The sequence below is a fragment of the Streptomyces flavotricini genome (genome assembly GCF_020639365.1).
Lineage (GTDB): Bacteria > Actinomycetota > Actinomycetes > Streptomycetales > Streptomycetaceae > Streptomyces > Streptomyces flavotricini.
Window position 1 is genome coordinate 193437 of the sequence record NZ_JAINUL010000001.1, and the last position, 55003, is coordinate 248439.

The window sequence follows — 55003 nt, forward strand, 5'->3', positions numbered from 1 at the left end:
CCACCGCTTCAGCGACCCCCGGCCGAGGCCTCCCGGCCTGCCGGACGACACCGGTCGTCGAGCCCACCACACGGAAGCCGACCGGCGAGGAACAGCCCCTCCTCCGACCGGGGGCAGCGGGCGGGACGCCACGGCGCCCCGCCCCGCCGGCCACGCCCGCTCATGACTGGCCACCAGCCGGACCCCTGTCGGCGCAGGCGCCTACTCCGACGAGATCTGAGAGGGCCCAACGGGCCCCGGAGCCCACTCCCGCACACGAAAGGACAGCGGTCATGGCCACACTGCGCGAACGCAAGAACTACCGCGGTCAGGTGCTCCGGGTCCTGTACGAAGCCGTCGAGGGCAACCGCCTCCTCGGCCTCACCGGAGCACAGCTGCGGCGCGACCTCCACGTACCGGAACAGGACCTGGCCGCCGCCTGCACCTACCTGGCCGGCGAAGGACTGATCACCGTCGACTGGGAACCCGGCAACACTCCCGCGATGGTCACACTCACTCATGAGGGAATCCGGCACATGGAGGCCGAGGAGGAAGGGACTGCCTAGATGCGGGCGAACTCCGCGGTCTGGTGGGCGAATTCCTCAGCCATGGCAGCGCTGACCGTGGGCTTGGTCTCGCCGATGGTGCGCAGGTAGTCCTCGGTGGTGGGGCGGGCCCGGGCCCCGGTGTCGAAGGTGCGCTCGAACTGGACCTGGGAGACGGTGCGCGCCACATGGGCGATGTCGGCGGGGGTGAACCCCTCGCTGGCGGATGCCAGTTCCATGATGTCGGCCTCCGCTCCCGCTCGGGCCAGGTAGCTCTCCCACAGCGCGGCTCTCGCGCGGTCGTCGGGCGGGCCGATCGGCAGCACGTAGTCGAAACGGCCGTGCCGCAGGAACGCGGGGTCGAGGGTGGTCACGTCGTTGGTCGCGCAGACGAGCAGCCGCCCGTCCTGGCTCCGGAACCGGACGATCGCCTTGAGCAGTTCGTTGACGACACCGACCGCGGTCGCGCCCGCGCCGCTCCGGGTCCCCGCGATCTCCTCGACCTCGTCGATGAAGACCAGGACGTGATCGAGCCGGGCGATCTCGTCGAAACGCCGGTTCAGCCCGCTGGCCAGCCCGTACTCGGCTGCCAGCCGGGCGGGGAACAGTTCGAGGAACGGCCACCTCAGACGGCTGGCGATCGCGTGCGCGAACGTGCTCTTCCCCGTCCCGGGCGGGCCGAACAGCATCACCGCCCGCGGCAGCTCCACTCCGTGCTGGGCGGCCATTTCGGGATGGGCCAGCGGCAGGACGAGGCGCCGCTCGATGAGCTCCTTCTCCCGCTGCATGCCCGCCACCTTCTGCCACAGTCCCCCGGGCGGCAGCTCCGCTCCCAGCGACGCGAGCATGCTGACCGCCTGCGGGGTCACCCGCCCGCGCTTTTCGAAGAAGACCAGGCCCGGACGGGCGTCGAAGCCGCAGTTGTGCAGGGCGGTGGCGCCGGTCTCGCCGTCGGGCAGGACCGCGTGCACCGTTCGGACGCCGCCCGCGAACAGCCGGTGCTCCAGTGCCGTGATCAGGTCGCTGCCCAGCCCCCGGTGCCGCCAGGCGGGCGCCATGCAGATGCGCAGGATCCATGACCGGTCGCCGTCCACCCTGCTCACCACGGCGCCGATCACCACCTCGTCAGCCGTGGCCACGACCGCCGGGTGGAGGGCCTGGAGGGCCGCCACGGCGTCCGAGAGCGGAAAGAGAGGTGATTCTCCCGTCGTGCCGCTCTCCGCGTCGACGCGGATCACCGCTTCGAGATCATCCGGGGTGTAGTCCCTGACACGCCAACCCGTCATGGTCAGCTCCGTGTGCTCGGCCGTACTCCCATCATCGGCCGATGTGAGCCGGGGCGCCCACGGAAGCCGTCTGGCGTGTCCGGTCGCCGGGGAGCAGCATGAAGGCCACGCCGCCCGTACAGCCCGGAGGCCGGCCCGCCTCCGGGCCGAGGGCGGTATGGGGCGGGTGTGGCGCGGCCACGACACCACGCTGGACCGGCGGGTCGCGGTCGAAGAGGTCCTGCTGCCCGGGGGCATCGCGCCCGACGAGCGAGAACATATGCTCCGGCGTACCCTGCGCGAGGCCCAGGTGGCTGCCCAGCTCAACCACCCGGGCATCAGCACCGTCCGCGACGTGGTCGAGCACACGGGCGCCCCGTGGATCGTCATGGAGTTCGTCGCCGGCCGGTCCTTCGGCGCGCTGGTCGAACAGGACGGCAGGCTGCCGTGGGAACAGGTCGCGGCCATCGGCGCGGAGATGGCCGACGCGCTCGCGCAGGCCCATGCCGCCGGGGTCGTGCACCGGGACCTGAAACCCGACAACGTCCTCGTCCAGGGCCGCCCTACGATCATCACCGACTTCGGTATCGCCCGGGTCCTGGACGGCTCCGGCACGACGAGACTGACGCGCACGGGGATCATCGTGGCACCCCCCAGCACATGCCGCCCGAGCAGCTCGAAGGCGGGGACCCGCCGCGGGAAGGTCTTGGAGCGGGTGTAGCGGTGGTGCTGCCAGAACGGAAAATATTACTGCCGCGACAGGCCCTCGCTGGTCAGGCGTGCTCGTCCGATGGCTGCCGGACAGGCTGGACCGACCAGCTCGGCGGCTCGTCGTTGCCTGAGTCCTCGTCGCGCTCCGCGTCGGCGGCTGTCCCTTGGATCTTGCCCGGCGCATGGTGGACCGGCGCGTACACGGCGTAGAGCTGCAGGGTCTCCTCACCGATGTTGGTGACGTTGTGCCAGGTGCCGGCGGGCACGAAGATCGCCCAGCCATCCTCGACCTCCTGGTCGAAGTCGAGTCGATCCTTCGTGCGGCCCATTTGTACGCGTCCCCGGCCCGCGTCGAGCCGTAGGAACTGGTCGGTCTCCGGGTGCGCCTCCAAGCCGATGTCCTCACCCACCGGGATCGACATGAGGGTCAGCTGAAGGTACTTCCCGGACCAGGCGACCGCGCGATAGTGCGTGTTCTCGAGCGTCGCCTTCTCGAGGTCGAAGCTTTGAGGTTCCGGCCCGACGTCCTTGATGGTCACACTTCTCTCCCGGTCAACAAATGCGGTACGCGGTACACGACTGAGGTTTTGCACCAACCCACGTCAACACTCTCAGAGCCCCGGGCTCTTCAGGCCGCAAACACGCGAGCCGCTCCCGGGTGTCATCCGCCGACCAACGGCGTTGACGCTCGCAGCCGCTCTTCCGGCCACCGAACCGTTCAGGAACGCCGACCCCAGCCCGCGCCCCACCGGGCGCCGCACAGGGGCGCGACCAGGGGGCCGGGTCGCAGAACATGCAAATTGCAGAAGTCTGCAATTTCATACATGCTGTGATTGCTGTGTTCGTGAGTAGCCGCGGGCGCAGCACCATGCGTCGCCCCGTCGGGGGTGAGAAGGGTGCGAGACCGTGCCGGTTCCGCTGTACCAGGCCAAGGCCGAGTTCTTCCGCATGCTCGGGCACCCGGTGCGGATAAGGGTGCTGGAGCTGCTGCAAGACGAGCCGATGCCGGTACGGGAACTGCTGGCCGCGATCGAGGTCGAGCCCTCCGCCCTGTCCCAGCAGCTCGCGGTCCTGCGTCGCTCGGGGCAGAGTGAGCTGCTGGAGGAGCTGCGCGAGTCCGGGGTCGCGGCGTCGTGAGCGTGAACAGTGTGCCGACGTCCGTGCTCGGCCGGATCCGCTCCGTCCTACCAGCCCGGGCCGACTTCGCCGTCATGGTCCGCAGCCCGCGCCGGGATCTCCTGGCCGGGCTGACCGTGGCGATCGTCGCCCTTCCCCTCGCCCTGGGATTCGGGGTCTCCTCCGGCCTGGGAGCGGAGGCGGGGCTGGCCACCGCCGTGGTCGCGGGCGCGCTCGCCGCCGTCTTCGGCGGTTCGAACCTCCAAGTGTCCGGGCCGACCGGTGCGATGACCGTGGTGCTGGTGCCGATCGTCTCCCGGTACGGGCCCGGCGGCGTCCTCACCGTCGGGCTGATGGCGGGTGTCCTGCTGATCGCCCTCGCCCTGCTGCGGGCCGGGCAGTACATGCGGTACGTTCCCGCGCCGGTGGTGGAGGGCTTCACCCTGGGGATCGCCTGCGTGATCGGCCTCCAGCAGATACCGGGCGCCCTCGGCGTGGAAAAGCCCGAGGGGGAGAAGGTCCTGCTCGTGGCCTGGCGGGCGGTCGTGGAGTTCACTGCCTTCCCGAACTGGACGGCGATCGGCCTCTCCGTGGGTGTCGCCGCGGTGATGCTGGGCGGGGCGCGCTGGAAGCCGACCATCCCGTTCTCGATCGTCGCGGTGATCGCCGCGACGGTGGGCGCGCAGCTCTTCCACCTGGATGCGGCGGCCCCCATCGGCGCCCTGCCCTCCGGTCTCCCCGCACCGTCCCTGGCCTTCCTCGATGCCGCGGCGTTCGGGGCGCTGCTGGCGCCGGCGGTCGCGGTCGCGGCGCTCGCCGCCCTGGAGTCGCTGCTGTCGGCGACGGTGGCGGACGGGATGACGGTGGGGCAGCGGCACGACCCGGACAAGGAGCTGTTCGGGCAGGGCATCGCCAATCTCGCTGCCCCGCTGTTCGGCGGCGTGCCTGCCACCGCCGCCATCGCGCGGACGGCGGTCAACGTCCGTACGGGCGCCTCTTCCCGGTTGGCCGCGCTCACCCACGCCGCGGTACTCGCGGTGATCGTGTTCGCCGCCGCCCCCCTGGTCTCGAAGATCCCCCTCGCCGCGCTCGCGGGGGTGCTGCTGGCGACGGCGATCCGCATGGTGGAGGTCGGTTCGCTGCGCGCGATGGCGAAGGCGACCCGCTCGGACGCCGTCGTCCTCGTCCTGACCGCCGCCGCCACCCTGATCCTCGACCTGGTATACGCGGTGGTCATCGGCCTCGTCGTTGCCGGCGCCCTCGCTTTGAAGGCGGTGGCGGGGCAGGCCCGGATGGAGCAGGTCGACTTCCGGCCGGACCTGCCCGGCGAACACAGCGACGAGGAACACGCGCTGCTGGCCGAGCACATCGTCGCCTACCGCATCGACGGCCCCCTCTTCTTCGCCGGCGCCCACCGCTTCCTCCTCGAACTCTCCAAGGTCGCCGACGTCAAGGTGGTGATCCTGCGCATGGCACGGGTGACCACCCTGGACGCCACCGGCGCCCTCGTCCTGAAAGACGCCGTGGAGAAGCTGAACCGGCGCGGCATCGCCGTGATGACCTCCGGCATCCGGACCGGCCAGCGCCAGGCCCTGGACGCCGTCGGCGCCCTGGAGCTGCTGCGCTTGGAGGGCCGGGAGTACGCCACCACCCCGGAGGCGATCGCCGGGGCCCGCACGTACTTGGAGCATGCGGGCCTGCTGCCCCGTACGCCTCACCGACCGCACCGCATCCGGAAGGCCGCACGATGACCGTCCCCGCCGACCTCCGCATGATCGAGGTCTCCGGCACCGAGGCCCTGTGGCTCCTGGAGGGCTCCGCCCACGGCCGACTCGTCTACGTCCAGCGGGAGGTGGCCCTCGTCCGGCCCGCCGCACACGTGATGGAGTACGGACGTCTCATCGTCCGGGCGCCCGTACAAGCCGCCGCCATCCCCGGCCGCTCCCTGCTGACCTACCAGACCGATGAGATCCACAGCCCGGCCGGGACCGGCTGGACGGCCAGCGCCCACGGCCCGGCCGACGTCATCGCCGACCCGGACGAGGCCGCCCACTACCGGCGCACCCTGCCCGGCTGGGCCCACGGCCCGCACGACACCCTGCTGCGCCTGCACCCGCAGTCCGTGTCCGGGTTCCGCCTCGCCCGTACGGTCTCGGGGGCGGGCCGGTGAGCCTCCAGGCCGAGGAGATGCCCTACCGGCACGTGCTGGACCTGCCGGCCATGGGGGCCGCCGTCCGCATCGCCCGGGAGACCACCGAGCTGGTTCTCGTCGAGTGCGGGGTGGGCCTTCGGCATCCGAGTGTCGGGCCTGCGCTGCTGATGCTGGCCGAGCTGGTGACCAATGCCGTCCGCCACGCCGCAGTCCTGTCCCCGATCATCACGGTCACCTACGCACACGGGCCGGGGGCGTTCGCGTTCGCCGTCCACGACCGCCACCCCTACCAGCCGCCGCTGTTCGGTGCGCTGGCCGGCGCACCGGGCAGCGGTCTGGCCATGGTGGTCGCGATGACGATGGAGATCGGCGGCACCGCCGTCGTACGGGCGGATGCGGACGGGCGCGGCAAGGCCATCTGGATCACCCTTCCCCTGTGAAGCCGAGGAGCTGACGATGACGATCGAATGGCGCTACACGACCCGCCAGGACCTGGGCGTACTGTCCCTGGCCGGGTATCTCGGCGCGGACGGCACCGACCGGTTCACGGGCGCCATCGGCTGGGCGCTGGCCCGGGGCACCGGGCCGGTCATCCTGGATCTGACCGGCCTGCTGGGCTGGTCGGCCGGCGGGCAGATCGCCGTCGCCCAGGCCGCCCGGCGCCTCGCCGAGAACGGCCGCCGACTCGAGCTCGCCGCGATCCCCGCGGATGGTTCCCTCGTCCCGGACGCCGCCTGCCCGCCCGTACCCGTCCACTGCGACCTCGCCGCCGCTCTGGCCGCTCACGGCGCCCACGGCACGGTCAGGCAGTGGGCCACCGATGACTGGCCCACCCCGCAGTCCCCCGAGGCACCCGCCCTCACCTGATCAGCACCGCCCTCCACGGCACGGCGACGAAGGACACCTGATCAAGCACCTGAAGGTCAAGGGCCTGGACCTGAAGACCGGGTTGCCCAAGAAGGCCTGACCGGCGAAGGGCCCGCCCGTGGGGTCCGAACGTCACGAAGGCCGCCCACCCGGTGCCCACGAGTTGCACGGATCTGCAATTGTGGAGGTCACAAGGTGTGAAGAGGGGCGAACGGAAGCCCCGCGAAGGAACGGCTCGGTGGATGAGATGGGCAGTCACGACAGGGGTACCCAGGTGAGCACACCGCTGTACCAGCTGAAGGCGGAGTTCTTCAAAACGCTCGGGCACCCGGTCCGCATCCGCGTCCTGGAACTCCTCTCCGTACGCGAGCACGCGGTAGCCGAGATGCTTCCCGAGGTCGGAGTGGAAGCCGCGAGCCTCTCCCAGCAGCTCGCCGTCCTGCGCAAAGCGAACCTGGTGGCCACCCGCAGGGAGGGCTCCAACGTGCACTACAGCCTCACCCACCCCCAGATCGCCGAGCTCCTGCGGGTCGCCCGCGGGATCCTCTCCGGCGTCCTGGAGGACCAGGCCGAACTCCTGGCCGACCTCAAGGCCAGCCGCCACACCTGAACGGTGCCCCACGCTGCCGGGCCCGCCGGGCCCGCACCCGCACCCCGCATACGGCGGCCGTCTGGACCCGATGCGCCGGGCGCGGGTGTCGGCTGATGGTGGGGATCTGCGGCACGTTCTGTGCGGGGCGGCCTTCGCAGGGCGCCGGGGGCTGCAGGCGGGGATGTGCCGGCAGGTGTGGTGAACTGACGATCATTCGTTAACCGCAGGAGGGGGAAAAATGGCAGCGGACGAGGCAGCTCTGGAAGGCGTTTCCGCAGGCACCGCAGCAGGTGGTGCCGCGAAGACGGGCCGGGACGCGCGCCGGATCGAAGGATGGTCGATATCGTGGATGCTCCTGGCCATGGTGGTCTGGGGATGCTTCGCCTTCCTGATGCTGGCCGACTACGGCCCCGAGGTGCCGTCGTACCAGGGGTCCCGCAGTCTGTGCCGGGGCCCGTTCGTTGATCCGTCCCCCCAAGAACGGGTCTGCCGCAGCGACGAGTTGCGGCAGTGGCCTTCGCTCCTGGGCATCCTCGCGTTGGCGGCTGTGGCAACCGTCATCGCTGCGGCGACCACGGTGTACGCCAAGGCCCTCGCCCGCCTGGATCACAGCGAAGGAACCCGCGCGAAACCGCAGGGGTGAGGACCGTCGACTCACCCTCGCCGTTGGTCGTCCGTGGCCACGACGCGCTCACCGCACGGCTGGCGGGCGGGTCCCGTGCTCTCGCGGGCGGGACCACCGAGCAGCGACGCGATGCCGGTGCCGGATCGGGCGGCTGCTCGTAAGCCCATGGCTCTCGCTGCGACGGGGACTCACTTCTGGGCGTGCTGACCCAGGTAGAACAGCAGCCAGATGAACCCGGCGAACACATGCGTGCCGAAGATGTAGAAGAAGGCCCGCAGCGCGACGCCCTTCTGCTTCCACTTCTCCTGATCCGCCCCATTCTTCCTATCGGGCCGATTGTCGGTCATGACGCCTCCTTCTTCGTGGTGTCCGGCTCCCGGCCGGGGCGGGGCCGGACGAGGACCTGCATGCCGTGCGCGCCGGCTTGCTCGATGACGGCAGCGACCTCGCCGGCTTCGACCGTGCGGACATCCGGCTCGGGACCGGTGCCGAGGTAGGTGATCTCGTACAGCTGGACGATCCTTGGACTGCAGCTGGTCACGGTGTGCTCTCCGGGGGGATGAAGCGGACCACGACCGTCCTCCATGTGTGCTTGCGCACCGGAACGGACGGCTGCCCGGGGCCGCGGGCCATCACCACGGCCTCGGGCGAACCGGCGCGGTCACTGCTTCCACCGGTCGCCCTCGCCCGTGGCCACGCCATCCTCGCGGGCCACGCGCAGGCGTCCTCCAGCGCCTCGGCGGCCTGCGCCTCCCAGAAGGCGTCGCCAGTCCCCCGGGCAGCCTGGAAGCGAGCTCGCGCCGTGCGGACCCGTTCCAGCGCCGCTTCCTCGACCCCGCCCACGTCGCCCCCGCCCATCGATTCCGGAATTGGCAAATTGCATATCTCTGCAAGTGTAGCGGGTGCAGGTTTACGGATGGCCGCATCCGCGAGCCTCCGCAGCGCAGAACGTTCAGCGATACCTGCCACGCAGGGACGGACCAGGCGCCTCACGGCCGGTGCGCAGACTGCCGCCTCACGCTTGGCCGGACTTCGAGGGAGTCTCGGGTAGACGCTGCCGCCAGGGCCCCGCATGGGCTGCCGCGGCGCCGGCGAGGTGACCGCGTGCCGTGCTCCACCGACGGCATCATCGAAGAGCACCTCGCCGGCGGGGAGCCGCTCGGCGGGGAGACTGGCGCGGCGGCGCCGCAGACCATCCCTCCGCGCGTCCGGACGGGCCCGGCTCCGTCAGCGGCTCAGCAAATCGATCTCCACCAGCTCCTCCTCGGAAAGCAGCTCCCCGTGCAGCGCGTCGAGGTTCTGGTCCAGCTGGCCCACGCTGCTCGCGCCAACGATCACCGACACCACCCGGGGATCGCGCAGCACCCAGGAGATCGCCAGTTGCGCCAGACTCTGTCCGCGCCGTTCCGCCAGCCCGCCCAGTCTTCGCAGCCGGTCCAGCTCGGCGCCGGCCAGCGCCTCCTCCTTGAGGAAATGCCCGACCGACATCCGCGACCCGGCGGGTACCTGGCCTGCGAGGTACCGACTCGTCAGAAGGCCTTGCGCGAGCGGCGAGTAGGCGATCAGGCTGGTGCGGGTGTCGTCCACGGCGTCCAGCAGTCCGTCCTCCGGGGTGCGGTCGAGGATCGAGTAGCGGGCCTGGTTCAGCAGCATCGGCGTGCCCAGCTCCCGCAGGATCGCCACCGCCTCGCGGTGCCGCTCGGCCGGATAGTTGGAGATACCGGCGTACAGCGCCCTGCCAGAGCGCACCGCCGTGTTCAGCGCCCCCATGGTCTCCTCGAGCGGGGTCTCGGGATCATGGCGGTGCGAATAGAACACATCCACGTACTCCAGACCCATGCGCTGGAGTGACTGGTCCAGGCTTGCCAGCAGGTACTTGCGGCCGCCACCGTCCCCGTAAGGACCGGGCCACATGTCGTAGCCGGCCTTGGTGGCGATGAACAACTCGTCCCGGTGGCGACGGAAGTCCTGGGCGAGCAGGTGTCCGAAGTTGCGCTCCGCGCTCCCGTACGGCGGGCCGTAGTTGTTCGCCAGGTCGAAGTGCGTGACACCCCGGTCAAAGGCGCGGCGCAGCACCGCCCGCTGCACCTCCAGCGGTTGACTGCCACCGAAGTTGTGCCACAGGCCCAGCGACACGACAGGCAGGCGGACACCGCTGTCTCCGGCGCGGCGGTAGGTCATAGCGGCGTAGCGGTCTTGTGCGGCGTGGTAGTTCATGTCGCAATCCTGCTCGATCTCCACCGAAATCGGAACCAAATCAACACATCTCAACATTGAATGTCGTCCGAACTCCTGCCGGGGTGCGGCAGGTTCACCTGCGCCGTTGCCCGATCGGGCGCATCGGCGCAGTGGTCGCAAGACGCGCTCCGTCCGTCCTCGCTATTCGGCGACGGTGAACCCTTGGTCCTTTCCGTACTTGGCACTTGCGGCCCTCCAGGCCTCCAGCCCCTGGGCCAGGGTCGTGGAGGAGACGTACGCCTTGCCGACGGTGTCGTTGAAGACCGAGTTCGCGTACACCTGGTACGGCAGGTACGACCAGCCCGTGCCGACATCACGGGCCGCGTCGGCCAGGATCCGGTTGGCCGGCTGCCCCCCGAAGTAGGGGAACGGGCTGTCCAGGAAGGCCTGCGATTCCAGATCGGCCCGCGTGGCGGGGAAGGCGCCCGCGGAGACGCGGGCCGTGGCACCGGCTCCCGTGGTCGCGTACTCGATGAAGGCGTAGGCCAGCGCCTTGTTCTTCGACGCCTTCGGCACGGCGAGGGAGCTGCCTCCGTTCTCCGCAGCCGCCTTGGCACCCTTGGTCCACTGCGGGAGGGGCGCCACGCGCCAGTCCCCCGACGCGGCGGGGGCGCCCGTGACGAAGTTGGCGGGCATGCAGGCGCCTATGGACAGGGTGGCGATGCTGCCGTCCGACAGGCCCTTGTACCACTCGTCGCTCCAGGAGGTGATCGGTGCCAGCAGTCGCTCGTCAATCAGCTTCTGCCAGGTAGCCGCGTACTGCGCCGTGCCGGCGTCCCCGAAGCCGATCCCGATCTCGGTACCTTCCACCTTGTACGGGCGTCCGCCCGCCTGCCAGATCAGACTGGTCGTGGCGCCGGCGTCACCGGTGTCGTTCGTGATGTAGAGCTTCGGGTCGGCCTTGTGCAGGGCTCGCGCCGCTTCGACGTATTCGTCCCAGGTCGTGGGGACGGCGATGCCGTACCGGTCGAAGACCTTTTTGTTGTAGAACAGCGCCATGGGTCCGGAGTCCATGGGGAGGGCGTAGATCCCGTTGCCGTACTTGACCGCGCTCCAGGGACCGGTGGTGAAGGCCTGGTCATGAGCGGACGCGCCGTAGGGGGAGAGCTCCTGCAGGGATTTGCCGATGGCGAACTGACCGACCGCGTAGTACTCGACCTGGGCCACGTCCGGGGCTCCCGAGCCGGCGGCAATGGCGTTCTGGAGCGCGGTGTACTGCTTGTCGCCCGTCCCCGCGTTGACGAGCTCGACGTGCACCTTCGGATACTTCTTCTCGAAGTCTGCGGCCGCCTTCTTCAGCGTGGGCTCCCAGGCCCACACCGTCACCTTGCCTCCGGATTCGAGCGCTGACGCCACGTCCTTCGCGGAACCCTCGGCCCCCGGGTCCGGTGAACCGCAAGCGGTTGCGCCGAGGGTCAGGGCGCATGTCGCGGCCACGGCGGAAAGGATCCGGCGGCGGCTTTTCGTTCTCATCGGTGGTGCTCCTGATTCGGTGTGCGGATGAAGAGGGTCGGGAGGAGGGGCCGAGCGCGGAGCCTGACGAGTCACTCCTTGACGCTGCCGGCGGCCAGGCCCGACTGCCAGTAGCGCTGGAGCAGGAGGAAGACGACGACGATCGGCGCGATGGTGAGCAGGGATCCGGTGATGATGAGGTCGAAGACGGGCTCGCCGCCCGCGGTCCTGGCCTGGGCGCTCCACGCGTTGAGACCGAGAGTGAGCGGATACCAGTCCGGATCTTTGATCATGATCAGCGGCAGGAAGTAGTTGTTCCAGGTGGCGACCATGGAGAAGAGCAGCACCGTCACGGTTCCCGGCACCAGCAGCGGCAGGGCGATGCGGAAGAAGATGCGCAGCTCGCCGGCGCCGTCGATGCGGGCGGCTTCGAGCAGTTCGGAAGGTACCGCTTGCGCCGTGAACACCCACATCAGGTAGAGCCCGAAGGGCGAGACCAGGGAGGGGATGATCACCGCCCACGGCGTGTTGGCCAGGCCCATTCCGCTGAACATCAGGAACGTCGGGACGGCGAGGGCCGTTCCCGGGACGGCCACGGCCCCGATCACGACGGCGAAGACGGCTCGGCGGCCCGGGAACTCGTACACGGCCAGCGCGTATCCGCCGAGTACGGCGAGCAGCGTCGCGCCGCCCGCGCCGGCGGCCACGTACAGCAGTGTGTTCAGCGTCCAGCGGACGAAGGCGCCGTCGTCGTAGGTCAGCGTGCGGGAGATGTTGTCCCAGAGCTGGAAGTCCTCGCCGAGCCACAGACCGAAGGAGTCGAGGAGGTCCTCCTGGTCCTTGGTCGCGTTGATGACCAGCCACGCGAGAGGCAGGAGGGTGTATACGAGGACCAGCCCGGTCACCAGGGTCAGCGGGATGCTGGGCCTGGGGTCGAGCGGGGTGTGGGCCCGTCGGCGGCGACGCCGCGGCGCCGCGTGGGGCGGCTGGGTGACGGGGGGCCCGGGCGATCCGGCAGCGGCGCCATTCGAGTCCGCGCCGGAGTGGACGGTGCGCTCCCTCGTACCGGAGGAGGGCCCGGTGGGGTCCGTGATCATGTGCTCAGCCCTTCCGCATGCCGCGGAGCTGGACCGCGTAGGCGATGACCGCGGTGAAGACGCCCATCACGATGGCGATGGTCGCCGCGTAGTTGTGCTGCTGCCCGGAGAAGGCCAGCGAGTACGTGTAGAGGTTCGGGGTGTAGTCGGTCGTGATCGCGTTGGGCGCGAGGTTCTGCATGATGTTCGGCTCGTTGAACAGCTGGAAGCTGCCGATGATCGAGAAGATGATCGCGATCACCACCGCGCTGCGGATGGCCGGCAGTTTGATCGCGGTGACGACGCGCCACTCCCCCGCCCCGTCGATGGCCGCCGCCTCGTAGAGGGAGCGCGGAACCACCTTGAGCGCTGCATAGAAGATCAACGTGTTGTAGCCGACGAATTCCCAGGTCACGACGTTGCCGATGGAGGCGAGCACCAACGAGGGCGAGAGCGGATCCGGGAGCGCCAGGCCGAACGCGTCGTTCAGGTTGCCCACCAGGCCGAACCGGGTGCCGTAGATGAACCCCCACATCAGGCTGGCCACCACGGCCGGTACGGCATAAGGCAGGAAGACGGCCACCCTGAAGAAGGCCTTGCCGTACAGCCGGCCGCTGTCGATGGCGAGCGCGACGAGCAACGCGATCCCCAGCATGACCGGCACCTGGACGAGCAGGAACAGCCCCACCCGGACCGATCCCTCCCAGAAGCGCGCATCGCCCAGTGCTCGGAGATAGTTGTCCGCGCCGACGAAGGAGGTGCCGCCGATGAGCCGGTCACGCATCAGACTGAGCTGGAACGCGTACCCGATGGGAGCCAGGAAGACGAGGGCGAACACCGCTGCGAAGGGTCCGGCGAACCCCCAGCCGACGAGGGCGCTCCGACGTGCGCGTGCACGGGAACGGGATGGGGGCACTGCCTTTGCCGGTGCCGGCAGGAGCGACATGGTGGGTCCTCGTGTCAGTGAGCTACAGGTCCGCGACGGAGGGAAGGGACGACTGGCCTCGGGGCCGGAATCGGCCTCATGCGGCAGGACCTGATGGGAAATGTTTACGTAACCATCGGTCCGGCGATCGTGGCACTCCCGGTGGGGAGCGTCAAGCACCTTGCGCCCGCTGACCGAAAAACGAGCCGCCGAACGGCGGCGCCCGCCCACCATGGCGCCCTTCACGCACCTCCGGCCGCGGACAGTCCGACCAACCCCCCACGTTTGACGCGAGGTTGGGAGACGGGGCGACTCCCGGTCCGGTTGCGACGATTCACGTCCGACTGCTTGACAGGCCCCGATGCGGCTTCCAAACTCGCAGCCAACCGCCCCGTGTTTACGTAAACATTACGGAGGTGGAACACGGATTTCACCGGGGCCGGCTTCACCGCCGGGTCCGGAGCCATGGGCGCATCCGCCCCATGACGCCTCCTTGCCCGCCAGCCATCGCGAGGTACTGATGCGACGTCACCCCCCTTATCCAGCAGTCCTGTTCGCCGTTGTGGCCGTCCTGTTCGCGAGCCTCCTCGGCGGTCTCGGCACCGCCGTGGCCTCCCCCTCCCCCGTCACCGTCATCAACGCGACGCAGTTCACCGATCCCGCCGGCCGGCCCGTCCACGCCCATGGCGGAGGTGTCATCAAGGTGGACGAGTACTACTACTGGTTCGGTGAGGACCGGAACCCTGACAACAGCTTCCGGTACGTCTCCGCCTACCGCTCCACCGACCTCAAGACGTGGGAGTTCCGCGGCCACGTCCTGTCCCAGGCCACTGACCCCGAGCTGGCCACCGCCAACATCGAGCGCCCCAAGGTGATGTACAACCGTGCCACCGGACAGTTCGTCATGTGGATGCACAAGGAGGGCAGCGCCACCGACTACGGCGAGGCCCGCGCAGCGGTGGCCGTCTCCTCCACGGTCGACGGCGACTATTCCTGGCGCGGGAGCTTCCGGCCGCTGGGGCACATGTCGCGGGACATCACCACCTTCGTGGACACCGACGGCACCGGCTACATGGTCTCCGCCGCCAATGAGAACGCGGACCTGCACGTCTACCGGCTCACCGCGGATTACACCGGCATCGAGGCCCGGGTGCAGAAGCTGTGGGCCGGCCAGTCGCGCGAGGCTCCGGCCCTGTTCAAGCGCGACGGCGTCTACTTCCTCGTGACGTCGGGCGCCACCGGCTGGTCCCCGAACCAGCAGAAGTACGGCACCGCGGACAGCATTGCCGGCACCTGGAGCTCGCTGCGCGACCTGGGCGACGGGAGGACCTACGGTTCCCAGACGGCCTTCGTGCTGCCCGTCGAGGGTGCCACCGGTGTCACCACCCACCTGTACATGGGCGATCGCTGGGGCAATTCGATGGGCGGCACGGTCAACGACTCGCAGTACGTCTGGCTCCCGTTGAAGTTCCCGACCAGGACCACCCTGTCCTTGGACTACTACCCGCAGATCATCATCTCCACGGAGAACGGGACCGTGCGGGGCGTCGGGGACTGGAACACCCTGACGGCCGCGCACAGCGGCAAGTGCGCCGACGCCGCCGACTGGTCGGTGGCCGAGGGCGCGGCGCTGATCCAGTGGACCTGCGCGGCGGGCAGCGTCAACCAGCAGGTGTGGTTCCAGGGCGTCGGAGACGGCACGGTGCGGATCGTGCTCCGCCACAGCGGCAAGTGCCTCGCGGTCCAGGACGCGTCCCCCGATGACGGCGCCCCCGTCGTCCAGACCACCTGTGGCGAGGCGCCCGGACAGACATGGAAGTCGGCCCAGGCAGGGCCGAACGGCGTGCGGCTCGTCGCCCAGCACAGTGGCAAGTGCGTCGACGTCGCGAACCGCTCCTGGTCCGACGGCGCGCGGCTCATCCAGTGGACGTGCAACGGCGGCGACAACCAGAAGTGGCGGCGCTCGGCCGTCTGAGCCCGCCTCCGCCCCTGCACCGGTGGGGCCGTGTGAACCCACGGCGTGGGACACGGCCCCGCACGGCCGCCGCAACCGTCAGTCCTCGACGGGGCCGAGGTCGGGCACGTCCCGGAAGGCCACCTCTCGTTCACGGCCGGGTGCGTGGAGTTCGAGTACGACCACCTCGTTGGCCCCGCGGCGCAGCACCGGGCCGGGGACGTACAGCGAGCGCTGGGGACCCCGGGACCAGTAGCGGCCGAGGGCGAAGCCGTTGACCCAGACACTGCCCTTTCTCCAGCCGTCGAGGTGGAGGAAGGTGTCGGCCGGCCGGTCCGCGTCGAAGGTGCCCCGATGGAAGGCCGGCCCGGTCGGCGTGGCCGGCCCGGCGCCGAACGGCAGGTCCTCGAGCGCCGTGAGCGGCAGCGGACGGCTGGTCCATCCCTCGAGCGGGGAGCCGTTGAGCAGAACGCCGCCCGGCAATCCCTTGCGGTCGTGGATGCCGTCGCCGTAGTTCACCCGCCCCTGGTTCTCGACGAGAACGGTCAGGACGGCGCCCGGCCTCAGGACCGCGAAAGTGAGGGCACGCTCGCGGTTCTCCCGCTCCAGCACCCCCACGGGCTGGCCGTCGAGGAAGACCTGGGCGCGGTCGCGCACCTGCTCCAGTTCGAGCAGGGCGGACCCGGCATCCGGCAGCTCCGTCTCGTACAGCACGAAGCCGTAGTCCTGTCCGAGTTCCTCCATGGTCAGCGGACGGCGCGAGGCGACGGCGTCTCCGAGGACCGGCGCGGCGTCCAGCAGACCGATGCTCTCGGTCAGCCGCACCGCCTCCAGGCTGAACTTCGCGGCACGTGCGGGCGGGAACTCGGCGGGGACCGGGGCGTACTTGGCGATGACCTTGCGGAAGGCGGCGAACTTCTCGGTCGGGTCTCCGGCCTCGTCGAGGGGGGCGTCGTAGTCGTAGGAGGTGACGGTCGGCCGGTAGGTGTGCTTGTCGTTGGCACCGTTCATGAAACCGAAGTTGGTGCCGCCGTGGAACATGTAGAAGTTCACGGAGGCCCCTGTCGCGAGCAGCTCGTCGAGCTCCTGGGAAGCCTGCTCCGCACCCCGCACGACGTGGTTTCCGCCCCACCGGTCGAACCAGCCGATCCAGAACTCCGTGCTGAGCAGCGGTCCGGACGGCCGGGCCGTGCGCAGGGTGGCGAGGTGCGCGGCCGACCGGCTGCCGAAGTTGGCGGTGGCGAGCACTCCCGGCAGCGCCCCTCGTTCCAGGTCGGCCGGCTGGTCGCAGGTGAAGAGCGGAACGTCGACGCCGTGACGGTGGAGGGAGTCGGCGAGGTGTTCCAGGTAGGCGGTGTCGTCTCCGTACGCGCCGTACTCGTTCTCCACCTGCACGGCCAGCACCGGCCCTCCCCGGGTGGCGAGCCGGTCGTGCAGCGGGGGCAGGAGCCGGCCGAAGTAGTCGTCGACCGCGGTGAGGAACCGCGGATCGCGGCTGCGTAGCCGCATGGACGGGTCGGCCAGGAGCCATGAGGGCAGGCCACCCCCCTCCCATTCGGCGCAGATGTAGGGGCCGGGCCGCAGGAGTACGTGCAGCCCCTCGGCGGCGGCGAGATCGAGGAACCGGCCCAGGTCGAGGCCGGCGTCCATAAGGAACTCGTCGGGGCGCGGCTGGTGGAGGTTCCACGGTACGTACGTCTCCACCGTGTTGAGCCCCATGAGACGGGCCTTGTGCAGCCGGTCGGCCCAGAGGTCGGGGTGGACCCGGAAGTAGTGCAGTCCGCCCGAGAGGATGCGGAAGGGATCGCCGTCGAGCCGGAATCCGTCGTCTTCGATCTGGAGAAGGGGCATGCGCGTGCTCCTCAACTGAGCCGGAATGCGCGGATCGCGCACGGGACTGTCGCCGTCCGAATGTTTGCGTAAACATTGTCGCCATGGCAAGTCCGTCGCGTGTGGTCACTCTCGTGCCGGCCCCGCCGACAGCGGACGGTCAGGTCGGCAGCTCCGCCCAGACCAGCTCACCGGTGGCCGTCGGAGCCAGCTCGGTCGCAGCCAGATGATCGGCTCCGCCAGGAGCTCTGCGAAGTGGGCTGCGAAGACCTGGAAGTGGGGCGTGGCCATGGGGAAGTCGAGTACTTCCCGGTTTGACCAGTGCGGTCAGGGCCTCCTGCAGCGCTTGGCGCCGCGTCGGCTTCGCGCGCACGCGGGCAAGGGCGACGAGCGGGTGGGAACGGGGGGACATGGCCTATGGCCTTCTCCTCGGGTCGGACGGCGCCAAAGCGGCGTGATGGGGTGGGGAGGCTGGTTCCGCCGGCTCAGAAGCCGGTGAGGGTGGCCTTGCCGATCGCGCTGCCGGATTCCGGGATCCGGTGGGCTTCGCGCAGATGGACCGCGTTGACCGTGCCGAGGTCCGTGGTGGCGGTCGTCGCGAGGACGCCGCGGTCCACGAGCCCGGCGACGCGGGTCAGGATGTCGTGCTGCCTCGCCCCCGTCCGGGGGTTCGGTACAGCGACCGGGTGACCATCAGCTCCCAGTGGAAGGAGATGCTCTTGGGCTTCAGCAGCCCGATTCGTTGGTGCCGGGGCGGTCGACCCCGCCGGCGTAGTGGACCTCGTCGCCGACCGCGACGACGGTGCCGGCCGCGTCCCAGCCCAGCACCTTGAACCGGCCGCCGGGGTCGTTGTTGCGTCGCTTGCAGTCGACCGGATTGACCGCAACGGCCTCGACGCGGACGAGAAGGTCGTGCGGGCCTGGCAGCGGTACGGGCAGTTCGATGTCCACCCGGCTCTCGTCGTCCTCGACCGGCAGGCTCGCGCCGTAGGCGACCGCCCGCTGCACGTCGGACCGGCACGATCGGCACGACGTCTACGCGGCGCAGTGCCCGTGCCGCGAGGTGCTCGACCTCCTGGCCGACAAGTGGTCCGCTCTGGCCATCGGCCCGATGGGGCAGGACCGCCGCGCTTCGGCGCCCTGCTGCGCCGCCTCGAGGGCGTCAGCCCGAAGGTCCTGACCAGCACGCTGCGCCGCTTGGACGAGAAGGGCTTCGTGGACAGAACCGTGTAACCGGCGGTGCCGCCGCAGGTCGAGTACGCGCTCACGGCGCTCGGCCACAGCGTGGTGGAGCCCTTGGCCCGGTTGCGATACTGGGTCGAGAACCACCTGGACGAGATCCAGGCCCTCGATCCTGCCTGAGACCGTGTCCGTACGTGATGGGGCGAACGGGTCGCTCGTGGGGGACGGACTCCCCCGCCTTCAGGGCTGGGTGGTGCCCAGGAGCAGCTGTCCCACCGATTCCCTCAGGACGGAGCAGGCCTCGGGGTCGAGGCCGTCGTCGGAGACGAAGTAGTCGATCTCCGAGAGTGCGATGAACCGGCTGAGGCCGACGACGCCCCATTTGGTGTGGTCCGCGACCACGGCCACCTGAGTGGCGCAGTCGATCAGCGCACGGTTGGTCTGCGCTTCCGCGAGGTTCGGAGTCGTCGCGCCGGCGCGTTCGGACACGCCGTGGGCGCCGATGATGAGCAGGTCCACCTGGAGGGAGCGGATCGCCTGGTCCGCGAGGGGTCCGACGAGCGAGGCCGACTTGGTGGGAGTGCCGCCGGTCAGGAGCAGCGTGGGTCCCTCGGGGCCGGTCTCGGCCCCGGTGGGCCGCAGCAGCTGGGCGACCGGCAGGGAGTTGGTCACCACCGTCAGACCCGCGACGTCCCGGAGCCGGGCCGCTACGGCGTAGGACGTCGTCCCGCCGGAGATGGCCACGACACTGCCCGGTTTCACGAGGGCGGAGGCCGCCTCGGCCACCGCCGACTTGGCCCGCGACTCCAGACCTGCTTTCGTTTCGAACGGTGGCTCGTCCCCCGTGGTGACGGAGGCGCTGATGGCGCCCCCGTGCACCTTCGAGAGAGAACCGGTCCGGGCGAGCACGTCGAGGTCGCGGCGAATGGTCATGTCCGAGACGCCCAGCTGTTCCACGAGGTCGGCCACCCGCACGGCCCCGTCACGGCGCACCATGTCGAGGATGAGCGCTCTCCGCTGGGGTGCGAGGCGTGCTGACTCGGTCACGATCTCGTCCCCCGCTCCTCTGCGCGCCGTCCGTGTTGGCCGTCGCAGTCACACGGCAATCCTCACGAACGAACAGTCTACGTCGCCGGACCCCGCCCTCACCTCGTTCTCATGCGATGCGCCGGGCGCCCGCGGCCGGGGAGACCGGGAACAGGTGCGGAGCCTGGTATCCCGCCGCACGAAACGCGGTGGTGACAGCGGCCCCGAGGGCTTCCACCCGGCCCTCCTCCGCCAGCACGATGACGGACCCGCCGAAACCGCCGCCGGTCATGCGCGCCCCGAGGGCTCCGTGCGCCAGTGCTGTGTCCACCACGAGGTCGCTCTCCGCGCAGGAGATCCGGAAGTCGTCGCGCAGCGACGCGTGGCCGTCGGTGAGGATCGGCCCCAACGCCGCCAGGCGCCCTGCCCGAAGGTGCGAGACGGCGTCGGTGACCCGTGCGTTCTCCGTCACCACGTGCCGGACCAGGGGCACCAGGTGGGCGGGGAGCGCTGTGGCCGCCCGGGGCAGGTCCGCGGGAGTGAGGTCGCGCAGTGCCGCCAGCCCGAGCAGCCGGGCGGCCTGCTCGCACCCGGCGCGCAGGGCCGCGTACGCCCCGTCGCCGAGGTCGTGCTTCACCCGGGTGTCGACGACCAGCAGGCTCATCCCGTGACCCTGCGGGGCGAAGGGGATCTGCTGATGGGCGCCGGCTCGGATGTCCAGGTGCAGGGCCGCCCCGGCGGTGCAACAGGCGGAGGCCAGCTGGTCCATGGCTCCGCACGGCACGCCGGCGAAGGCGTTCTCCGCTCGCTGGCCGATCAGCGCGAGGGCGGTCGCGCTCAGGTCCAGCCCGTAGAGGTCGTTGTAGGCGAAGGCGACCGCGCACTCGAGCGCGGCGGATGACGATAGGCCGGCGCCGGCGGGCACCGTGCTGTCGACGTGGAGGTCGGCGCCCCCGACCGGGTGTCCGGCTTCGCGCAGCGCCCAGACGACCCCCGCCGGGTAGGCGCCCCAGGTGCTGACGGCGCCGGGGGCGAGTCGGTCGACGCGGAGGTCGATGACCGGGCCGTCCCCCTGGGCGCTGTGCAGCCGCAGCCGGCCGTCCTGGCGCCTGCGCGCCGCCACCAGGGTGTGCTGGGGGATGGCGATGGGCAGTGCGAAGCCGTCGTTGTAGTCGGTGTGCTCACCGATCAGGTTGACCCGGCCGGGCGCTGCCCAGACCCCCTCCGGGTTGGCTCCGAAAATGCGCCGGAAGACCTCCGTCATGCGGTCACCTCGCGTGCGAAGGCCCAGGCGTCGGCCACGATGGCGTCCAGGTCGGTGCGGCGGTTCCGCCAGCCGAGGCGGGTGCGCACGTCGGCGTGCGGCATGGCGGCCATCGGCTCCGGCGGGCCGGTCACGCTGTTGCGCCGGTTCTTGTCCGGATCGCGTACGGACTCGGCCACCTGGGAGGAGGCGGCGTAGTGCAGGACCGCGGCGTAGCCGGCGGGCAGGAGGGCGGCAGCGTGCCCCGGACCTCCCCGCACGAACTCGGGGTCCGCCGGGACGGCTTGGGGCCCGCAGGTCGAAAGGTCATCGAGGTCCGTCACGCGGTGGCCGGCTTCGAGGAGGTGGGCCACGGCCACGCCGCCGATGTAGCCGGCTCCCCCGGTCACGCGGTACCGGCTCATGACGCGACCTCTCGCAGTCGTGCGGCGGCGGCCTCCGGGGCCACGTCGTTGACGAAGGAGTCCATCCCGGATTCGACCCCGGCGAGGAATTTGAGCTTGCCGGCCGACCTGCGCACGGTGAACAGCTCCAGGTGCAGCGCCAGTTCCTGGCCGCCGCTCTTCGGCGCCTGGTGCCAGGCGGAGATGTAGGGGGTGGGCGCCATCTGCGCGGGCTCCTCTTCGTGACGGAACAGGCGGTCGAACCTGCGCAGCAGCTCCAGGTACATCCCGGGGAACTCGGCGCGTTCGGCCTCCACGAGGTGGGTGAGGTCGGGGACGCGGCGATGGGGGTACAGGTGCACCTCGTACGGCCAGCGGGCGGCATAGGGGACGAACGCCGTCCAGTGCTCCCCCGTCAGGACCACGCGCGCGGTCGCTGCCCGGGCTTCGGCGAGCAGGTCTTCGAAGAGGTTCCCGCCGGTGACGGCCCGGTGCGCACCGGCGACGGCGATCATCTTGGCGGTCCGCGGCGGTACGAAGGGGAAGGCATAGACCTGCCCGTGCGGATGCGCGAGCGTGACGCCGATCTCCGCGCCGCGGTTCTCGAAGCAGTACACCTGCTCGATGCCGGCGAAGGACGACAGCCGCTCGGTGCGGTCCGTCCAGGCGTCGAGTACGAGCCGGGCCCGGTCCTCGGTCAGATCGGCGAAGCTCGCGCCGTGCTCCGGTGTGAAGCACACGACTTCGCAGCGTCCGAAGCGCCCCGCCAGCGAGGGGAAGCGGTTCTCGAACACGGCCACCTCGTAGTCCGTCGCCGGTATCTCGCTGTGTCGCCCGTTCCCTGAAGGGCACAGAGGACACGCGTCGGTCGGCGGATGGTGGACGCGTCCCTGGCGGTGCGAGGCGATCGTGACCCAGTCCCCGGTCGCCAGATCCAGGCGCAGCTCCGGATGACTGTCGACGGACTCCAGCGCACGCCGGTCGACCGTGTCGCGCTCGGCGCTCTCGTCGAGGTCGAAGTAGATCAGCTCGCGGCCGTCCGCGAGGTTCGTCGAGGTTCTCTTCACGGAAACGTGCCCGTCTCTCGGAGTACGGTACGGCGCTGTCGCAAGCCATACATCGACAAGAGTAAACAGAAAACAACTAAAGTCAACGCTTGGACGTATCAGGTGCGCGCCCGGCGATGTGCGCTGCCGTGCGAGCCCTTCGCGCAGCGCCGCCGCAGCAGGACGAGCGCGCCGCCCGCCAGGGCTGCGGCGCCCCCCACGGCACCCCCGACGACGCCGACGCGGCCGGCGCTCCCGGGCGCGGTTGCGCCGGGCCGCGCCTCCTGCGCCGTCCCACCGGGAGCGCTGTCACCTCCCGCCGTCGCCTCGCCGGCCCGGGCGGACGAGGAGGTGGAGGGCGAGCCCGTGGGGACCGGACTGGGCGACAGTGCCGGAGACCGCGAAGGAGAGGCGGCACCGCCGGGTGCGGTGGCACCGGCGTCGGGTCGGGAGCCGGCGGGGGTGCTGGTGATGGCGACGTCAGCGAGGAAGAGGACCGCTTCGACGGCCCCTTCTCGGGACGCCAGTTCGGGCGATGGGCGCCGACCCTGAAGTGCGGCGGTTCGCCGCGGTGGTAGTTGTTGGCGCCCTGATACGAGCCGACGGGCACCGTCCCGCGTGACCGCGATCGAGCCGGACTGGCCCGCCGAGGACCACGTGATGTCGAAGGCCCATCGGTTCCAATGACCCGGACGCGCAGCACCGAGCGGGATGACGGCCTCCCGTATCTCACCGTCGGTCATCCAGTGGACCTTCACTTGCCAGTCGGCGCCTGGGAGGCGACTCGAAGTCGTACGACGCGGAGTCGGCGGCTGCTGCCGGGGTGGCGGCACCCAGGGACCGCCGGGTCACGGCGGGAACCGGGCGGCAGAGCCCAGCCACGAGCCGCCCCTGTCCCGACGCTGTCGCCGCTCCCCGCTTTCCTGTTGTCCGACCGGACGGCGGACATGACGCCACACGGGATATACGGCGAGGAGGTGTCGGAGAATCCATTGCACCACCGCCCGCCGCCCCAAGCGGCGTGCAGCGCAAGGGATTCAAAGGTGTCTTCTCACCCGGCGCAATTACTTGACACCCGCCTGATGCCTGACCGAACTCACGACACCCCATCACATGAGTGCAGAAATGCCACTTCGCCCGGAACGCTTTCGGGGCGCCGGAGCACATGGCGCCGGATCAATACGCGCACGGATTCGACTACCGCTTCGAGCCCCGACCGGCTTCAGCGCTCGTGGGTGCGCCGCTCGTCCCTCAGGTCCCCTGAGTCTCCGCCAGGATCAGCCGGCCCACCTGGTCGCCGAGGACGGTGCGCGCCTGCTCGGCGAGTCCGTCGTCGGACACGAAGTAGTCGATCTCGGACAGGTCGGCGAACCGGCTCAGTCCGACGACGCCCCATTTGCTGTGATCGGCCACGACGGCCAGCCGGGTCGCGGCGGAGATCAGCGTGCGGTTGGTCTCAGCCTCCGCGAGGTTCGGGGTGGTCACCCCGGCCCGCTCGGAAACGCCGTGGGCGCCGACGATGACGAGGTCGACCTGGAGCGAGCGGATCGCCTGGTCCGCCAACGGCCCGACCAGGGAGGCGGACTTGGTAGGGGCTCCGCCCGTGACCAGCAGGGTCGGGGCCGCGGAGCCGTCCTCCGCCCCGAACGACCTCAGCAGCTCCGCGACGGGCAGGGAATTGGTCACCACGGTCAGGTTCGCGATGTCGCGCAGACGGTGGGCGACGGCGTACGTCGTCGTCCCACCGGAGATCGCCACGACGCTTCCGGGCTGGACCAACTGGGCGGCCGCTTCGGCGACCGCCGCCTTGGCCGCCGACTTGAGGGTGGACTTGGTCTCGAAACCGGGCTCGTCGCACGTGGTGCCCGACGTACTCACGGCCCCGCCGTGCACCTTCTCGAGCGACCCGGCCCTCGCGAGCACGTCCAGGTCTCGGCGGATGGTCATGTCGGACACCCCGAGCTGCTCCACGAGCGCGGCAACGCGCACCGCCCCCTTGCGGCGCACGGTATCGAGGATGACTTCTCGCCGCTGGGCCGCCAGCGGTGCCGACTCCGTCACAGTCCCACCCAGTTATCTCTAGCACATTCCAGACAGAGATCAATTGTACACGGCATCCAATAAGGGTGGCCAAGTGGTTCACGAGACCTTCTCCGAACCTTCTTACGGAAGGGCAGATTTGCCGGGATACGTATCCGATCGACCAGCGCCGGCCACCGCCCGCGCTCTTTTCCCGCGCAAACACATATGCCGAATAGCGGCGGTGCGGACCGAAAGGCTGACCCCGTTCCCCCTCGTCCTCCGTGTGATTGATCGTGTTTCGTACCGGAGGCATTCTTGTCCGGCGAGGCCCCGCCCCTCCTCGGGGCGGGCCTCGCCATGCCGACCGCCGTACGACCGTCGTGCGCGCCCGCCTCAGTGGGGCAGGCCGACAGCCCTTTCGCCGCTGCGGCGCTGCTGGATGACGACGGCGGCGACGAGGAGGGCACCCTGGGCGACGTTCTGCCAGAAGGTGTTGATGCCCTCGACGGTCAGGCCGTTCTCCAGTGCGCCGAGCAGCGCGACGGCCAGGAGCGTGCCGCCGATCCCGCCCTTGCCGCCCTTGAGCGCACAGCCGCCCAGCGCCGCCGCCGTGATGGCCTTGAGTTCGAGGCCCTCGCTGCCCGAGACGGGCTGCCCCGAGCCGGTCCGCGCGGTCAGCAGGATGCCCGCCACCGCCGCGACCACACCGATGAGCGCGTAGACGGCCACCAGGTACTTGTTGATGTTGATACCCGCCAGGCGCGCCGCGGTGTCGTTGCCGCCGATCGCGTAGATGTTCCGGCCGATGTCCGTGTACTTCAGCATGACGTGCACGGCCAGCGCCACGACCACCAGGATCCAGATCATCACCGGCACCCCGGCGATCTTGCCCCGTCCGAGGAACACGAAGAGGGGGTCGTTGAGTACGTAGCCCTGCGCCCGGCCGTCGGAGACGAGCTGGGCCACGCCCTTGTAGGCGGCCAGGCCGGCGAGCGTCGCGATGGTGGGGTTGACCCGCCCGTAGACGATGGCGACGCCGTTGACCACACCGACGAGGATGCCGATACCGATCGCGGCGGCCATCCCGAGGTAGGGGTTGGATCCGCCGGACGTGAAGACCATCGCGCTCACGACGGAGGCCAGGCCGGCCTGGGAGCCGACGGATATGTCGAGGCCGCCGCAGATGATCACGACCGTCTGGACGATGGCGAGCAGCCCCGTGATCGTCACCGCCTCACCGATGACCTGGATGTTGGCGAGGCTGAGGTAGTTGTCGTTGAGGAACCCGAACAGGGCCAGGACGAGGACGAGGGCGCCGATCAGGCTGAGGTTCTGCCCGCCGAGCGAGGTGAGCAGGCCCCCTCCGGTCTTCCGCGCCGGAGCGGGGAGGTTCTCGGTGGTGGCCGGCGTCTGGGTGGTGGTCATCGAGCGTCTCCATCGGCGGAGTCGGTGAGCGGTCGGTCGGCTGCGACGGGGGCGAGGTCGTCTGCCATGGCGAGGTTGAGGACGGCTTCCTCGGTGGCTTCCGCACGGTTGAGCTCGCCGGTGATGCGACCGTTCTGCATCACGACGATCCGGTCGGCGAGGCCCAGGACCTCGGGGAGTTCGGAGGAGATCACCAGCAGGGCGACCCCCTCCCGGGCGAGGTCGGCGATGATCCGGTAGATCTCGGCCTTGGCACCGATGTCGATCCCGCGGGTCGGCTCGTCCAGGATCAGGACCTTGGGCTTGCGCAGCAGCCATCGGGCGAGCACGACCTTCTGCTGGTTGCCGCCCGACAGTTTGCGCACTTCGTGCTCGATCGAAGGTGTGCGGACCCGGAGCCTGTCGGAGAAGTCCTGGGCCACCGCCTTCTCCTGGCGGCTGCGGACGAAGCGCCAGCGGCGCAGCCGGTCGAGGCTCACCAGGGAGGTGTTGTCCCGGATCGAGCGGTGGAGGAACAGCGCCTGGGCCTTGCGCTCCTCGGGGGCGAGTCCGATGCTCGCGCGGATCGCGTCCCTGGGGCTGCGTAGACGCAGGGGGCTGCCGTTCACGCAGACGCGGCCCGATCGGATGGGACGGTCGCCGGCGAGGGCGAGCGCCAGCTCGGACCGTCCGGCCCCCATGAGCCCGGCCAGGGCGACCACCTCACCGGCACGGACATGGAGGTCGATACCGCTGACGTCGTCCGTGGTCACGCCCTCCAGCTGCAGGACCACCTCGTCGCGGGCCACGTCCTGTCGCACGAACAGGGAGGACAGGTCACGGCCCACCATGAGGCGGACGACCTCCCCCTCGTTGGTGTCACGGGCTTCCAGCACGCCGGCGACCGTGCCGTCGCGCAGGACGGCGATGCGGTCGGCGAGGCGGAAGATCTCCTTCATGCGGTGGGAGACGTAGATGACGGCGATGCCCTGGTCCCGGAGCCGGTCGATCAGGCCGAAGAGCGCTTCGACCTCGTTCTCGGAAAGGGAGGAAGTGGGCTCGTCGAAGGCGATGACCTTGGCCTCACCGGTCAGCGCCCGCAGGATTTCCACCAACTGGCGCTGCGCCGGGGTGAGTTCCGATCCGAGCTGATCGGGGTGGATGACCTTTTCGAATCCGAGCCGGGCCAGGTCCGCGGTGATGCGGCGGCGCAGCTCCGCCCGGTCGAGGCGCCGCAGGGCGGTCCGCGGCAGGGCTCCCGCGTACACGTTCTCGGCGACCGACACGTGTGGGATGATCTCGGGCTCCTGCGGGATGATGCGGATCCCGGCCTTGTGGGCGTCGTGCGGCGACGACAGGGTCCGCGGGCGCCCGTTCCAGAGGATGCTCCCCTCCGTGGGCTGGTGGTCACCGGTGAGGATCTTCAGCAGGGTCGACTTGCCCGCTCCGTTCTCCCCCATGAGGGCGGTCACCCGGCCCCGGGGGAAGGCGAGCGTGACGCCGCTGAGCGCCTGTACCGCACCGAACCGTTTGGTGATGTCCTCGACGGAGATCTCTTCGCCGGGATCCTGGGCGGGGGCAGGTGGCTCTGTACCGGCTGTGGTCATGGGGGCCTCGCAAGCTGGGGTTACGTGGGGCGTGCGTTCCAGCGAAGCTGCTGGTCGGCGATGGTGGTCTGGGCGCGGACGGGTACGGCCGCCGCTGCGGCGGGCCGTACCCGTCCTGGCCGCGGGCGCGGCCTCAGCTGCAGATGACGCCCGCGTCCTTCCAGCTGGATGCGTCGACCATCTTGGTCGGGGCGAAGGCCTCCTTGGGGAAGTCCTTGCCGTTCTTGAGCTTGTCGTACATCGTCTGCACCGCCAGGGCGCCGACGTCCCTGCCGTTGATGAAGAGCGCGGCCTTCATCCCCGACGGCTTGCCGGAGCTCCAGTTCTTGCAGGCGAGGTAGGCACCGAGACCGACGCCGATCACGTCGTCGGCCTTGAAGCCGGCGTTCTCCAGGGCAGTGACCCCGCCCTGGACGTTCTCGTCGTTGCAGCCCCAGACCACCCAGTGCTTCACGGAGGCGTTGGCGGTGATCGTCGCGGCGATCTTGTCCTGCGCACCCGTCGGGGAGTTGTCGGTCGGCACGTCGATGTTCTGCACCGGCGCCCCCGCCGCCTCCGCAAACGCCTTCTTCGAGGCGTTCACACGGTCGGTGCACACCGTGACGTCCTGCTTCCAGGCCGATATCGTCCGCGTCTCCGCCGGGTTCCAGCCGGTCTTCTTGAATTCCTCGGCGGCCCGCTTGCCGACCTCGCCGCCCATCTGCTCGCCGCTGAATCCGATGCGGGGCACCAGGGCGTCGGCGCCGCAGGCGGAGGGGTCCGGACCGGTGCTGCAGATCTGGTCGTCCGACGTCAGGAGGGCCACCTTGCCGGTCTTCGCCAGCTGTACGACCTGCGGGCCCACGGCCGGGTCGGGAACGACCACGATCAGCCCGTTGCTCTTCTGCGAGATGGCCGCCTGGGCCTCGCTCACCGTCTTGTTCGCGTCGTTGCCCAGGTTCACCACCTTCAGGTCGATCCCGAGCTCACTCGCCTTCGCCTTCGCGCCGGCGGCCTCGCCTGTGAAGTACTCCTGGTCGCCCTGCTTCTGCAGATAGGTCAGGGAGATCTTCCCGTCGACCTTCCCGACGTCCGTCGCGGCACCCGTCGTCTCCTGGCCACTGGAACACGCGGTGAGGACGAGCATCGTGGCCAGGCCCAGGGCCGCGGCCGCTACCGGGCGGCGGCGGTGGTGGTGAGTGAGCATGTCGATCCCTTTGCTTGAACGGGTCGCACCGGGCGACCAGTGGGGCAGGTGCGATGGGGTGGGGTTCGATCCGGCGGCTGTCGTGAGCGCCGCCCGGGGCTGCAGGTCCCTTGAAGACTCGGAGGGAGGGGTGTCCGGCCTCGGCCGACGATCCCCCGGCGGACAGCCCCTCACTGGGGAATCCGCCACAGTCGGCCGCTTTCAAACTTGATGCAACAGAGAGAAGCGCCGTTTCCGCCATAAGTCAACAGTATGAACCAAGGGTTTCGGATTGATGCATCCTCGTAACCTCCAGGGATGCCGCAGAGCGGCAGGGCCGCCCCAGCAGCGGCCACCGGGCATGAACACCGAAGTTGCAGGGCGCGAGCCGGACGCGACGGTGCCGGCGCAGGCATGGACCGGGGCAAGGCTTGCCCTGTTGCTTTCCATCGGAACATGTCGAAATCTGTTTGACTCCCGCTCTACGGCACTTGCCCGGTGGGCTCGTTCCAGCGCTGCTCCGCCGCGGGGCCCGTGCGACCGAAGGCGACGGGGGCTCCGGGCTCGCCACTCCCGGACGTCACGGCGTAGCCGGGCGCGATGCGAGGCTTGATGCGCCCCGTCGCATCGGTGGAGAACACCAGGTTGTTCCCCTCTGCCGGGCCGAACGCCGAGCACGACCAGATGCCCACGCCGTCCCCTGCGGAACCGCGTGCGTCCAGGCAGTAGCTCGGCTTGGCAGCATTGTGCAGGAGCCCGTTTTCATCCAGACGCCACTGCTGGACCGGCGCCCCGGTACGGCAGCGTGCTGTGATCACGTCGGCGCCGTTGCACCGCCGACAGCCGGGAACGGCCCGGTGCGTACACCGTCTTCGACGGCCCCGTCCGCGTCCCCCACGGACACACTCACCGGTACGAAACCGACGCTGCGCCGGCACGACACCGGATCCCAGGTCGTCGACCTGCAGCGGCGCCTCGCGCAGCTGGGGTTGTGGACCCTGCCCCAACGAGGCCGTTACGACCAGCACCTCGACGACGCGGTGCAGTGGTTCCAGGCGAAGTACGGCGTCCGTGGCGACCCGCCGGGGGTCTACGGCCCGGCCACTCGGCGGCGGCTGGAGTCCTTGACCTCCTGACGCCCGGCCTGCTGCCGTGAGGGGTGCTCGACTCGTCACCATTCGGCGAGGGAGCCGTCGCCCCGTCGCCACACCGGGTTGCGCCAGCGATGGCCCGTCTCGGCGGCGCGTTCGACGGCCTTCTCGTCGACGTCGATGCCCAGTCCCGGTGCGGTGAGCAGGGCGACGTGACCGTCCTCGTAACGGAAGACGGACCGGTCGGTGAGGTAGTCCAGCAGGTCCGACCCTGCGTTGTAGTGGATCCCGAGGCTCTGCTCCTGGATCAGCAGGTTGGGTGTCGCGAAGCCGACCTGCAGGCACGCGGCCAGCGCGATCGGGCCGAGCGGGCAGTGCGGCGCCAGAGAGACGTCGTGGGCCTCCGCCATCGCCGCGATGCGCCGCACCTCCGAGATCCCGCCGGCGTGCGAGAGGTCGGGCTGGGCCACGGCGATCCCCTGCTGGAGCACGGGCTTGAAGTCCCAACGGGAGTACAGCCGTTCCCCGGTGGCGATGGGGATGCTGGTGGAGCGCACGACCTCGCCGATGTGGGCGCTCATCTCGGGAACCACCGGTTCCTCGACGAAGAACGGCAAGTAGGGCTCCAGGAGGGGAAGCACCCGTCGTGCCATGGGGAGGGTGAGGCGGCCGTGGAAATCGACGGCGATGTCGAAGCCGTCGCCGACCTCCGCGCGGACGCTCTCCACCCGTTCGACGATGTCGTGGACGGCGCGGGGGGTGTCGATCAGCTCCAGCTGGGGCGAGGCGTTCATCTTGATGGCCGTGAAGCCCTCGGCCTTGCGGGCGGCTGCCTTCTGCGCGACGTCGGTCGGCCGGTCGCCGCCGATCCAGCTGTAGACCCGTGCCCGGTCCCGGACGTTGCCGCCGAGCAGCTGCCACACCGGCACGCCCAGCGCCTTGCCCGCGATGTCCCACAGTGCCTGGTCGATGCCCGCGACCGCGCTGGAAAGGACGGGGCCGCCGCGGTAGAAGCCGCCCTTCGTCAGGACCTGCCAGTGGTCCTCGATGCGCATCGGGTCCTGGCCCACGAGGTAGTCGGACAGTTCCTCGACGGCGGCCGCGACGGTGTGCGCGCGGCCCTCGACGACCGGTTCGCCCCAGCCGGTGATGCCTTCGTCGGTGTCCACGTGCAGGAAGCACCAGCGGGGGGCGACCAGGTAGGTCTTCAAAGAGGTGATCTTCACTTGGACTCCTTCTTCACGGCCCAGCCGCCGTCCACGGTCAGGTTCGTGCCGGTGACGTACGAGGCGTCGTCGGACGCGAGGAAGGCGACGGCGGCCGCCACTTCGTCGGGGTGGCCCAGCCGTCCCAGGGCTGTGGCACGGGCGGAGAGCAGGCGGCCCTCCTCGTCCACGTCCTGCCAGTTCTCGGTGAGGATCGGACCGGGCAGGACGGAGTTGATCCGCACCTGCGGCCCGTACTCGACCGCGAGCTGGCGGACGAGCGCGCACATGCCCCCCCCTTCGCCGCCGCGTAGGCCGGATAGCCCGGCAGACTGCACAGTGCGTGCACGCTGGACGTGGCCACGAAGGAGCCGCGGGCGGCGCGCAGGGTCGAGGAAGGTCCGTACGGCCAGGTAGGGCGCCTTGAGGTCGACGACCTCGTCGTACTGACCCTCCGCGCCGGCGTCGGCGCGGGCATCGCGGTCGACGGAGCGCTCTACCGGGGCGCGACCAACAGCGCCGGGGAATGGGGCCACACCTGCCTGGTCCGCGAAGGGCGGGAGTGCAGGTGCGGCAGGCAGGGCTGTGTCGAGGCCTACGTCAGCACCCGCGGCATCGCCCGCACCGTGCGGGAACTGGATGCCGAAAGCCCCCTCCTGGACCCCGACGAGGACACCGTCACCGCCAAGGTCGCCCGCGCCGCGGCGGAAGGCGACCCCGTGGCCACCGAAACCGTGACGCGGACCGCCCGCTACCTGGGGGAGGCCGCGGCCGACCTCCTCAACCTGTTCAATCCGCAGGCTCTGGTGCTGGGCGGCTGGGTGGCGGACCGGCTCGGCGAGCCGCTGCTGCGGCAGACCCGCGACGTCATCGCGGCGCACGCGCTGCCGGCGACGCTTCAGGCGCTCACCTTCCAACTGAGCACCGTGCCGGACAACCCGGTGAGCCTCGGAGCCGCCACCTTCGCCCTGGAGGGCTTCCTGGACGACCGCGAGACCTTCGGCACCGTGGCGGCGGGACGCCGTGCCGCCAAGGCGGCGAAGGCCCGGACCTCCTGAAGGTGGCCCGGTGTCCGGCCGCTCAGCCGGCCGGGGGCGCCGTACTCTCGCGCACCACCAGGACCGGCGCCACCGATGCCTGGCGCGGGCTGCCCGTCCCGCCGCCGATCTGCTCGAGGAGCAGCGTGACGCAGTGGCGGCCCACGGCGTCGAAGTCCTGCCGGACCGTGGTGAGGGGGGCGGGGAAGAACGCGGCCTCGGGCACGTCGTCGAATCCGGTCACACTCACGTCCTGGGGCACGCGCCGGCCCGCTTCCTGCAGGGCCCGCATGACGCCCAGCGCCATCTGGTCGTTGGAGGCGAAGATCGCGGTCACTTCCGGGCGGCCGGCCAGTTCACGTCCGGCGCGGTATCCCGACGTCGCGGACCAGTCACCGTAGAGCAGCGGTGGTACGACGCTGCCCGCGTCCTTGAGCGAGCGGTGCCACGCCTCGGCCCGGCGGCGCGCCGCGTAGGAGTCGCGGGGCCCCGCGACGTGCCAGACCGTTCGATGGCCGAGGCCCAGCAGGTGCGCCACGACGCTCCGGGTGCCCTCGGCCTGGTCGATGTCGACGTTGGCGTAGCGGTGGCCGGTGTCCCCGTCGGCGAAGACCACGGGGACGGTGGACGGCAGCCGGAGTTCGGGGGTGTCCAGGATCTGCGACTCGATGAGGATGATGCCGTCCACCGACTGGACCATCAGTTGCTGGAACGCCTGGCGCACGGCGGCTCCGGTCTGCGCCCGGGCTCCCATGAAGTTCACGAACAGGTCGGCTTCGCGGGCGGCGTCGGAGATGGCGGCGAAGGTCCTGGCGTTGCCGTAGGCACTGATGTCGAAACTGATGACGCCCAGTGTGCCGAACCGCCCGGTGACCAGCGCCCGGGCGGCCGTGTTGGGGCGGTACCCGAGCATCTTCATCGCGGCCAGCACCCGCTCGCGGGTGGACGCGTCCACGTTCTCCCGGTTGTTGGCCACGCGGGAGACGGTCTGCGACGAGACCCCCGCCATGGCGGCGACATCGGCCATGGAGGGCGACTGGCGCAGCGGACGGGACCTCGGTGATCTTGCTCCGACCTCGCGCGGCATGTGAACCGGACCTCCGAATCCCTATTCCGAGCGGAGTGCGTGTGCACCCGTACGGATGTTAGCGCTGCGGACCGCAAGGGCGGGCGGGCGCACTACTCGCCGGTTCTCTTGACACGTCCCCCTGATGTTAACGCAAACATCCACGCGGTACGGAACCCACTCGCGCGCCCGGGGTCGAAGCGGGCGAAACGGCCCCTGCGGTGCACCCGCACCGGTGCGGCGCAGCCACGCGCTCCTCTCCCTCGTACGCATCCGCTCCCGCTCCCGCTCCCGCTCCCGCTCCCGCTCCCGCTCCCGCTCCCGCTCCCGACAGGAGACCAACTGTGCTCGGCACCAGAAGAAGGCCCCCGGGCAACGCCCGGCGTTACGTGCCCACCGCCCTCGCGACCTCGCTCGCGGCCGTCGCCGCACTCCTCCTCGGCGGTGCGGCGTCGCCTCCGGCCGCGGCCGAAACCGTCCGGTCGGCCCCCGTCCCGGTCCGCCTCGACCCCGCGTAGCAGCACGCGCCGTCCGAGGGGTGGGGCACCGCGCTCGCCTGGTTCGCCAACGTCACGGGCGGCCGGCCGGACGCCCAGCGCAACCGGCTCGCCGACGCCCTCTACGGCACCGGAGGACTCGGCCTCACTACGGATCCACCACCGCCGGCGCCCGAATCGTCCAGTCCGCATGCGACGGCTCGCCCGGTCAGGCCTGGAAGGTCTCCGCCGCCGGTCCGGTCGATCCCACCGACCCGACCGACCCGCCCGCCCCCGGTACGGCAGAGCGGCAGCTCACCACCTCGGTCGGAGCCGGCGTACTGACCATGGCCACCACGGCGGAACCCGTCCGACTCCCCCTGTCGACTTCGGCACCGGCGGCACGTCGGCCGGAGAACTGGGTACCGTCACCGTGAAGGACTTCCGCGGGCGTCGTAGGGAAAGACGGCGCGACCCTGGCCTCCGCCGCCTCCGCCGCCGGTGGCGTGACGGGCGGAGAGTTCGCCGCCGACGCCACCGTCTCCCTCGACATCCCGAAGTACACCCCCGTCGGCAGCTACACCGGCATCCTCTCCCTCACCCTCCGCTGACAGCGCCCGTGGGCCGGACGCCAAGCGTCCGGCCCACGACGCCCGGAAAGCTGACGAGTCATGCGCACCGCCTTCGTTGCCCTGTTCCTTGTCCTGCTGACGACCCTTTCCCCCACACCGGCCGGGGCGGCGGACAACGGCGAGTGGTCGGTCAGACCGGCGGACTCCGCCATCACTCCGCGGGCCGCCTTCGAACTGCCAGCACAGCCCGGCACGACGCTCACGGACCGCGCGGTCGTCACCAACACCACCACCGCAGAACTGACGTTCCGCCTCTACGTCGCCGACGCCCACAACACCGAACGCGACGGCGGACTGGCCGTACGCGGAATCGAGGAGACCCAGCGGGACGTCGGCGACTGGGGAAAGCCCGAGCTGGACACCGTCACGGTGCCGGCCCGTTCGGCCGTGACGGTCGGTGTCACCCTCACCGTCCCCCTCGACGCCTCGCCGGGCGACCATGTCGGGGCCCTCGTCGCGGTGGACACCCGCGTGCAGCCCGCCGACGGCTCCCACCTCGGCGTCCAGCGCGGAGTCGGAGCCAGGATCTATCTGCGCGTCGAAGGGCCGCACCACCCCGGCCTGGCCGTGGAGGACGTACGGTTCACGGCGCGGAGCCCGCAGATACCGTGGACCGGCACCCGCGCATCGACCCTTGCCTGCACCCTGCACAACACGGGGAACGTCAAGCTCGCTCCTCGGGTCTCCCTCGGCGCCGGCGGTGTGGTCGCGGCAGGGCCCGGCGAACGGCGGTTCGCGAACGTACCGGCCGAGCTCCTCCCCGGGCAGAAGGTCCGCCTCACCGAGACCTGGGCGGATGCCCCCGTCGCGGGCTGGGGCCGGCTCACCGTCACGGCGACCGCGGACAGCGTCCGCGGTTCGGGAACCGTCGGCTTCCTGGAGGTGCCGTGGCTCTTCGCGGGATGCCTGGCGCTCCTGTCGGCCGCCTGGTTGCTGCTCCGCCGCAGGCGCATGGCCGCCCGCGCGGCAGGGACCGGCGCCCGAGCCTGACGCCCACACGCTCCAGCCGGCATTCGGCCGGAGCCCGCTCTCCACGAGCTCGGCTCACGGCGGATCCACACAGGTGGGAGGCCTGGACGGGAACGGGGACGGTGGACGGCGGCCCGGGCCGGGACGACCTCGACACCTCGCCGGTCAGGCCTCCGTGGTCACCGGGCACCCGGATGCGGTCCGGTCCGGTGCCTGACGGAACTGGCGCCGGTAGGCCGAGGGACTGACACCCATCGCCGTGCGGAAGTGGTGTCGGAAGCCGGCGACCGTCAGGCCCACCCGGCCGGCGACCACGTCGACCGGGTGGTCCGCGGACGCCAGCAGTACCGCGCCGGCCCGGATCCGCTGCTCCGTGAGCCAGCGTCCGGGCGGCAGACCGGTCGTGTCGACGAAGCGGCGTTCGAACTGCCGTACCGACAGGTGAGCGACGCCGGCGAGTTCTCCGACGGCGAGACGCCGGTGCAGGTTGTCCAGCGCATGGTTCATGGCGCTGCCGATGGGGTCGTCCGCCGGGGCCTCGGCGACCACTGGATGCTCCGCGAACTGGGCCTGCCCGCCCTCGCGGTGTGCCGCCACGACCATACGGCGCGCCAAGCGGGCGGCGACGGCGGAGCCGTGGTCCTTGCGGACGAGGTGCAGGCAGGCGTCGATGCCCGCGGCGGTGCCGGCCGCCGTGATGACCGGGCCGTCGTCGATGTAGAGCACGGATGCGTCGACCGTGACCTGCGGGTGACGCGTCTGGAGCAGCCCGGCGTGCCGCCAGTGCGTGGTCGCCTGCCTGCCGTCCAGCAGGCCCGCGGCGGCCAGGGCGAACGCCCCGCTGCAGATCGACACCACCCGCGCTCCTCGCGCGTACGCAGCGCGCAGCGCGTCCAGAACCGCGGGCGGGACGTCACGGCGTACGTCCGGCACTCCCGGGACGATGACGGTGTCGGCGAACCGGAGCCGGTCCAGGCCGTGGTGCACCACGATGTCGAAGCCGCCCACGACGCGGTGCGGTCCGGGCGTCTCGGCGCACAACTCGAACCGGTACCAGCCCTCCACGTCCAGCTCCGGCCTCGGGGTGGCGAAGACCTCGGCGACGGTGGCGAGCTCGAACGGCGCCATCCCGTCGAAGGCGAGACAGGCGACCAGGTGATGACTCATGGCGGGATCCTAGCGGTGGTCGCCGTTCACGACACTGTCACCCGAGCCCCGCCAACCCTGAGCCTGGTGCCATGAACCGTGACGCCCCTGCCCCGCTCACCTTCGGCATGCTCGTCTTCGACGAGGTCGAAGTCCTCGACATGGGAGGCCCCTTCGAGGTCTTCAGCACGGCGGGCCGACTGTCCCGTACCGCCACGGACGAGCCCCTGCTGCGCGTCGTGACGGTCGCTGCGACCGCCCTGCCGGTCCGCGCCCGCGGCGGACTGAAGGTCGTGCCGGACCACACCCTCGACGAGGACCCGCCCTTCGCCATCCTGGTGATCCCCGGCGGGGTCACCACGGCCGTCGAGGAGAACGCGCGGGTCATCGACTGGCTGGCCCGACGCCGCAAGACCTCCGCGCTGACCTTCAGCATCTGCACCGGCGCCTTCCTGCTGGCCGCCACCGGCGCTCTGAACGGCCGTCCGGCCACGACCCACTGGGAGGATCAGGACGAACTGGCCGATCGCTGGCGGGACATCCGGGTGCGCCGCGACGTGCGGTGGGTCGACGACGGTGACATCGTCACGTCCGCGGGAATCAGCGCGGGCATCGACGCCAGCCTCCACATCGTCGGGCGCCTCCACGGTGTCGAACTCGCCCGCCGCACTGCCCGCCAGATGGAATACGGCTGGAACCCCGCTGACACGCCCGGCTGCCCGCCCTGCCGCCCCGACGTCGCCCGGTGAGTGCGCGGGCGACCGACGAGCGGCAGGCTTCGTACGGCGGGCCGTCAGCGGGTGCGGCGGGGGCCGCCGCGGTACGGGCGGCGGCGGGAGACGGCCTCGGGAGCGGCCTCGGGGGACGAAAATCCACCGGCCACCGCCACACGTGCCGGAGCCGGTGAGGCGGGGAGGGACGAAGCAGGGGGCGACGCCGCGGAGGAACGCGGCGGCGCTGACTGCTCGGCGCGGCCGAGGACGGCGGTGTGGGAGATCAGGGGTGCGCAGGCCTGACAGATCTCGGCGAGCGTCCAGACCTGGCCGACGGCCGGGTTGTGGATGAGGACGAGCAGGGGGGCGCCGGTGCACGCGGCCCTGGTGTCCTCGTGGAATCCGCATTCGGCGGCCCGGCAGGCACACGCCGCGTTGGGGCGGACGGTGGCGAGGCGGGCGTGCGCTCGGCAGTGCTCGGCGGCGAACCGTCGCATGGCCGCCGTGTCCTTGGACCGGGGCGGCATGCGGCAGGCCGCGGTGCTGCAGGTGACGGAGACGGTGTGGTCACCGTGGCCGGTCAGACGGACCGTCCACGTCCGCCCCGGGACACGGGATCCGGGAATCGTGGTCAAAGCAGAGTCGTCCGTTCACATCTGTGCGGTGGTGTGCCCACTGTTCGACAGTCTCGTATGTGGTGACAGTGAATCGTCACGCGACCCCCGGCATCGGCACGGGCCCCGTAATGGTGGCCCGGTCACGCGGAGAACCGCAGCTCAGACGAGGATACCGGCCGAGCGCATGAGGTCTTTTTCGCACGCCGTTCGCCATGTGTCAACGGCATGCCGCCCCATCCGGGCCCTCCGGCGGGCGGGCGGCGTCTGTCCGCCGGTGGGTCGCCGTCCTGATACGGGTCTGGTGCAGGTTCGGGTGACAGGTTCGGTCACGCGCCCTGGAGGGCCGGTGTGGTCATGACGGTCTCGAACCCGACGGAAGTCAGCCGGCCGGGCGCGGCTCTCTCGGTCAGGTGGTGAAGGAGTCCGCCCCACCCGGCTCCGTCTCCGTGGCCTGGCGGTCGAACCTCACCATGGCGAGGAAGAACAGCCCTCCCAGGAGGAGGCCCACCACGATCACGACGGAGACGAGCGCCTCCCCGCCACCACGCCGATCGCCAGGTAACAGAAGGTCGCCACCCGGTCAGCCACCCGAACCACCAACCCATCTTCGGGGAGGCCGGCCGCGAGGCCCATCGGCAGGAGGAACCGCTGAGCGGAACGCGGGCCGCGAACTGACGGTGTGTCACGACGTCGTGGTGTGTTTCGGCGCGCCGGTCCCGGGCCCTCCGGCCGGAACCGGGCTGAGCCTGAGCGTCACGACATAGGCGACCACGACCGCGACGATCACCAGGGGCATGACGGTGAGGCCCTGCGTACCCAGCAGCAGGGTGGCCAGCAGCACCGAGGTCAGCGGGAGCTTGAGCATGGCGACCGACATGGCTCCGATGCCCATCGCGAACGCGGGGGTCAGCTGTAGCCCTGGAAGGTGCGAGAGGGCCATCCCGCCCGCCGCCCCCAGGAACATCGCCGGGAAGATCGGGCCACCCCGAAAGGCGCTCAGTGAGACGCAGTAGGCCAGCCCCTTGAAGGCGACGAGCAGCGTCAAGGTGCCGACGGTGTAGTGGGCGCTGTTCGCGAGCAGCGGGCCCAGAGCGCTCTGCCCCGAGTAGAGCACCTCGGTCGCGGCCTTCCCGGAGCCTTCGGCATAGGCGATGGCGAGCCCCGCGACCGCCAGGCCCATCAGCACGGTGGCGGGGACAAGGTGCCGTTCGACTCGCGCCTGCAGGAGCAGGGCGAGCCGTCGGATGCCCGTGCCCACGAGGGCCGCCGCGAGTCCGATGACGAGTGCCCAGCCGAACTCGGCACCGCTGGGCGCGTTGGCGTGCGGTACGTCCTGAAGTGCGAGGGAGAACGTGCCGAGTCCGGTCCAGCTGTCCAGGCCGATGAAGACGAGCGAGCCGATGCCGGCGGCGAGCAGGCCCGGCACCAGCACGATCCCGAGCATCGGCCCGGCGATGCCCGACATCTCCATGAGGAGGAAGGCCCCCGTGATGGGCGATCCGAGCAGAGTGCTGACCGCGGCGAAGCTTCCGGCGGCGCCGAGCACGGCCTTGCCCTGCGGCGGCGTGCCCGGCTTGAGCAGACGTACCGCCCAGACGGCCACGCCACTGCCGAGCATGATGAGCGGCGCCTCGGGTCCGAGAACGGCGCCGAGCCCCAGCGTGGCCACGGCCGCGAGGAAGATGCCGGGGAGCTCACGCGCCTCCGGCGCGCCTGCCGTCGACAGCCCCTCGGCCGGCTTGTGGCCGGCCGTCCCGGGAAGGTAGCGGATGATCACTCCGACCAGCAGACCCGCCATCGCGAGGAGCGGCAGCGGCCACCAGGATGGGGTCCCCTGCAGGCCCAGCACCTCGGGCAGGTCGGTGTACGTCCAATCCTGGAGCGCATCGACCAGCGCGAGGAAGCCGTACGCGCCCGCGGAGATCGGCACTCCGAGCACCGCGGCCATGACCAGGAGACCGATATAGCCGCGTGTCCTGACCTGGGCGAAGGGATCCGGCGACGGCGCCCTCGGTGCTCCGACGGGACTCTCGGCCGACATGCGCATCAACTCCCGGCTCGACGCCCCTGCGGAACGCGGCGATCCACTCCGGCGGCTCTCTGAGTTGATACCACGTGACACAACGCCGCACCGCGCGGACTCACCGGCGATCCGCGGCGGTGGAGCGGCCTTTCATTTCGGGCGGGCCGAAGACCCCGCCGGGTGATTCGCCCGGCTGGTCCTGCCCCGTTTGATCACCCGGTGGTGGTCGCTCCGCCGGCCCGCCCCGCCGCCGCCCCCGTCGATGCGGTCGACACCCATGGACCCGGCCGGGCGGCGTGCCGGCGGAGCGGGTCAGGCGGCGGCGAGACTGATCTGGTCGTTGAAGATCGCCCAGCGCTGGCCGCGGTCGGCGGTGTCGCAGGGCTTGGTCGAGAGGTTCGGAGTGCTCCAGGCGTTGGCGAAGCAGTAGGCCGGCGCGTAGGTGAGGGTGAGCTGCTGGCCCGAGACGGTCCAGTACTGGCCCTGGTCCTTGGGGTCGCACGGCTTCACCGAGACGTCCTGGGTGTTCCACGTGTTGGCGAGACAGTAGGCGGGAGCGTTGCGGAGGGAGATCTGCTGGCCCGAGAGGGTCCAGTGCTGTCCGCGGTCAGCGGCATCGCACGGCTTCGTGGACACCTTCGGAGTGTCCCAGGTGTTGGCGAGGCAGTAGAGACCGGGAGCACGCAAGGCCGGAGCCGTGGCGCTGGCGGCTTCCGCCCCGGCCGCCGGCAGGAGGGAAGCGGTCAGGGCCAGCATCGCGACGGCGAGCGTCTTGCGGACTGCGATTGCCATGGGACGGGATCCGTTCTTGCTGTAGGCATGGGATTCGCGAATTGACGCGAGAGACATCCCCAACTCGGTTCCGAGCGCGGGGTAATTGGTAGCAGCATTCATGGATTGGCCAACGGTTTCCGCATACTTCGTTCATTCCAAAGAGTCGCCACATGCGATGATCCGATACCGATGAAGGATCGATATTCGCCGACAATGGGCAGCGTGCGGCATGGGTCCGTTCCGCCCTCGCTCCGCACGCCCGCGCCGAGACGCAGTATGCGGGTGCGGGTGCGGGTGCGGGTGCGGTGGCTGCGGTCACGATGACCGGCTGTGGACCCCTCCCGCCGATCCCCCACTCCGTCCCGGCTGGTTGCCGGGACGGAGTGGGGGCGCGTACGGGTCCGGCTCAGCAGGTGCCTGCGCGCCGGCGCCGGCGGAGCAGGGCGGCCCCGCCCGCGAGGGCGAGTGCCGCGCTGGACCCGCCGGCGAGGAGCAGGGTGGAGGACGAGGCTTCGTCCGCCTTGCTCTGGGTGCTGTAGCCGCTGGAGTAGCCGTTGGTGTCGTACTCCGAGCCGGGCAGCTTGTCGGCGTAGCGGGCCTTGACCAGTTTCTGGTAGTCGCTGAGCGATACCGATGCCTGGCCGCCGAGACCTTGCCTGGCCTCGTCGTTGAGGGGTTCGACGGTGGTGAGCTTGAGCTGGTACCAGCCGCGGATCTGCGGCTCGGTGAAGACCAGCGTGCCCAGGGTGGCCTTGCCGGCGTACGTGGCGTCGCTGTCGCCGTCTCGGATGGCCGCCAGGTGCCAGCCGCCGCCCTGGGTGGGGGCGAGCATGACGGTTGCGTTGCGGCCGTTGACGGTGGTGCTGAGTGAGGAGACCAGCTGTGTCAGCTTGACCGCCTCGGTGGGCAGTGGCTTGGCGGTGCCCGCGACGAACCCGGGGGTGATCTCGTTCCGTGCGAGCGGGTCCTTGATCGTGAAGGCCGGGAGGTCCTGGCACGGCTCGGCCGTTTCGGGGATCGTCTGCACCGGCCCGCCGGCACCGCCGGTGGGCACCGGAGTGCGCAGGAAGCGGCAGACGGCGTTGCGCACGTCGGTGGACTTCACCGCGTCGAGGGCGGCCTGATAGTCGGGGATGTCGGCCGGAAGGGGGTCCTTGGCCGGGGCCGCATGGGCCGGACCGACGACGGACAGGAGCGCGGATGCGCTCAGTGCGATGACGATGGACAGGCGGGAGAAGCGAGAGCCCGTCCGCTTGCCGGACATTTCGGTGTCGCGCATGTCGCCTGCCTTAGCGGGAGATGCCGATGCGGGAGTGGGTCCACTTCGACGAGCTGTTGCTCACGTAGTCGTTGTAGTTCCACCACGTGTACGTGGTGGTGTCCGGCCACGGGTCGGCCACGGCGATCGTGCTGTTGGACGTGTCGAAGCCGTAGACCACGTTCATGTGGCCGCCACCGGACGCCCACCCGATGCGGGCACCGATCGGCCGGGCCGCCTTGACATCGGTGTACACCTGGTTGAACGTGGCCGCGCTGTTCAGGCCCGAGCCGGTGTGGGCCATGCCGAGGCTGCTCCAGCCCCTGGCCATGTCGTCGAGCGTGGCGGGCTGGTTGTTGCAGCCGTAGTAGGGCTGGGCCCGGTTGCAGAAGTCCGTCTGCGTGGAGCCTAAGCCCTGGAACTTGGCGATGGTCAGCCCGGAGGCGACCCAGCACCACTGGGTCTTCTCCTGCTTCAGCATGGTGATGGTGTCCTGGCCCGCTTCCGCGTGAGCCGTGCCTCCCGCGGCCGCGAGCGATCCCAAGGCGGCCAGCACGATGGCCGACGCCGTGGTTCCGTACCTGAATTTGCCCATGTTCCTGCCTTCCCCCTGATGGGTGCAACGAGATGAGCGGGGCGATCCGCTGCGAATATGACAGCTCAGCATTCCGAAGGCATAGGGGGCTTTCATCAATTCAACCCCTACTGATTACTTGTCATGTAATCGTGCCGATAACGGCTGTTCCATTTGGGGCGGGTGGTATCCCGTGATGCACGGATGCGAAGCCGGGCGCCACCGAACCCGGCTCAAAGCTTTGTCGGTCTCCGGTGAGGATGCGGGGGTGAAGGGGCGCGCCGCTCATCGGCCAGGCGGCGCCGGGACCCGTGTTCGGTCGCCTCCGGGTCGCCCGCCGGCTCGGCGGGCTCGTACGGGTCCTCCCGGAGTCGAAGATCAGCGAGCAGGGCTCGAAACGACGGGGCTCGGCGGCCAGCAGCCCGGCCGCGAGCTCGGCGATGTCCCGCCGCGGGGCACCGGGATAGACCAGGCGGGAGTGCGCCTCCCGGCGGTGGGCGGGGGCGACGTGCGCGCAGCCGCCCGCGGCCGCGGTGGTTTCCCACAGGGCCGTTCCGGCCGGGTCCACCGGGCGCAGGGCGGCGCCGTCCGCGGCGGGCACGACCCGGCAGACGTCGAGGCCGTCGCGGTCCACGTGGGCGACGCAGCCGTCACGGGTGACGAAGGCGGCGAGTCCGGTCCCGGAGCCGAACCCGAGGGCCCAGCCGTCGGCGTCGGTGATGGCGTTCGGGAAGCCACGGAAGTGGTTGCCGGCGGAACCGCCGAGGACGTGGGCGAGGCCGTTCGCGTCGAAGGGGCCCAGCATCGGGAAGGACGGTTCGACGATCCACTCGCCGTTCTCGTCGATCAGGCCCCACAGGTCACCCACCCGCACGGGCGCCGCCCGTCGGGGCCGCAGGGCTTCGCTCCGTCGAACCGCGGCCCGATGACCGTACGGCCCGTGCGGTCGACGTAGCCGCAGCGGCCGCCGTCCGCCATCCGTACGTCGGCGAGCCCGGGGCGGAGATCGGGGCGCCTTGACAGCTCAAGTGATTAGCCGCCATATTATTTACATGACGAGGGACGGCATCGACGGCGAGGCACCCACGCTGGACCAGGCCAGGCGGCAGGTCGAGCACTACGGCCTCGAGGTCGATCCACAGGCGGTGCTGGTCGCGGTGCGGCTGATCTCGGCGGGGGCGAGGGTCGGCCGGGCGGCCGAGGCGCACTTCGCCAGGTTCGGCCTGTCGACGGGCCGCTACCGCCTGCTCGCCGATCTCGAAGACCACGGCGGGGAGAAATCCCCCTCGCGCCTCGCGGCCGACCTCGATGTCTCCAGGGCCACGATCACCGGCCTGCTGGACGGCCTCGAACGCGAGGGCCTGATCGCCCGCCGCCCGTCGACGGAGGACGGCCGGGGCACGGTGGCCGTTCTGACCGCGCGTGGTGCGCAGCGCCTGCGCGACATGGCGTCCGAGCATTTCGGGCGGCTCGAGGCGATGGTGGGCGGGCTTTCCATCGAGGAGCGTGCGGTGTTCCTGGATCTGCTCGCCCGCGTCGTGCGCGGCAGTGCGGCTCTGGCCGCCGACTGACCCGGCCCTCGGCCGGTTTGGCCCCACCCCCGGGTAGGGCCCTTTTTACGAGGCAATAGTTAGCCCCCTAATCACCTTGGCGGAGTAGGCCTGCCCGCTCCTCCGCAACCCTTCGCTCCCCCTCAGACGAACGAGAAAGAGGCCCGCATGCCCGCGACAAATGACAGAACCAGCCGAAACCGGGCGGCCTCCCGGAGGTCCCGGCCGTTCACCTTGTGGCGCGAGGTGCTGACCGCCTACGCCGCCCCCGCGCTGATGGCCGGTACCGCCGGAGTGGTCACCGGGCAGCAGGACCTCGCCTTGGCCGCCTGCACCTCCATCGCCGGCACCTCCGCCGTGGTGGCGTTCCTGGTCGGCACCTGGCTGCGGCACGGTGGGCAGCCCCGACGGTGGACCACCACCACGCCGCGCGTCGCCCTGACCGCCGTACTCGTCATCACCTCAGCCGGCGCGGCGGCCCTGCTGGGATGGTTCACCGCCCAATGGCTACCCGCCCACAGCCCGATCCCCGCCACCCCGTGGCTGGAGCGCCTGCGCATCGATCTGCCCGTATCCGCAGCCCTCGCCACCACCATCGTCACCCTGCGCTGGCGCACCACCACCACAGCATCCCCGACATAGCCCATCCGCACCGGGCCCACCCGCCCCACGAGCCCGAGCCCGAGCCCGAGCCCGACCACACCCACCCCCGGCAGCACCCGCCGCCGGAAGTCACCAAGGAATGAGCACACGATGATCGTTGTCATGGGAGCGACCGGAGCAACCGGGAACGCCCTGCTCCACAGCCTGCTCGCACTCGATACACCCGTCCGCGCACTGACCCGCACCCCGCACAAGCCGATCCCCGGCATAACCGGCGCACACCAAAAGCCCGTTGAGGTTCAGTACGCCGACGCCACCGATCCCCGCTCCCTGCACACCGCCTTCAGGGGCGCCAGCCAGCTCTTCCTCGCCATGGCCAACAGCCCCGCACAGGTCGAACTCGAAACCCGCGTCATCGACATCGCCGCCCACACCGGCATCGGACACATCGTCAAGGTCTCCGCACCTGCCGCCGAACCCGACTCCCCGGTCGCCATCTCCCGCGGACACCACGCCGTCGAGGAACACCTGCGCGCCAGCGGCCTCACCCCTACCGTCCTGCGCCCCTACGCGTTCATGCAGAACCTCCTGCGCCTGGCCCCCACCGTCACCCAGGGCGGCATCATCCTTGGCACGACGGGCGACGCGGCTTGCAACTACATCGACTGCCGCGACATCGGCGACGTCGCCGCCGCCGCCCTCACCAGCCCCGGCATCGCCGGCGGCACCTACACCCTGACCGGACCCGAAGCCGTCTCCTACCCCGAACTCGCCTCACGACTGACCACCCTGACCGGCAATCAGGTCCGCTACGTCGACCTCACCCCGGACGAACTGCGCGCCAACCTCATCCACAACGCCCACATGCCCGTCTGGCTCGCCGATCACGTGACGGAGATCCAGCAACTCGCCATTGCCCGACCCGAAACCCCCACCACCACCGTCATCGACATCCTCGGGCGCCCGCCCCGCACCCTCGACGCCTTCCTGCACGAACACCACACCCCCTTCCGCCGATGGGACGCTCACGAAACTGTGAACCGTCCCGCCGCACAAGGCGGATGATCAGGCAACGGCTCGGCGGCGGGCGGAGCGGGTGAAGCTCCGCCCGGCCGGGCGCACGTGGAGCCGATACACCGCCAGAGATCAGCGGTGGGCTCCCTCCGGCTCGGGCACCGTGCACGGCAGCGGTGGGAAACAAGATGCCTCTGCCGCGCGACATCCTGACGTCTCACGTAGTCATGAGAGGTATGCACGGGGATCACAGAACAAGAGAACAGGCGGGGCCGAGTGAAATCAGCACAGGAGGATGCGTACCTGGAGTTCGTGACCGCGAGGGCGAAGGCGCTCTACCGCTCGGCGTACGCACTCGCGGCCGGCGACACGCATCTCGCCGAGGACCTGGTCCAGGAGACCCTCAGCCGGGTGTACGTGCACTGGGGCCGGGTGGCCGGTGCCAACAGCCCGGCGGCCTATGCCCAGACGGTTCTGGTCCGCACCTTCCTCAGCCTGCGGCGCCGGCGCAGCAGCGGCGAGCGTCCGGTCGGGAACATGCCCGACAGCCCGGAGTCCGGCCCCGATGCCGCACTGCGGCTCACCCTGTTGGAGGCGCTCGGTCAGCTTCCGCCCCGCGACCGGGCGGTGCTGCTGCTGCGCTACTGGGAGGGCCACAGCATCGAGGAGACCGCCCAGATGCTCAGGCTGAGCAGCAGCGCGGTCCGTTCGCAGGGCACCCGCGCACTCGGCAGGCTGCGCGCGCTGCTCGGCGACAGCCTGTCCGATCTGGTTCCGCAGTGAGCACTGGTACACGCAGGTCTGCCGCCGCAACGCCCCCATCAGCCGAAGAGAAGTGATGCCACCATGCCGTTCGAAGCAGACATCGCACATGCCCTCGACCGGACGACCGACTCCCTCGAACCCGACCTCACCGCGCTCCTGGGCGGAGCCGTCGAGCGGGGGCGGCGGCGTCGGCGTCGGCGCAACGCCGGCGTCCTGGCCGGGGTCGGCGCCTGCGCCGTGATCGTGGCAAGCGGCCTGGTGATCCCCGGCGTGCTCGCCGGGTCCCGCTCCGCAGGGTCCGGCATGGAGACGGTGGCCTTGGCGATGCCCCGCTCTGCAGTCACCGGCGACCAGATGATCGAGGCTCTGGAGAGGACTTTCCCGGGGGGCCGGTTCAGTCAGGTCACCGGACAGAGCAACAACCCCTCGGATCCGTCGAGCGGGTACGTAGCCAACGGTGGACTGGTCGTCGACGACGGGCACGGCGCCGCCTACGTCGGCGTCTCGGCCGTGCGGCTCAAGCTCCCGCTCGGGGACGGCGACGGTCTGAGCTGCAAGCAGTCGCCCGCCCGCGCCAAAGGCGACACCTGCACACTGAGCGAGCTGCCGAGCAGTGTTGAGATTCCCGGCGGGGCCGTGGTGATGTCGGAGCGGAATGCGGCCAAGCACCCGTCTCGTGCCGACACCGCCCACCGCTGGACGGTAACGGTGACCCTGAAGGCAACCGGCGCGCAGCTTCAGATCGTGCAGTGGAACAGCACCGGCGGCGGCAGCGGCTCGGACGTCCCGAAGCCGACCCGTGCCGCTCCCCCGCTCTCCGAACAGCAGGCGGTGGCCGCACTCACCGGTGCCACCTGGGCGCCGATCCTCGGTGCCGTTGGCTGACCCGCTTGCATTGCCGAACGAACGGAGTCCCGTTCTGCCCGACCGAGGACGAGGACACGGTGGACCTCGCGGAGGTCGGCCCAGCCGTCCCGCTCTCTCAAGTGCCTGTGCGGGATCGCGGTGCCGTGGTCCCGGCTACTCAGGGGAGGAACGTCACTGCCGGGAAGGCTGGGGACGGCCCGTCGAGCAGGTGCCCGCGACGGAGGCGCAGGTGTTCGTCGAAGAACGCGAGCGGGTACGCCTGCTGGATCTTCACCGCCCGGTCGGGATCGAGGGTGCCGATCACGTCCTGGAGCTGCTGCCCGCTCCATCCGTACAGCTTCGCCACCTGTGGGAACAGCGCCTCGTTGTCGCCGTACGAGACGTGGACGGCGCCCTGGGCCTGAATGTTGCGCCGCCATCCCCTCAGCTGCGACCAGAAAGCGGCGGCCTCGGGGTCCGTGGCCCGGGTGAACACGGCGGACATCATCATGAACGGCCGGTCCAAGTCGCCGGCCAGTGGCGGATTCATCTGCATCGGCCCGTCGAGGCTCAGCCCGGCCCGGATGCGATCGTCCGCGAGCATGGCGCAGGCGGTGGCCGTCCCGCCCTTCGACCAGCCGAACGCGCCCGTCCGCCGCGGGTCGAGGGAGCCGAGCAGCCCGGCCGGCAGCTCCCTGTCGTCGGCGTCGGGATTGCGCCCGGCGGCGAGCTGCTCGACGCAGTCGAGGACGAAGCGCAGGTCGGCGGCGAAGTCCCCGGGCAGCGTCGGCGCCTTCCGGTCGCGGAGCGGGACCGCGATCCGGCCGTCGGGGTACTCGGTGTACGTGTCGTACTGGTGGGCCACCGTCACAACCGCGTATCCGTGGCTGGCGAGTTCTTGGACCACGACGGTGTGGTCGCCCTGGTGGCTGTGCGCGCCATGGGAGAACACGACGACGGGCAGCCGCCGGCCGGTTCGCAGCACGGGAGCACCCACATGGCCCACGGTGAACGGCCCCAGGGAGGCCAGGTCACCGAACCCGACGTCGGCGAGGAACGCCTGAAATGCGCCCGCCTGCATCCAGGGCGCCACCGGGTACCGCTGGACGTCACGGGCGGGATACCAGACGGTGGCCATCAGCTCGCGGAAGTGCCCCGGGCCCGCGAGGTCGTCCGGACGCGACCGGTCGACGAGATGCAGCTGAACCGTGCCCACCGGATGCGGCCCGGTCGGCACGGGCAACACGAGCCGCGCCGCGGCGTGGCCGCCGGCGGCCGGGACGCCGGGATCGGCCCATGCGGGGTCGGAGGCGGCGAGCGGCACGGCAGCCCCGGCGGCCAGCGCGGCTCCCAGCATGCCGCGGCGCGTCATGCCCTTCCGGCTGATGAACGGCGTGCTGGTCATGCGCCCTCCCCTGTCGTGACGGATCGTCAACCATGCCGCTACGGAGGCTCCGTGGACACATGGGAACGCTGTCACGTGCTCCTCCCGCGGAGCATCGGCCCACGGGATTACGCCCCGAGGCTGACGCCGTCGACGGAGCCGCCGGTGGGAGCAGCCCAGCCGCCCAGCCGCCCAGCCGCCCGACAACGGTCCCGCGCTGCAAAGGCCGGCAGGTGTGCCGCCGGCTTCGCCTTCTGCCGGACACGAATCCTGAACCACTCGTCCGGTCAACCGCGGTGGAACAGGTCTGCACCTCCTGACCGGTGCCTGCCCGTGGGCGCGGATCCGTCACCGCCGGGAACCTCGCGACCCTCCTGGAGCCACTGCCACTCGAGGGCGTCGTAGATCGGCGAATCCGAAACCCGCCCGCCGCCCGCCCCCACATCGGCGAAACTCCTCGGCGCTGGAACGATTCTCTGGTCCATAAGCAGCCCAACGACCCCACACCGGACGCCGTGGCGGGCCGTGACCCATCCGTCACCCGCAGACCCACAACGGAGGCGGCGACACGCCCCCCTTCTGGGCGCGGCGTAGGCCTGGGGCTCAGGATCCGAAGACGCGCAGCACACGCGGAGCGTTGGGCAGGTCTTCGGGGATGGTGGCAGTGCCGGTCAAGGGCATGAGGTGCTCGTTGGGGCAGTCGGCGGGTTGCTGATGGTCGATCTCCCAGTCCCGGCCGGCCCTGGCCGTGAGAGAACTGGTGGCGTAGAGCGGCTGGCGGCAGGAGCGGCACCAGTAGAACGACCGGTCCTTCACACCACCGCTCCCTTGCGCAGATTCGGCACTCGGGCGGCGACTGCAACCGGCGAACTCCGACCGGCCAGGCTGACGCGGTGCGGACGGCGGGAACCCGTCCCGGAAAAACGGAATCTGTTATTCACGTCAGCTGAAACGATCCACCAGCCTCCGCGTCACTCCTCCCGGACGAAGACTGACCGCTTGTCAGCCGAACACCCGGACGCGGCTGGACCCGCGAAGTGAACTGCGGCCTCCGGGCGCAGCCGGAATCGTGCCGTTCGGGCGCGTGCCCGTCGTTGCGCGCAGCGCGGTGTACAGGCGGGTGCGCAGGTGAACGAGGGCGTCAAAGTCCGCGACCTGCGTGAACCGGTTCAGCAGGCGGCCGATCAGGACGTCGTCACCGGCTCCCACCGCCCGCACGATCGCCTCGACCGTCTCGCGCACCGTAGGAGACAGTCCGGCAGAGCCCACTGCGTCACCGTCGGAAGCCGCCCGGGCCTCTGCGGACGGCGGCGTCACGCCGTCACGCACGGGACGACTCCGACAAACCTGCGCGCACGTTTCCGGCCAGGGGTCCGCGCTGTTCGTCATGGCTCGATCCTGCGCTCCGCCGTGGCCGGCCAAACTCTGGAAACAGCCGCGCTCTTTACGCGCCCCTGCCGTCGCGGTTACCTGGAGCGGACGAGTACAAGCCACGGGGGACGGGCATGGCGGGCTGGCACGGAGGATGGGCACGCGGGCTCCGGCGGACCGCAGTGGCGCTCGCCGCGCCGCCGCTGACCGCGGCCCTGGCGTTCGGGGTGGCCGAGGAGTCGGCGTACGGGTCGCTGGGCAGCTGGGGGTTCTTCCTCGGCGGGCTGCTGCTCCCGCTGGTCCTGCTCGGCTGGCACGCCGCCCTCGCCACGCGCCGCGGAGCCCCGCTCATCGCGCTGTCCGCACTCCCTGCCGGCCTCGGCGCCGTCCTGGCACTCGCGTCCGTGGGGCACAGCACGCTGGAGGACCGGGGCGTCGAGACCAGCTGCATCGTGCTGAAGGTCACCGAACACACCCAGACGGAATCCTCCATGGACGCCCAGGGCCACTGGACCTCCACGACCCGGACCTCGTACGACCACCATCTGGATTGCCCCGCCGGCGGCCCGGAGCACCTGGACACCCCCTCGCCGCTCGCGAAGCAGGGCGAGTCCCTGGAAGTGGTGCACGACCCGCAGGGAAAGGTCTCCCCGCGGGCCGCCGGGGACATCCACGGCCGGGGCCTGCGCACCACGGCGGAGGTGGCGGTCGTGGCGGCGGCGCTCCTGGGCCTGGCCGGCGGAATCCGGGAAGCCCACGAGAAGCGGCGCCGCAGGCCCTCGCGGCCGACAGGACCGTGAAGCCTCTGCGGCCTGTCGACACCCGAGCGCGGCGCAGCAGGCTCCCGAAGGGACCCCTGGCCGTACAGCGGACCTCGCTCCACCGGGTGCACACCCGAAGCGGCCTGCTCCGCCCGCCGGAGACCTCGTCAATTCCCACTCATGTCTGGGAAGTTGACCCACTCGCCAGTAACATCCGCCCGGCCAGTAGCACACTGCCCGAGCAGCCGCCCTCGAAGGGGTCTCCTGCATGCGCTTGACCTCCCGCGTCGCCCCCGTCACCCTCGCCTTGGCCATCGCCGCCCTCCTGCTCGGCGTCCTGCCCACGCAGGCACTGGCGCGGCCCGGCCGCGCCCCCGACCGGGTGACGGTCGGTGACCGCACCTTCATCGCCGACGGCCAAGGCCGCGCGCTCCAGTGGCGCGGCTTCAACCTCGCCGACAAGAGCAGCCACGGCAGCAACGCGTTCGCCGACATCCACGAGAGCGACCTCGAAGGCATGGCCGCCCGGGGCTTCAACCTTGCGCGCCTCGCGTTCTTCTGGGACGACCTCGAACCCAGCCCCGGACACTACGACCGCGGCTACCTCTCCACGATGCGACGCATCCTCGACTGGGCCGACCGGTACCACATCAAGGTCATCCTCGACGCCCACCAGGACGTGTACGGGCCCCACTTCGGCTCTCGCGGCGTTCCCGACTGGGCCACCCGCGACGAGGGGCTGCCGTTCACGCCGATACCCGACGACTGGTTCTCCGAGTACTTCGAGCCCTCCGTACAGACCGCCTTCGACCACCTGTACAAGGACGCCGACCTCCGCGCCGCGCACGCCCGCATGTGGATGACGGTCGCCGCCGCCCTGGGCGGGCACCCGGCACTGCTCGGCTACGACCTCATGAACGAGCCGTTCGCGAAGTTCCTCGAAGGCGAGGACCTCCCCGCCGCCGCCGGCCGCTTCGAGGCCACCGAGCTCACCGACCTGTGGAACCGTCTTGCCCGGGCGATCCGTTTGGTCGACCGCGCGTCGTGGGTCTTCGTCGAACCCACCGTCATCGTCGGTCTCGGCGTCCCCACCCGTATGGGACACATCGACGATCCGCACGCCGGCTACGCGCCGCACTTCTACGAGACGGCGATGGAGACCGGCGCCGACTACGACCCGAACGGCACGTTCATCCCCGCGTACGAGGCCGCGATCAGCGACTACCCGACCCGTAACCGGATGCCGGTGATCGTCGGGGAGTGGGGCGGCAACCCGTACGTTCCGCACGCGAGCCAGTTCGTCACCGACATGACGGCCTCCCTGGACCGCTTCTCCAGCGGCTGGACGTGGTGGCAGTGGTGCCGGGGTGGCGGCTACTGCTTCCTCGACCAGACGGGCGCCGCGAAGCCCAACAGCCGGCTCCTCGTCCAGCCGTACGCGCGGGCCGTGGCGGGCGACCCGCTGGCCTTCGCGTACGACCCGGCCACTCGCACCTACACGCTCACCTTCCGCACCCGTGACGACGCCGAGGGCCCCACCCAGATCACCGTGCCCAACGACACGTACCCAGGCGGCTACCGCGTCGATGTCCAAGGCGGCAAGGCCAGTTGGGCGCGCCACGCGCAGACCGTGGCCGTAACTGCCCACGGCAGGGCCGGAGCCACCTACAACGTCACGATCAGCCCCAGGTAGCCCACGTCGTCTTCATCTCGCTGGCATGGGCGGTACGCCTCCTGCCCGCGGATGGGGCCGCAGACGCTGACGGTCGACGAGCGCCTGACCACCGAAGGCCACGCCGATCAGGCCAAGGGCAACGCCCGCCGGACCCGCCCCGTGCCCCTGCGTCCTCGCCCGTCGGGTGGCAACGACTCGGCGCCCGCCAGGTGGCGGGCGCCGGTTCACGGACTCACGTGTGAGGGCGTGTCAGCCGCGGGCGATGTTCTCCGCCTGCGGGCCCTTCTGCCCCTGCGCGACGTCGAAGGTGACGACCTCGCCCTCCTGCAGCTCCCGGTAGCCCTGCCCGGTGATGTTGGAGTAGTGGGCGAAGACGTCCGGACCGCCCCCGTCCTGGGCGATGAACCCGAAGCCCTTTTCGGAGTTGAACCACTTCACCGTGCCACGCGCCATGCTCAATCCCTCTGTACGTCCTGCTGACGGCCCGCTCGGGGGCCGCCTCGGCGTCCGGGTGGAAGCCTGATCCCTTCCTGCCCACCGGTAGCGGCGGCCACACTTCCCCGCCGGACGCGGATCCGTCAGTCAGCGTGTTGGGATGCGACCGGGGTCAGGAATCGGTGGGACTGATGACGGCGTCCCCTTTGAGGATCTTCCCGGTGGGTCCCTTGGGGAGTGCGTCGGTGAGCTTGACGACCCGCGGGTACTTGTACGCGGCCACCCGTGCCTTCACGTGGTCGCGGATCTCCTCGGCGGTGGCCCGAACGTCGGGTTTGAGGACCACCATCGCCGCGATCTCCTCCCCCAGCCTCGGGTCCGGCATGCCGACGACGGCGGCTTCGGAGACCGCCGGGTGTTGGTACAGGACCTCCTCGACCTCACGCGGGTAGACGTTGCAGCCGCCTCGGATGATCATGTCTTTCGCACGGTCGACGATGAAGTAGTAGCCGTCCTCGTCGACGCGGGCGAGGTCACCGGTGGGGAACCAGCCGCCGCGGATCGCGATCTCGCCGACCTCGCCGGGCCCGGTCGTCGTCCCGTCCTCGTTGACCAGCCGCAGTTCAACGCCGCGGACGGGCAAGCCCACGGAGCCGGGCTTGCGCGGTCGGTCCGGCATGTTGAACGCGGCCACGGGCGAGGTCTCGGACAAGCCGTACCCCTCCGGCACGTCAACGCCGCAACGCCGCTCGAAGCCGTGCAGCACCTCGACCGGAAGCGACGCCCCTCCGCAAACCGCGAGGCGCAGGCGCGGGGCGTCGAAGCCCCCGGGCAGCTCGGCGCGCACGAGCGCGGTCCGTGCGGTCAGGTCGTCGAGTCGGGCAAAGGTGAGCGTCGTGGTCTCGTGCCGTACGGCGATCCGGTCAGCGTGAACCGCTGCGGAACCTGTCTGCGGAGTGGCGATGTTGGTCACGGGGTTCCTCCGGGTTCGGGTGCGCGAGGCGGGTGGGGGACGCCAGGTGCGACGCGGTCGGGTGGGCGTGCGGGTCAGCGGGGAGGTCCGATGACGGGGTGCCGCGCAGGGCTGCGGCTCAGCAGGACGATGCAGGCAACGTTCGACTCCTCGGTCCCGAAGAACTCCGCCGCGCCGGTGACCGCCCGGGTCCATCCGCTCGTGTGCACCTCGGCGGGGGCCGGCCCTTCCGGGCTCACGAAGGCCTCGTACCATCCGGGCTCGAGGGAGGGGCGTTCCAGAACCTCCGGTTGAACCGCTGTCGCGTGCAAGGAAATTCGAGCGCCATGCCTTCGGCCGACGCAGCCCGCGCGTCCGTGGGTGGCCGACACCGCGGGGCCACGCGTGGGACGGCACCGGGCGGGCACAAGACCGCCAGCGCCTGGCCGGTGACGTCGCGCACGCTCGTCCAGCGCCCACGGTGACGTCCTCGGGCAGGTGAGGCCACCAGCCGTGGCTCGTCGAACTCCAACGGGCCGGCGGCGAGGTCAGCGGCCGCGGTGCGCCCCGTTCCGCCTCCACCTCCGCCCCCGCACGCCACCGGCCGACCGACGAGGAAGGGTCACCGGCACGGACGACCGCGCGGGCCGAACACCGTGGCAGCCAGGATTGCCGGCCCTACGAGACCGCTACACGACAACCCCCGACCTGCACTTGAGCCCACACCGCCGCAGATCCCGACCACCCGCTGACGACCGGCCGTTGCCACCACCTCACCCACTCGCGCTCGATCGAGGCGAGAGCCGGCCGATGAGACGGAGGAGAGCGGCGCAGTCGGGCATGAAGGGTCTGCCGCGAGGGCTGTGGCCACTGTTTCGTTTCAGCTCTCGTGAATCGATAACGCAGACCGTGGAGATTCGAAATTAATGAACTTGGACTGTTTTTTCTTCCCGAGGGTGGATCTCCATTTTCGAACAGGCTGAGCATTTCCCATCCGGCGACGCACATGCGCCCCCACTTGCGCCGGACTGCATCGCATTCAGCCCCAACCATCCCGTGCGCTCGCTGAATCAAGCGACACATGACGGACGCCGGCTGTACGTTTCTTCTTACCGAAGGCATATTCCAGCAGCGGTTTTCGCCGTTGAGGGGGGACGCGCTCATGACCAGTCACGCAACCGAATTCGACCTGGAAGATCTGCTGCGCGAGGCGCTCCGGGCCACAGGTGCGGACGAGCGTTGGACGACCGATGCGGACGAGATGTGGTGCCGCCTCACCCGCCCGTCCGGGATAGGGCGCCGGCAGGGCTGGAAACTGCACGTGTCCGCGACGGCGGCCTCGGCGCCGGAAGTCCTCGAGAAGGCCCTGCAGGTGCTGCTGCGCGAGGAGTCGGCGTTCAAGTTCGTCCGGTCCACCGAGCAGGTGGGCGCGCTCAACTCCCGTGCCACGCCTCGGGGGAGCTCGGGGAAGTTCATCACCGTGTACCCGTCCTCCGACGGCGACGCTGCCCGAATGGCCCTTGAACTGCACCGGGCCACCGCGGGGCTTTCCGGCCCCCGGATTCTGTCCGACCAGCCGTACGCACCGAACAGTCTGGTGCACTACCGGTACGGTGCATTCGTCGGCCGGCGGCGGCTCT

Annotated in this window: 57 protein-coding genes and 3 pseudogenes (1 of these 60 running past the window's edge); 24 read left to right on the forward strand and 36 right to left on the reverse strand. The window is 70.5% G+C overall.

The annotated features are described in order from the left end of the window. The first annotated feature begins 272 nt into the window (after positions 1-272). A complete protein-coding gene (locus K7B10_RS00935) occupies positions 273-545 on the forward strand; it encodes a hypothetical protein (RefSeq protein WP_229334036.1) in 273 nt (90 codons plus the stop codon). Here K7B10_RS00935 and K7B10_RS00940 read toward each other — a convergent pair. Continuing rightward, entirely contained in the window at positions 542-1810 is a 1269-nt protein-coding gene (locus K7B10_RS00940) for an ATP-binding protein (protein WP_229334037.1), read from the reverse strand. The genes K7B10_RS00935 and K7B10_RS00940 overlap by 4 nt on opposite strands. A 157-nt stretch (positions 1811-1967) precedes the next feature. Between K7B10_RS00940 and K7B10_RS00945 the strand changes: the two genes are divergently transcribed. Beyond that, positions 1968-2510 carry a serine/threonine-protein kinase gene (locus tag K7B10_RS00945; RefSeq protein WP_229334038.1) on the forward strand — a complete coding sequence of 181 codons (543 nt, stop codon included), beginning with the start codon at positions 1968-1970 and terminating at the stop codon, positions 2508-2510. A 52-nt stretch (positions 2511-2562) separates the two neighbouring features. Here the strand turns inward: K7B10_RS00945 and K7B10_RS00950 are convergent, their stop codons facing one another. Continuing rightward, positions 2563-3039: a cupin domain-containing protein gene (locus K7B10_RS00950; RefSeq protein ID WP_229334039.1), complete on the reverse strand. Its 477-nt coding sequence runs from the start codon at positions 3037-3039 to the stop codon at positions 2563-2565. Between the two features lie 367 nt (positions 3040-3406). On the opposite strand from K7B10_RS00950, the pseudogene K7B10_RS00955 reads away from it, so the two are divergent. The 7 genes and pseudogenes from K7B10_RS00955 to K7B10_RS00985 form a co-directional block, all read left to right on the forward strand. Further along, positions 3407-3586, forward strand: a pseudogene (locus K7B10_RS00955) (ArsR/SmtB family transcription factor); the annotation flags it as partial. Between the two features lie 125 nt (positions 3587-3711). After that, positions 3712-5367: a SulP family inorganic anion transporter gene (locus K7B10_RS00960; protein WP_229344675.1), complete on the forward strand. Its 1656-nt coding sequence runs from the start codon at positions 3712-3714 to the stop codon at positions 5365-5367. Then, positions 5364-5786, forward strand: a complete 423-nt coding sequence (locus K7B10_RS00965) for a pyridoxamine 5'-phosphate oxidase family protein (protein WP_229334041.1) — start codon at positions 5364-5366, stop codon at positions 5784-5786. Before K7B10_RS00960 ends, K7B10_RS00965 begins: the two co-directional genes overlap by 4 nt. A gap of 17 nt (positions 5787-5803) precedes the next feature. Beyond that, a complete protein-coding gene (locus K7B10_RS00970) occupies positions 5804-6208 on the forward strand; it encodes an ATP-binding protein (RefSeq protein ID WP_267501589.1) in 405 nt (134 codons plus the stop codon). A gap of 16 nt (positions 6209-6224) precedes the next feature. Further along, positions 6225-6635: an STAS domain-containing protein gene (locus K7B10_RS00975; protein ID WP_229334043.1), complete on the forward strand. Its 411-nt coding sequence runs from the start codon at positions 6225-6227 to the stop codon at positions 6633-6635. A gap of 274 nt (positions 6636-6909) precedes the next feature. Further along, on the forward strand, positions 6910-7245 hold the full coding sequence (locus K7B10_RS00980) for an ArsR/SmtB family transcription factor (protein WP_229334044.1): 336 nt from the start codon (positions 6910-6912) through the stop codon (positions 7243-7245). A 220-nt stretch (positions 7246-7465) separates the two neighbouring features. Beyond that, complete coding sequence (locus K7B10_RS00985) at positions 7466-7870, forward strand: hypothetical protein (RefSeq protein WP_229334045.1); 405 nt, start codon at positions 7466-7468, stop codon at positions 7868-7870. A gap of 170 nt (positions 7871-8040) precedes the next feature. On the opposite strand, the gene K7B10_RS00990 is transcribed toward K7B10_RS00985, so the two are convergent. The 6 genes from K7B10_RS00990 to K7B10_RS01015 form a co-directional block, all read right to left on the reverse strand. After that, the gene (locus K7B10_RS00990) at positions 8041-8199 is read right to left on the reverse strand and encodes a DUF6126 family protein (RefSeq protein WP_229334046.1); all 159 of its coding nucleotides are present in this window, start codon (positions 8197-8199) and stop codon (positions 8041-8043) included. Continuing rightward, on the reverse strand, positions 8196-8393 hold the full coding sequence (locus tag K7B10_RS00995) for a hypothetical protein (RefSeq protein ID WP_229334047.1): 198 nt from the start codon (positions 8391-8393) through the stop codon (positions 8196-8198). The genes K7B10_RS00990 and K7B10_RS00995 overlap by 4 nt, the downstream gene beginning before the upstream one ends. Positions 8394-9079: 686 nt before the next feature. Next, the gene (locus K7B10_RS01000) at positions 9080-10069 is read right to left on the reverse strand and encodes an aldo/keto reductase (protein ID WP_229344677.1); all 990 of its coding nucleotides are present in this window, start codon (positions 10067-10069) and stop codon (positions 9080-9082) included. Positions 10070-10231: 162 nt separating this feature from the next. Continuing rightward, positions 10232-11563 carry an ABC transporter substrate-binding protein gene (locus K7B10_RS01005; RefSeq protein WP_229334048.1) on the reverse strand — a complete coding sequence of 444 codons (1332 nt, stop codon included), beginning with the start codon at positions 11561-11563 and terminating at the stop codon, positions 10232-10234. A gap of 71 nt (positions 11564-11634) precedes the next feature. Next, on the reverse strand, positions 11635-12639 hold the full coding sequence (locus tag K7B10_RS01010; RefSeq protein ID WP_229334049.1) for a carbohydrate ABC transporter permease: 1005 nt from the start codon (positions 12637-12639) through the stop codon (positions 11635-11637). Between the two features lie 4 nt (positions 12640-12643). Next, the gene (locus K7B10_RS01015) at positions 12644-13564 is read right to left on the reverse strand and encodes a carbohydrate ABC transporter permease (protein WP_229334050.1); all 921 of its coding nucleotides are present in this window, start codon (positions 13562-13564) and stop codon (positions 12644-12646) included. Between the two features lie 499 nt (positions 13565-14063). Here K7B10_RS01015 and K7B10_RS01020 point away from each other — a divergent pair, with 499 nt between their 5' ends. Next, complete coding sequence (locus tag K7B10_RS01020; RefSeq protein ID WP_229334051.1) at positions 14064-15518, forward strand: RICIN domain-containing protein; 1455 nt, start codon at positions 14064-14066, stop codon at positions 15516-15518. A gap of 78 nt (positions 15519-15596) precedes the next feature. Here K7B10_RS01020 and K7B10_RS01025 read toward each other — a convergent pair whose 3' ends face one another. The 3 genes from K7B10_RS01025 to K7B10_RS01030 form a co-directional block, all read right to left on the reverse strand. Further along, positions 15597-17348: a glycoside hydrolase family 35 protein gene (locus K7B10_RS01025; RefSeq protein WP_229334052.1), complete on the reverse strand. Its 1752-nt coding sequence runs from the start codon at positions 17346-17348 to the stop codon at positions 15597-15599. Between the two features lie 464 nt (positions 17349-17812). Then, positions 17813-17944 carry a hypothetical protein gene (locus K7B10_RS40625; RefSeq protein WP_267501306.1) on the reverse strand — a complete coding sequence of 44 codons (132 nt, stop codon included), beginning with the start codon at positions 17942-17944 and terminating at the stop codon, positions 17813-17815. A 109-nt stretch (positions 17945-18053) separates the two neighbouring features. Continuing rightward, positions 18054-18335, reverse strand: a complete 282-nt coding sequence (locus tag K7B10_RS01030; RefSeq protein WP_229334053.1) for an alcohol dehydrogenase catalytic domain-containing protein — start codon at positions 18333-18335, stop codon at positions 18054-18056. A gap of 78 nt (positions 18336-18413) precedes the next feature. On the opposite strand from K7B10_RS01030, the pseudogene K7B10_RS01035 reads away from it, so the two are divergent. Continuing rightward, positions 18414-18689, forward strand: a pseudogene (locus K7B10_RS01035) (winged helix-turn-helix transcriptional regulator). Between the two features lie 60 nt (positions 18690-18749). On the opposite strand, the gene K7B10_RS01040 reads toward K7B10_RS01035, so the two are convergent. The 9 genes from K7B10_RS01040 to K7B10_RS41150 form a co-directional block, all read right to left on the reverse strand. After that, a complete protein-coding gene (locus K7B10_RS01040; RefSeq protein WP_229334054.1) occupies positions 18750-19556 on the reverse strand; it encodes a DeoR/GlpR family DNA-binding transcription regulator in 807 nt (268 codons plus the stop codon). Between the two features lie 109 nt (positions 19557-19665). Next, positions 19666-20799 carry a galactokinase gene (galK, locus tag K7B10_RS01045; protein ID WP_229334055.1) on the reverse strand — a complete coding sequence of 378 codons (1134 nt, stop codon included), beginning with the start codon at positions 20797-20799 and terminating at the stop codon, positions 19666-19668. Further along, positions 20796-21203 carry an NAD-dependent epimerase/dehydratase family protein gene (locus tag K7B10_RS01050; RefSeq protein ID WP_229334056.1) on the reverse strand — a complete coding sequence of 136 codons (408 nt, stop codon included), beginning with the start codon at positions 21201-21203 and terminating at the stop codon, positions 20796-20798. Before K7B10_RS01050 ends, galK begins: the two co-directional genes overlap by 4 nt. Further along, complete coding sequence (galT, locus tag K7B10_RS01055; RefSeq protein WP_229334057.1) at positions 21200-22249, reverse strand: galactose-1-phosphate uridylyltransferase; 1050 nt, start codon at positions 22247-22249, stop codon at positions 21200-21202. Before galT ends, K7B10_RS01050 begins: the two co-directional genes overlap by 4 nt. Before the next feature lie 1230 nt (positions 22250-23479). Next, positions 23480-24289, reverse strand: a complete 810-nt coding sequence (locus K7B10_RS01060) for a DeoR/GlpR family DNA-binding transcription regulator (RefSeq protein WP_229334058.1) — start codon at positions 24287-24289, stop codon at positions 23480-23482. 354 nt (positions 24290-24643) lie between these two features. Then, positions 24644-25675 (reverse strand): ABC transporter permease, encoded by a 1032-nt coding sequence (locus tag K7B10_RS01065; RefSeq protein ID WP_229334059.1) that lies wholly within the window; start codon positions 25673-25675, stop codon positions 24644-24646. Continuing rightward, positions 25672-27261 carry a sugar ABC transporter ATP-binding protein gene (locus tag K7B10_RS01070; RefSeq protein WP_229334060.1) on the reverse strand — a complete coding sequence of 530 codons (1590 nt, stop codon included), beginning with the start codon at positions 27259-27261 and terminating at the stop codon, positions 25672-25674. The genes K7B10_RS01065 and K7B10_RS01070 overlap by 4 nt, the downstream gene beginning before the upstream one ends. Before the next feature lie 133 nt (positions 27262-27394). Continuing rightward, entirely contained in the window at positions 27395-28447 is a 1053-nt protein-coding gene (locus K7B10_RS01075) for a substrate-binding domain-containing protein (RefSeq protein WP_229334061.1), read from the reverse strand. Positions 28448-28908: 461 nt separating this feature from the next. Further along, positions 28909-29244 carry a ricin-type beta-trefoil lectin domain protein gene (locus K7B10_RS41150; RefSeq protein WP_229334062.1) on the reverse strand — a complete coding sequence of 112 codons (336 nt, stop codon included), beginning with the start codon at positions 29242-29244 and terminating at the stop codon, positions 28909-28911. 39 nt (positions 29245-29283) lie between these two features. Between K7B10_RS41150 and K7B10_RS01085 the strand changes: the two genes are divergently transcribed. Further along, entirely contained in the window at positions 29284-29562 is a 279-nt protein-coding gene (locus K7B10_RS01085; protein WP_229334063.1) for a peptidoglycan-binding domain-containing protein, read from the forward strand. A gap of 35 nt (positions 29563-29597) precedes the next feature. Here K7B10_RS01085 and dgoD read toward each other — a convergent pair whose 3' ends face one another. Then, on the reverse strand, positions 29598-30743 hold the full coding sequence (gene dgoD, locus K7B10_RS01090; RefSeq protein WP_229334064.1) for a galactonate dehydratase: 1146 nt from the start codon (positions 30741-30743) through the stop codon (positions 29598-29600). Then, positions 30740-31012 (reverse strand): SDR family NAD(P)-dependent oxidoreductase, encoded by a 273-nt coding sequence (locus tag K7B10_RS01095; protein ID WP_372481346.1) that lies wholly within the window; start codon positions 31010-31012, stop codon positions 30740-30742. The genes dgoD and K7B10_RS01095 overlap by 4 nt, the downstream gene beginning before the upstream one ends. Before the next feature lie 66 nt (positions 31013-31078). Between K7B10_RS01095 and K7B10_RS01100 the strand changes: the two genes are divergently transcribed. Then, positions 31079-31780 carry an ROK family protein gene (locus K7B10_RS01100; RefSeq protein WP_372481347.1) on the forward strand — a complete coding sequence of 234 codons (702 nt, stop codon included), beginning with the start codon at positions 31079-31081 and terminating at the stop codon, positions 31778-31780. 22 nt (positions 31781-31802) lie between these two features. On the opposite strand, the gene K7B10_RS01105 is transcribed toward K7B10_RS01100, so the two are convergent. Further along, positions 31803-32786, reverse strand: coding sequence for a LacI family DNA-binding transcriptional regulator (locus K7B10_RS01105; RefSeq protein ID WP_229334065.1), 984 nt, complete (start codon positions 32784-32786; stop codon positions 31803-31805). A 383-nt stretch (positions 32787-33169) separates the two neighbouring features. Between K7B10_RS01105 and K7B10_RS01110 the strand changes: the two genes are divergently transcribed. Together K7B10_RS01110 and K7B10_RS01115 are read left to right on the forward strand one after the other, a co-directional pair. Beyond that, positions 33170-33343 (forward strand): hypothetical protein, encoded by a 174-nt coding sequence (locus tag K7B10_RS01110; protein WP_229334066.1) that lies wholly within the window; start codon positions 33170-33172, stop codon positions 33341-33343. 629 nt (positions 33344-33972) lie between these two features. Further along, positions 33973-34923 carry a DUF916 domain-containing protein gene (locus K7B10_RS01115; protein ID WP_229334067.1) on the forward strand — a complete coding sequence of 317 codons (951 nt, stop codon included), beginning with the start codon at positions 33973-33975 and terminating at the stop codon, positions 34921-34923. Positions 34924-35067: 144 nt separating this feature from the next. On the opposite strand, the gene K7B10_RS01120 is transcribed toward K7B10_RS01115, so the two are convergent. Beyond that, complete coding sequence (locus K7B10_RS01120) at positions 35068-36069, reverse strand: helix-turn-helix domain-containing protein (protein ID WP_229334068.1); 1002 nt, start codon at positions 36067-36069, stop codon at positions 35068-35070. Positions 36070-36140: 71 nt separating this feature from the next. On the opposite strand from K7B10_RS01120, the gene K7B10_RS01125 reads away from it, so the two are divergent. Next, a complete protein-coding gene (locus K7B10_RS01125; protein WP_229334069.1) occupies positions 36141-36797 on the forward strand; it encodes a DJ-1/PfpI family protein in 657 nt (218 codons plus the stop codon). A 44-nt stretch (positions 36798-36841) separates the two neighbouring features. Here the strand turns inward: K7B10_RS01125 and K7B10_RS01130 are convergent, their stop codons facing one another. The 6 genes from K7B10_RS01130 to K7B10_RS01155 form a co-directional block, all read right to left on the reverse strand. Continuing rightward, positions 36842-37396 (reverse strand): hypothetical protein, encoded by a 555-nt coding sequence (locus tag K7B10_RS01130; RefSeq protein ID WP_229334070.1) that lies wholly within the window; start codon positions 37394-37396, stop codon positions 36842-36844. A 664-nt stretch (positions 37397-38060) separates the two neighbouring features. Then, positions 38061-39419, reverse strand: coding sequence for a chloride channel protein (locus K7B10_RS01135; RefSeq protein WP_229334071.1), 1359 nt, complete (start codon positions 39417-39419; stop codon positions 38061-38063). Positions 39420-39713: 294 nt separating this feature from the next. Further along, a complete protein-coding gene (locus tag K7B10_RS01140) occupies positions 39714-40193 on the reverse strand; it encodes a ricin-type beta-trefoil lectin domain protein (protein WP_229334072.1) in 480 nt (159 codons plus the stop codon). Positions 40194-40581: 388 nt separating this feature from the next. Beyond that, the gene (locus K7B10_RS01145; protein ID WP_229334073.1) at positions 40582-41454 is read right to left on the reverse strand and encodes a hypothetical protein; all 873 of its coding nucleotides are present in this window, start codon (positions 41452-41454) and stop codon (positions 40582-40584) included. Positions 41455-41464: 10 nt separating this feature from the next. Beyond that, positions 41465-42028 (reverse strand): papain-like cysteine protease family protein, encoded by a 564-nt coding sequence (locus tag K7B10_RS01150; protein ID WP_229334074.1) that lies wholly within the window; start codon positions 42026-42028, stop codon positions 41465-41467. A gap of 121 nt (positions 42029-42149) precedes the next feature. Beyond that, entirely contained in the window at positions 42150-42881 is a 732-nt protein-coding gene (locus tag K7B10_RS01155) for a WG repeat-containing protein (RefSeq protein ID WP_229334075.1), read from the reverse strand. A 178-nt stretch (positions 42882-43059) separates the two neighbouring features. On the opposite strand from K7B10_RS01155, the gene K7B10_RS01160 reads away from it, so the two are divergent. From K7B10_RS01160 to K7B10_RS01180, 5 genes are all read left to right on the forward strand, one after another. Continuing rightward, complete coding sequence (locus tag K7B10_RS01160) at positions 43060-43578, forward strand: MarR family winged helix-turn-helix transcriptional regulator (RefSeq protein WP_229334076.1); 519 nt, start codon at positions 43060-43062, stop codon at positions 43576-43578. A 147-nt stretch (positions 43579-43725) separates the two neighbouring features. Continuing rightward, positions 43726-44199: a hypothetical protein gene (locus K7B10_RS01165; RefSeq protein WP_229334077.1), complete on the forward strand. Its 474-nt coding sequence runs from the start codon at positions 43726-43728 to the stop codon at positions 44197-44199. Between the two features lie 111 nt (positions 44200-44310). Beyond that, positions 44311-45225, forward strand: a complete 915-nt coding sequence (locus K7B10_RS01170; RefSeq protein ID WP_229334078.1) for an NmrA family NAD(P)-binding protein — start codon at positions 44311-44313, stop codon at positions 45223-45225. Positions 45226-45450: 225 nt separating this feature from the next. Continuing rightward, positions 45451-45957 carry a SigE family RNA polymerase sigma factor gene (locus tag K7B10_RS01175; RefSeq protein ID WP_229334079.1) on the forward strand — a complete coding sequence of 169 codons (507 nt, stop codon included), beginning with the start codon at positions 45451-45453 and terminating at the stop codon, positions 45955-45957. 63 nt (positions 45958-46020) lie between these two features. After that, positions 46021-46824, forward strand: coding sequence for a hypothetical protein (locus tag K7B10_RS01180; RefSeq protein ID WP_229334080.1), 804 nt, complete (start codon positions 46021-46023; stop codon positions 46822-46824). A gap of 139 nt (positions 46825-46963) precedes the next feature. On the opposite strand, the gene K7B10_RS01185 is transcribed toward K7B10_RS01180, so the two are convergent. The 3 genes from K7B10_RS01185 to K7B10_RS01195 all read right to left on the reverse strand — a co-directional run bounded on the left by K7B10_RS01185 (position 46964) and on the right by K7B10_RS01195 (position 49558). Further along, positions 46964-48190: an alpha/beta hydrolase family protein gene (locus tag K7B10_RS01185; RefSeq protein WP_229334081.1), complete on the reverse strand. Its 1227-nt coding sequence runs from the start codon at positions 48188-48190 to the stop codon at positions 46964-46966. Positions 48191-48772: 582 nt separating this feature from the next. Continuing rightward, positions 48773-48985, reverse strand: coding sequence for a hypothetical protein (locus K7B10_RS01190; protein WP_229334082.1), 213 nt, complete (start codon positions 48983-48985; stop codon positions 48773-48775). 186 nt (positions 48986-49171) lie between these two features. Then, positions 49172-49558, reverse strand: a complete 387-nt coding sequence (locus tag K7B10_RS01195; protein WP_229334083.1) for a hypothetical protein — start codon at positions 49556-49558, stop codon at positions 49172-49174. Positions 49559-49674: 116 nt separating this feature from the next. On the opposite strand from K7B10_RS01195, the gene K7B10_RS01200 reads away from it, so the two are divergent. Both K7B10_RS01200 and K7B10_RS01205 read left to right on the forward strand, forming a co-directional pair. Beyond that, positions 49675-50340 (forward strand): hypothetical protein, encoded by a 666-nt coding sequence (locus K7B10_RS01200; RefSeq protein WP_229334084.1) that lies wholly within the window; start codon positions 49675-49677, stop codon positions 50338-50340. Between the two features lie 229 nt (positions 50341-50569). Beyond that, on the forward strand, positions 50570-51994 hold the full coding sequence (locus tag K7B10_RS01205) for a cellulase family glycosylhydrolase (RefSeq protein WP_229334085.1): 1425 nt from the start codon (positions 50570-50572) through the stop codon (positions 51992-51994). 231 nt (positions 51995-52225) lie between these two features. Here K7B10_RS01205 and K7B10_RS01210 read toward each other — a convergent pair whose 3' ends face one another. The 3 genes and pseudogenes from K7B10_RS01210 to K7B10_RS01220 form a co-directional block, all read right to left on the reverse strand. Then, a complete protein-coding gene (locus K7B10_RS01210; RefSeq protein ID WP_229334086.1) occupies positions 52226-52429 on the reverse strand; it encodes a cold-shock protein in 204 nt (67 codons plus the stop codon). Positions 52430-52583: 154 nt separating this feature from the next. Further along, positions 52584-53366 (reverse strand): annotated as a pseudogene (locus K7B10_RS01215) (AMP-binding enzyme); the annotation flags it as partial. Positions 53367-53458: 92 nt separating this feature from the next. Further along, complete coding sequence (locus tag K7B10_RS01220; RefSeq protein ID WP_229334087.1) at positions 53459-53623, reverse strand: hypothetical protein; 165 nt, start codon at positions 53621-53623, stop codon at positions 53459-53461. Between the two features lie 902 nt (positions 53624-54525). On the opposite strand from K7B10_RS01220, the gene lanL reads away from it, so the two are divergent. Next, a protein-coding gene (gene lanL / locus K7B10_RS01225) for a class IV lanthionine synthetase LanL (RefSeq protein ID WP_229334088.1) crosses the window boundary here: on the forward strand, positions 54526-55003 show its start. 2195 nt of this gene lie beyond the right edge of the window; 478 of the gene's 2673 nt are visible here — the first part of the coding sequence; the start codon lies at positions 54526-54528; its stop codon lies off the right edge, out of view.

What these genes read in the sequence shown, in the direction of transcription:
- K7B10_RS00935 (WP_229334036.1), top strand. Translation starts at nt 273, where the DNA reads ATGGCCACACTGCGCGAACGCAAGAACTACCGCGGTCAGGTGCTCCGG.
- K7B10_RS00940 (WP_229334037.1), bottom strand. Translation starts at nt 1,810, where the DNA reads ATGACGGGTTGGCGTGTCAGGGACTACACCCCGGATGATCTCGAAGCG.
- K7B10_RS00945 (WP_229334038.1), top strand. Translation starts at nt 1,968, where the DNA reads ATGGGGCGGGTGTGGCGCGGCCACGACACCACGCTGGACCGGCGGGTC.
- K7B10_RS00960 (WP_229344675.1), top strand. Translation starts at nt 3,712, where the DNA reads ATGGTCCGCAGCCCGCGCCGGGATCTCCTGGCCGGGCTGACCGTGGCG.
- K7B10_RS00965 (WP_229334041.1), top strand. Translation starts at nt 5,364, where the DNA reads ATGACCGTCCCCGCCGACCTCCGCATGATCGAGGTCTCCGGCACCGAG.
- K7B10_RS00970 (WP_267501589.1), top strand. Translation starts at nt 5,804, where the DNA reads ATGCCCTACCGGCACGTGCTGGACCTGCCGGCCATGGGGGCCGCCGTC.
- K7B10_RS00975 (WP_229334043.1), top strand. Translation starts at nt 6,225, where the DNA reads ATGACGATCGAATGGCGCTACACGACCCGCCAGGACCTGGGCGTACTG.
- K7B10_RS00985 (WP_229334045.1), top strand. Translation starts at nt 7,466, where the DNA reads ATGGCAGCGGACGAGGCAGCTCTGGAAGGCGTTTCCGCAGGCACCGCA.
- K7B10_RS00990 (WP_229334046.1), bottom strand. Translation starts at nt 8,199, where the DNA reads ATGACCGACAATCGGCCCGATAGGAAGAATGGGGCGGATCAGGAGAAG.
- K7B10_RS01000 (WP_229344677.1), bottom strand. Translation starts at nt 10,069, where the DNA reads ATGAACTACCACGCCGCACAAGACCGCTACGCCGCTATGACCTACCGC.
- K7B10_RS01005 (WP_229334048.1), bottom strand. Translation starts at nt 11,563, where the DNA reads ATGAGAACGAAAAGCCGCCGCCGGATCCTTTCCGCCGTGGCCGCGACA.
- K7B10_RS01010 (WP_229334049.1), bottom strand. Translation starts at nt 12,639, where the DNA reads ATGATCACGGACCCCACCGGGCCCTCCTCCGGTACGAGGGAGCGCACC.
- K7B10_RS01015 (WP_229334050.1), bottom strand. Translation starts at nt 13,564, where the DNA reads ATGTCGCTCCTGCCGGCACCGGCAAAGGCAGTGCCCCCATCCCGTTCC.
- K7B10_RS01020 (WP_229334051.1), top strand. Translation starts at nt 14,064, where the DNA reads ATGCGACGTCACCCCCCTTATCCAGCAGTCCTGTTCGCCGTTGTGGCC.
- K7B10_RS01025 (WP_229334052.1), bottom strand. Translation starts at nt 17,348, where the DNA reads ATGCCCCTTCTCCAGATCGAAGACGACGGATTCCGGCTCGACGGCGAT.
- galK (WP_229334055.1), bottom strand. Translation starts at nt 20,799, where the DNA reads ATGACGGAGGTCTTCCGGCGCATTTTCGGAGCCAACCCGGAGGGGGTC.
- K7B10_RS01050 (WP_229334056.1), bottom strand. Translation starts at nt 21,203, where the DNA reads ATGAGCCGGTACCGCGTGACCGGGGGAGCCGGCTACATCGGCGGCGTG.
- K7B10_RS01065 (WP_229334059.1), bottom strand. Translation starts at nt 25,675, where the DNA reads ATGACCACCACCCAGACGCCGGCCACCACCGAGAACCTCCCCGCTCCG.
- K7B10_RS01070 (WP_229334060.1), bottom strand. Translation starts at nt 27,261, where the DNA reads ATGACCACAGCCGGTACAGAGCCACCTGCCCCCGCCCAGGATCCCGGC.
- K7B10_RS01075 (WP_229334061.1), bottom strand. Translation starts at nt 28,447, where the DNA reads ATGCTCACTCACCACCACCGCCGCCGCCCGGTAGCGGCCGCGGCCCTG.
- K7B10_RS01095 (WP_372481346.1), bottom strand. Translation starts at nt 31,012, where the DNA reads ATGTGCGCGCTCGTCCGCCAGCTCGCGGTCGAGTACGGGCCGCAGGTG.
- K7B10_RS01105 (WP_229334065.1), bottom strand. Translation starts at nt 32,786, where the DNA reads ATGGCCGATGTCGCCGCCATGGCGGGGGTCTCGTCGCAGACCGTCTCC.
- K7B10_RS01115 (WP_229334067.1), top strand. Translation starts at nt 33,973, where the DNA reads ATGCGCACCGCCTTCGTTGCCCTGTTCCTTGTCCTGCTGACGACCCTT.
- K7B10_RS01120 (WP_229334068.1), bottom strand. Translation starts at nt 36,069, where the DNA reads ATGAGTCATCACCTGGTCGCCTGTCTCGCCTTCGACGGGATGGCGCCG.
- K7B10_RS01125 (WP_229334069.1), top strand. Translation starts at nt 36,141, where the DNA reads ATGAACCGTGACGCCCCTGCCCCGCTCACCTTCGGCATGCTCGTCTTC.
- K7B10_RS01135 (WP_229334071.1), bottom strand. Translation starts at nt 39,419, where the DNA reads ATGTCGGCCGAGAGTCCCGTCGGAGCACCGAGGGCGCCGTCGCCGGAT.
- K7B10_RS01140 (WP_229334072.1), bottom strand. Translation starts at nt 40,193, where the DNA reads ATGGCAATCGCAGTCCGCAAGACGCTCGCCGTCGCGATGCTGGCCCTG.
- K7B10_RS01145 (WP_229334073.1), bottom strand. Translation starts at nt 41,454, where the DNA reads ATGCGCGACACCGAAATGTCCGGCAAGCGGACGGGCTCTCGCTTCTCC.
- K7B10_RS01150 (WP_229334074.1), bottom strand. Translation starts at nt 42,028, where the DNA reads ATGGGCAAATTCAGGTACGGAACCACGGCGTCGGCCATCGTGCTGGCC.
- K7B10_RS01160 (WP_229334076.1), top strand. Translation starts at nt 43,060, where the DNA reads ATGACGAGGGACGGCATCGACGGCGAGGCACCCACGCTGGACCAGGCC.
- K7B10_RS01165 (WP_229334077.1), top strand. Translation starts at nt 43,726, where the DNA reads ATGCCCGCGACAAATGACAGAACCAGCCGAAACCGGGCGGCCTCCCGG.
- K7B10_RS01170 (WP_229334078.1), top strand. Translation starts at nt 44,311, where the DNA reads ATGATCGTTGTCATGGGAGCGACCGGAGCAACCGGGAACGCCCTGCTC.
- K7B10_RS01180 (WP_229334080.1), top strand. Translation starts at nt 46,021, where the DNA reads ATGCCGTTCGAAGCAGACATCGCACATGCCCTCGACCGGACGACCGAC.
- K7B10_RS01185 (WP_229334081.1), bottom strand. Translation starts at nt 48,190, where the DNA reads ATGACCAGCACGCCGTTCATCAGCCGGAAGGGCATGACGCGCCGCGGC.
- K7B10_RS01195 (WP_229334083.1), bottom strand. Translation starts at nt 49,558, where the DNA reads ATGACGAACAGCGCGGACCCCTGGCCGGAAACGTGCGCGCAGGTTTGT.
- K7B10_RS01200 (WP_229334084.1), top strand. Translation starts at nt 49,675, where the DNA reads ATGGCGGGCTGGCACGGAGGATGGGCACGCGGGCTCCGGCGGACCGCA.
- K7B10_RS01205 (WP_229334085.1), top strand. Translation starts at nt 50,570, where the DNA reads ATGCGCTTGACCTCCCGCGTCGCCCCCGTCACCCTCGCCTTGGCCATC.
- K7B10_RS01210 (WP_229334086.1), bottom strand. Translation starts at nt 52,429, where the DNA reads ATGGCGCGTGGCACGGTGAAGTGGTTCAACTCCGAAAAGGGCTTCGGG.